A 52578-nucleotide genomic window follows, 5' to 3' on the forward strand; every position below is an offset into this window, starting at 1 on the left:
GGACTGCCCGGCCGGCAAAGGTTGTGCATCATTGAAAGAACGGATCGCGGGCCATCAGTTCTTGGCCATGCCAAGCAGGTTCAGGACCTCACCCATGTCGGCATCGCTTTTGGCCATGAACTCGCCGAATTTCTCGCCGCCGTCCCAGGCGATCCCGTAACCCTGCTTGTTCATGAAGTCGCGATATTCTTCGCTGTGGTTGATCTTGTCAAGCACTTCCACGTACTTGGCCGTGACCTCGGCCGGCAGGCCCGCGGGCGCCACCATGCCGCGCCAGGCACCCATGGTCCAGTCTGAACCGGTCAGCGACTTGAGCGTGGGCACGTCGGGGTAGAGCACGGGGGGTTCGTCGGCCATCACCGCCAGCGGCTTGGCCTTGCCGGCGTCGATCATGGAGCGGGCCTCGGGGATGGAGACGGGGGCGACGTCCACACCGCCAGCCACCAGTTCGAGCATGCCCGGCGCCGCGCCGTTGGACGGCACCCAGCGGATGGCGTCGGGCTGGATACCGACGGAATTGAGCATCCCGGCCAAGGCCAGGTGCCAGATGCCGCCCTCGCCCGTGCCCGATGCCTTGAGCTTGCCTGGATCGGCCTTGGCGGCATTGAGCAGATCATCGAGCGTCTTGAACGGCGAGCTGGTGGCCACGGTGACGCCGGACGGATCGAAGTTCATCAGCGCCAGCGGTGTATAGGCCTTGTAGGTGAGATCGGTCAGGCCGATGTAGTGCATCATGGTGATCTCGACCGTTGCCAGACCGATGGTGTAGCCATCGGGCTTGGCTTCGGCAATGGCCTGGTGCCCCACGACGCCGTTGCCCCCGGCCCGGTTGACCACGTTGACCGGCTTGCCCAGCTCTTTTTCCATGATGCTGCCGATGATGCGGGCCGTGGCATCGGTTCCGCCCCCGGCGCCCCAGGGCACGATGAGCGTGATGGGCCTTTCTGGGAAGGCGGCCGTTGCCGGCACCGAGACCAGCGCCAAAGCCGTTGCCGTGGCAACCCCTGCCATTGAAAACCATTTCATGTCATTCTCCTTATCCATCGGATGATGCCAACAAGAGGTTATGATCCTAAAGAACATAATGAAAACCCTACTACTAGGGATATCACCGACACCTCTACCAAAAAAACCCAAAATCCCGCCTTGCCATGAACCCCATCCCTTCCTTGCTGCCCGACGACCTGGAACATGCCCTGCTGGTGGGCCGGATCCACGACCCCGACGACCAGGGCCCCAGCGTGGTGGCGATCCACCGCGGCGCCCTGCATGACCTGACCCCGATCTGCCCCACGGTATCGCGCCTGCTCGAGCGCGACGACGTCGCCGCCATGGTAGCGCACACATCGCCCAGCACCCGCTGGTCTCTGGACGACCTGCTGCCCCACGCGCGCCAGGCCAACCCCCAGGCCGCCCATTTCGTGGCCCCCTGCGATCTGCAGGTGATCAAGGCCTGCGGCGTCACGTTTGCCGACAGCATGCTCGAACGGGTCATCGAAGAACGCGCCGGGGGCAGCCCGGCCGATGCCGCCCGCATCCGTGCGCAAATCGGCAAGGCCGTCGGCGCCGCGGTATCCGACATTCGCCCCGGCTCGAAAGAAGCGGCCCAGGTGCGCAAATACCTGATCCAGGAAGATCTCTGGTCGCAGTACCTGGAAGTCGGCATCGGGCCCGATGCCGAAATTTTCACCAAGGCCCCCGTGCTGTCCGCGGTGGGCCCCGGGGCCGAGATCGGCATCCTCGAGGCATCCAAGTGGAACAACCCCGAGCCCGAGCTGGTGCTGGCCGTGAATTCGCGCGGGCAGATACGCGGGGTCACCCTGGGCAACGACGTCAACCTGCGCGACATCGAAGGCCGCAGCGCCCTGCTGTTGGGCAAGGCCAAAGACAACAATGCCTCGTGTGCCATCGGCCCGTTCATACGGCTGTTCGACAGCCAGTTTACGCTCGACCAGGCACGCCACCTGGAAATCCACCTGAACGTAACAGGCACGGACGGCTTCGAGCTCGACCCACCGCATCAGCCGCGACCTGGAAGACCTGGTGGCCCAGGCCTGCGGCCGCCACCACCAGTATCCCGATGGCTTCATGCTGTTCACGGGCACGCTGTTCGCGCCCACCGCCGATCGCGACGCCCCGGGCCAGGGCTTCACGCACCATCTTGGCGATGTCGTGCGTATTTCATCGCCGCACCTGGGCAGCCTGGTCAACCGGGTGACCCACAGCGAGAAGGCGCCCGAATGGACGCGCGGCATCCATTGGTTCATGGACAATCTGGCGCGGCGGGGCCTGCTGGGCTGATCGGCTGGCATGGGCATCATCCGATCACCGTCATGAGGCGGGCATGCGCCCGCTTCAGGTGGCGCTGCATGGCCGCCATGGCCTGCAGTGGATCGTGGTCGGCCACGGCGTGGTAGACGTCTACATGTTCTTGCAAAGCATCTTCCCAGACGGTCTGCTTTTCGAACAAGCGGTGCATCGAGCCGGCGATCGGCATGTAGCGCTGATCGAACAGCTCGCTGACAGTCTGCGACAGCAGACGGTTGTCGGCCGTGGCGGCCAGCGTGAGGTGAAAGCTGCGGTCTGCATCGGCCAGGGCGCGGTCGCCCGGGCCGCGTTGCAGCTCGAGCGCGGCGCGCATGGCGGCAAGGCTGTCGGCCAGATCCTTGAGCTGGCTGCGGGAGATATAGCGCGCCGCATGGGCGGCCACCCCGCTTTCGAGGAAGAACCGCATTTCGCTGACTTCTTTCGGGCTGTAGCCCATGACGCTTTCGTTGACGGCCTGGCTCGCATCCGCTGCCGCGACCTGGCGGGGTGCCGCCTGGCGCAGGTAGATGCCTGATCCCACCCGGATCTCGATCTCTCCCTGGAGTTCGAGCACCACCAGCGCCTCGCGCAGGCTGGGCCTGGATACCTTCAGGCGCTGGGCCAGTTCGCGCTCGGATGGCAGGCGCGAACCCACCGGCAGCGCCAGCCGGCCGATTTCACGGCGCAGGGCCTCGGCGATCTGCAGGTAGCCCCGCGCGGGGTCTACAGCCACTGCGGAATGCCGGTTCCGGATCATGCAGCCCACTCCTGTGGTTCACAAAGCCTGGCTCATTCTAGCCGCTCGAAGTGGCTTGCAGACCACTTTGGTCAGACAGGTTGATATAAATTAGGGAAATCCATGACTGGTATTACCAGTTTTAATGTTTAGACTATCGAATGGCTGACCTGCCGCCTATCCGCGATCGGCTCGCCGCTGTCATAGGCAACCCACCTGTTTGACCAATTCGAATGCCTCTGATCCAATCGATTGAGATTCTGGACGTCCGTTTTCCGACCTCGAAGCATCTGGATGGCTCGGATGCCATGAATCCAGACCCAGACTATTCGGCGGCCTACGCCATCCTGCACACCGACCAGCCAGGCCTGGAAGGCCACGGGCTGAGCTTCACCATCGGGCGCGGCACCGAGATCGTCTGCACCGCCATCGAGGCGCTCAAGCCGCGGCTGCTGGGCCTGGACCTGGACTGGATCACTGAAGACATGGGCCGCTTCTGGCGGCATGTCACCTCCGACAGCCAGCTGCGCTGGATTGGCCCCGACAAAGGCGCGATCCACCTGGCCACGGGCGCCCTGGTGAATGCCGTCTGGGATCTCTGGGCCAAGGCCGAAGGCAAGCCAGTCTGGCGCCTGGTGGCCGACCTGTCGCCCGAAGAACTGGTGCGCCTGATCGATTTCAGATACATCACTGACTGCATCCGTCCCGACGAGGCTCTCGAGCTGTTGACCCATCAGGCCGCTGGCAAGCAAGCGCGTCTGGCCGCGCTGATGAAGACCGGTTATCCCTGCTATACCACGTCCGCCGGCTGGCTCGGCTACAGCGACGAAAAACTGCGCCGCCTGGCCCAGGAAGCGGTGGACGCCGGTTTCTCGCACCTCAAGCTCAAGGTGGGGCGTGACCTGGCCGACGACGTCCGGCGCTTGCACATCGCCCGCGAAGTGATCGGGCCCGAGCGCCATCTCATGATCGATGCGAATCAGGTCTGGGAAGTCGACCAGGCGATCGGCTGGCTCCAGCACCTGGCCTTTGCCCGGCCCTGGTTCATCGAAGAGCCGACCAGCCCGGATGACATCGCCGGCCACCGTCGGATCCGCGACGCATTGCAGGGGCGGATGCAGGTGGCCACGGGCGAAATGTGCCAGAACCGCATCCTGTTCAAGCAGTACATCATGGAATCGGCCATCGACGTGGTGCAAGTCGATGCCTGCCGCCTGGGCGGCGTCAACGAAGTGCTGGCCGTGATGCTCATGGCCGCCAAGTACGGCCTCAAGGTGTGCCCGCACGCCGGGGGCGTCGGGCTGTGCGAATACGTACAACACCTGTCGATGATCGACTACCTGTGCTTTGCCGGCACCCTGGAAGGCCGGGTGATCGAATACGTGGATCACCTGCACGAGCACTTCGTGCACCCCTGCATCATCCGCGATGCCGCCTACATCCCACCGACCGCACCCGGCTATTCCATCGAGATGAAGCGCGGCTCGCTGGCCCAGTATCAATTCCGCGCCTGAAGCAGTACGATGGCCACATCCCCCGGGGCCTCCCGAGGCCAGCATCCGACATCACCCGCCCCCGCCTGATCCGGTATCCATGCCCGCCCGGGCGCAGTCACCGGATCGGCGTTTTTTTGGAGACGCCCATCCATGTCCGCATCAGACAAACCCCGGCTGCGCAGCCAGCGGTGGTTCGACAACCCCGACAACCCGGGCATGACGGCGCTCTATATAGAGCGCTACATGAACTACGGCATCACGCGCGCCGAACTGCAGTCCGGCAAGCCCATCATCGGCATCGCCCAAACCGGCTCCGACCTGGCGCCATGTAACCGGCACCACCTGCAGCTGGCCGACCGCGTGCGCGACGGCATCCGCGAAATGGGCGGCATCCCGCTCGAGTTTCCCGTGTATCCCATCCAGGAAACCGGCAAACGCCCAACGGCGGCCATGGACCGCAATCTGGCCTATCTGGGGCTGGTCGAAGTCCTGCACGGCTACCCGATCGACGGCGTCGTGCTCACCACGGGCTGCGACAAGACCACCCCAGCCTGCCTCATGGCCGCCGCCACCGTCAACATACCGGCGATCGTCCTGTCGGGCGGCCCCATGCTCGATGGCTGGTGGCGCGGCAAGCTGGCCGGCTCGGGCACGGTGGTCTGGGACGCCCGCAAGCATCTGGCCGCAGGCGATATCGACTACGAAGAATTCATGGATAGCGTGGCCAGCTCGGCGCCATCGGTGGGCCACTGCAACACGATGGGCACCGCCCTATCCATGAACTCGCTGGCCGAGGCGCTGGGCATGTCGCTGCCAGGTTGCGCAGCCATCCCGGCACCGTACCGCGACCGCAGCTGGATGGCCTTTGAAACCGGCAAGCGCATCGTTCAGATGGTGCATGAAAACCTGCGCCCGTCCGACATCCTGACGGCGCAGGCCTTCGACAACGCCGTCGTGGCCGCCGCGGCGCTGGGCGCCTCGTCCAACTGCCCCATCCACATCATCGCGATCGCCCGCCACATGGGGGTCGAACACAGTCTGGCCGACTGGCAGCGGCTGGGGCCCGACATTCCCCTGCTGGTCGACTGTCAACCCGCCGGACGCTACCTGGGCGAATCTTTCTACCGAGCGGGCGGCGTGCCGGGCGTGATGCGCGAGCTCATGCGGGCCGGCAAACTGCACGCGGACGCCATGACCGTCACCGGCCAAACCCTGGGCGAAAACCTGGCGCAGGTGCCCGAACCCGACCGCGAAGTCATACGCAGCTGGGACGATCCCCTGAAGGCGGCGGCCGGCTATGTGGTACTGACGGGCAACCTGTTCGACAACGCGATCATCAAAGTCAGCGTGATCGACGAAACATTCCGCGAACGCTACCTCAGCGACCCGGAACACCCCAATCGGGTGGATCTGAAGGCCGTGGTCTTCGAAGGCCCCGAAGACTATCACGAACGCATCGAAGACCCTGCGCTGGGGGTCGATGAACACTCGCTGCTGGTGATCCGCAACGTGGGTCCGGTGGGCTATCCCGGCGGCCCCGAAGTGGTCAACATGCAGCCGCCGGCGGCCCTGATCTCGCGCGGCATCGACACCCTGCCAACCATGGGAGACGGGCGCCAGAGCGGCACCTCGGCCAGCCCATCGATCCTGAATGTCTCGCCCGAATCAGCAGTGGGCGGCGGGCTGGCCCTGCTGCGCACAGGCGACATGGTGCGCATCGACCTGAACGCGCACCGGGTCGACGTGCTGATATCCGACGAGGCACTCAGCCAGCGGCGCAATGCCTGGAAACCACCGATCCTCAAGAATCAGACCCCCTGGGAAGAAATCTACCGCAAGACGGTAGGCCAGCACGGCACCGGGGCGTGCATGGAACCCGCCACGCAATACCTTGATATCATCATGCAGCGCGGCGAAGCCCGCGACAATCACTGAGCCGCGCCGCGGCCTGTATGCAACGTCGGGCCGCGGCTACTCTTTTCCCTGTCTCCATCCCCGACCATGACGCCTTTTGACCCAACCCAGCGACGCCCCTTATCCCCCGCAGCCCTGGCCGAATTCCATGCGCAGTTCGGCACGCGCTTCGTCACCACCGAAGCCGTACGCCAGCACCACGGAACCGATGAGTCCCCCTACCCCGTCTGTCCGCCGGATGCCGTGATCTTCCCGCACGACACCGACGACGTGGTGCAGGCCGTGCAGATCTGCAACCGCCATCGCGTCCCCATCATCGCTTTTGGCATCGGCTCTTCACTCGAAGGGCACGTACTGCCGGTTCAGGGCGGGGTCACGCTGGACTTCACCGAAATGAACCGCGTGCTGGCCATCGACGCCGATGACTTCACCGTCACGGTACAACCGGGGGTGACCCGCACCCAGCTCAACGAGGCAATTCGCGACACCGGGCTCTTCTTTCCCATCGACCCGGGGGCCGACGCCACGCTGGGCGGCATGGCGGCCACCCGCGCATCCGGCACCAATGCCGTGCACTACGGCACCATGCGCGAAAACGTGGTTTCGCTGAAAGTCGTCACCGCCGAAGGCCGGATCGTGCGCACCGCGGGCCGGGCCCGCAAGTCGTCGTCGGGCTACGACCTCACCCGGCTGTTCGTGGGCAGCGAAGGCACGCTGGGCATCATCGTCGAAGTCACGGTGCGCCTTTACCCGCGCCCCGAAGCCACCATGGCGGCAGTCTGCAATTTCCCCGACCTGGCCTCGGCGGTGCAGTGCGTGGTCGACGTCATGCAATGCGGGGTCGCCATCGCCCGGGTCGAATTCATGGACCAGAACGCCGTGCGCGCCGTCAACCGGCACAGCCAGCTGAACCTCAAGGAAACGCCGCTGCTGCTGTTCGAATTCATCGGCAGCCCGGCCGGGATCCGCGAGCAGATCGACATCGTGCAAGACATTGCCAGCACCCACGGCGGCATGGACTTCGACTGGGCCGAGCAACCCGAAGACCGCAGCCGTCTGTGGCAGGCCCGGCACAACACCCACTATGCGGGGCTGCACTTGCGCGCCGGTTCACGCAGCGTGGCCACCGACGTCTGCGTGCCCATCTCACGCCTGGCCGAGTGCGTTACCCAGACCGCGGCCGACTTGCAGGACATGCCGTTTCCATGGCTCATCGTCGGGCACGTGGGCGACGGCAATTTCCACGTACAAATGCTGATCGACCCGAACAACCAGACCGAGTGGCAGAAGTCCGAAGGCGTCAACGCCCGCCTGGTACGGCGCGCCATCGAAATGGACGGCACGTGCTCGGGCGAGCACGGCGTGGGCCTGCACAAGATCGGCTTTCTGGCACTCGAGCACGGCGAAGAGGCGCTGCAGCTGATGCGGCTGATCAAACAGGCCTGGGACCCGAACAACATCTTCAACCCGGGCAAGATGCTGCGCCTGAGCGCCTGACCCAGAGCGCGGCCCGGATCAACGCCCTGATCAACGCCGGTTCAATTGACCCAGCCCCCGTCGATGATGTTTGCGGTGCCGGTAGTGTAGGCCGATTCATCCGAGGCCAGGTAGGCGGCCAGCGCCGCGATTTCCTCGGGCTGGCCCAGGCGGCCCACCGGCTGGCGCGCAATAAAGGCCGCCCGCACCTGCTCGAACGTGAGCCCCTGCGCCTTGGCCTGCTCGTGCATGCGCTGATGCAGCGAAGGGGATTCGACCGTGCCCGGGCAAATGGCATTGCAGCGCACACGGCCGATGAAGTCGGCCGCAATCGCCTTGGTCAGGCCGATGACGGCAGCCTTGGTCGTGCCATACACGAACCGGTTGGGCACGCCCTTCACGCTGGAAGCCACCGAGGCCACATTGACGATCGACCCCGCGCCGTGTTCGAGCATGCCCGGCAACACGGCCCGGCACATTTCATACATGGACGTGACGTTGAGCCGGAAGGAGAAGTCCCAGGCCTCGCGCGAGCAATCGAGTATGGAGCCGCTGTCGACAAAGCCAGCGCAATTGAACAGGACGTCGATACGGCCTGCCGCCTTCACCCGCGCCTCGATGGCGGCGGCATCGGTGACATCCAGCACGTGGGTCTCGCAGCCCGCCAGCGACTGCAGGGCCTCGGCCTGGATATCGGTGGCGATCACGTGCGCGCCTTCGGCCTGAAAACGCAAGGCGGTAGCCCGCCCGATTCCGTTGCCGGCTGCGGTGAGCAGCGCGACCTTGCCTGCAAGACGACCTGTCATGATGAACGCTCCTGGAATTTTTTATATGAAAATTTATTTCACTGGCACAGAGAAAAATCATACCGTGTTTCACGACTATCGCGCCATATCGATTTCTCTTCTTTCAGGCAGCCCATGAATGCGGATTTTCCCTGATGGGCCCGATCGGCAGGGGTAACTGCGGTATAGTTTCTTCCATATATGAAAACCAAACCCCAAAACTGAAAACAAGCCGCTGCGCTTCTATCCTGGATCGCCCCGCATCGTGTCCCGCGCCCCCGCTCAGCCTGTATCCGCCACACCGGCCCCAGCCGCGCCTGCCGCAAAAACCGAACCGTCGCGCTATAACGCCCCTGCGCTCGACAAGGGTCTGGACATCCTCGAAACCCTCAGCCGCAGCCCCGACGGGCTCACGCTCAAGCAGTTGGCCGGCGCCCTGGACCGCAACGTCAACCAGATCTTCCGCATGGTCATGGTGCTGCTGCGGCGGCACTACATCCAGGTGGATGAGCACGACCGCTACACCCTCACCCTGCGGATGTTCACCCTGGCCCACCACCAGCCGCCCATCAAGCACCTGATCGACAAAGCCTTGCCGCTTCTGCACGAACTGGCCGGGCGTACGCAGCAGTCCTGCCACCTGGCCGTGTACGAACAGGGCCACTGCGTGGTCATCGCCCAGGTGGACAGCCCCGGGCGCTGGTCGCTGGGTCTGAAACTGGGTTCGCTGATGGGCTTGGCCGACACGTCGTCGGGCCACATCCTGCTGGCCTATCAGGACGAAGCCGGCCGCGCCCGCATGCTGCGCGACCACGTGCGGGTAGAGGGCGAGCTGGATCTGGATCCGGGCCAGCTGCTGGCGCTGCTGGCCAAGGTGCGGGAAACGGGCTGCTCGCTCATGCCCAGCAAGCAGATCCGGGGGGTCACCAATATCGCCTTTCCGGTTCATGGCCTCAAGCATCATGGGGTCGCCGCCATCAACGTGCCCTACATCGCCCGCATCGACGGCGCGCACACCCCGACCATAGACGATGTACAGCACATTCTGAAAGACATCTGCCAGCGTCTTTCCCACCAACTAGGAGCCGATCATGTCCTCTGACCACTCTTCCGCCACACCCGTCTGGTTCATCTCGGGCTGTTCCACCGGTTTCGGCCGCGAACTCGCGAGCCAGGCCCTCGCGCGCGGCTGGCGGGTGGTCGCCACCGCCCGCCAGCCAGGCAGCCTGAGCGACCTGGTGGCCTCCCATGCGGATCGCGCCCTGGCCCAGCCACTGGACGTGACCCGCCACGACCAGATCGACGCGGCCGTCGCGGCGACCCTGCGGCAGTTCGGACGCATCGACGTACTGGTGAACAACGCCGGCTACGGGTACCAGTCATCCATCGAGGAAGGCGACGACGCCGAAATCCGCGCCATGTTCGATGCCAACGTCTTTGGTTTGTTCGCCCTGACCCGCGCCATCCTGCCCATCATGCGCCAACAGCGCAGCGGGCACGTCTTCAATATCACCTCGCTGGCCGGGCTGCGCGGCTTTGCCGGCTCGGGTTATTACGCGGCCACCAAGCACGCCATCGAAGGCTGGGCCGATGCCCTGGCACAGGAATGCAATCCGCTGGGGATCCAGGTCACCAACATCGAACCGGGGCCGTTTCGCACCGACTGGGCCGGGCGTTCGCTGCACCAGACGCCAGCCGTGGTCGAAGACTACGCAGAAACCGCCGGTGCGCGCATGCAGAGCATCAAGGACGCCAGTGGCAAGCAGGCGGGCGACCCCGCTCGCGCCGCTAAACTAATGCTCGAACTGTCCCTGGAACAGAACGCGCCCCTGAACATCGCACTGGGCGCGGCCGCGATCCGCCTGGGTACCGAGCGCCTGCAGGCCAAGATCGACAGCATTCAGGCCAATGAAGCGCGTGGCCTGGCCACTGATTTTCCCCACGCGGGCCGGTGAGCACCCATCGCCGTATGGCGCTGGCAAACTGTTACACTGGCTCGTTACAACCCGTCATGATGGCGGCCCGCAACACCAGGCGGCCATCATGATATTCCACCTGACGGAGATCCCACACCATGTTGTCCAAATATAAAAAACTGGCCTGCCTCGTGGCCCTGACCGTAGCGGCCGGCGCGGCGCACGCCGAATGGCCCACGCGCCCCATCACCCTGGTGGTGCCCTATGCCGCAGGCGGCGGCACCGATGCCACGGCCCGCATCATTGCCAGTATGCTGAAAGACAAGCTCGATACGCCCGTCAACGTCGTCAACCATCCTGCGGGGGGCGGCGTGGTAGGGCAGGAAACCATCGCGGGCGCCAAGCCCGACGGCTACACCATCGGCCTGGTCAGCGCCGAAACCTTCATGAACCACAACGTGGGCCTGACCCAACGCAGCGGAAAAGACTACACCGCCCTGGCCCTGATGAACAACGATCCCTCTGCCGTGATCGTGAGCACCTCATCGCCGTACAAGAACATGGATGACTTGGTCAAGGCCATCAAGGACAATCCGGGCAAGCTCAAATCATCGGGCACCGGCACGGGCGGGGTCTGGAACCTCGCCATGGCCGGCATGGTCGACAGCCTGGGCATTTCGGCCGACTCGGTCAAGTGGGTACCCTCGGCGGGCGCCGCACCGGCCCTGCTCGAACTGGTTGCGGGCGGGGTGGATTTCGTGCCTGTTTCCCTGCCCGAAGCCCGTTCCATGATCGAATCCGGCAAAGCCACGCCGCTGGCTGTCATGGCCACCGATGCCGTGGCCCTGTATCCCGACGTGCCCACGCTGAAAGAAGCCACGGGCAGCGACTGGCTGGCGTCCGCGTGGCGCGGCATCGTGGCGCCCGTTGGCTTGCCCGAAGAGGTCACCAAGAAATACGAACAAGCCCTCGACGAGATCAACCACAGCGATCAATACCGCGATTTCATGAAAAACCAGGGCTATGAAGTGGTCTACCTGAACGGTGAAGACTTCACTCAGTTCATGATCGAAGGCGATGAAGCCACCCGCAAGGTCATGGACAAGCTCGGGCTGATCAAGAAATAACCGGTACGTCCGGCCGGGCCACACCGCGGCCCGGCTGGGCCAGCCCATTCCTCAAGAGCCGGACCTCCTCGCCAGGCGGGCGACACGGGGTTCGGCTCGATGTGTTCAGGAGTCATGAAATGAAGGTCTATGAAGTCATTGCGCGCGCCTTGAAAGATGCCATGGATGACGTCGGCATCGAGCATCTCTTCGGGCTGATCGGCGATGCCAACCTGTACATGGTCGACAGCTATGTGCGCGCCTGCGGCGGCGCCTACATCCGCGCCGCCCACGAAGCGGGCGCCACGGCCATGGGGGTGGGCTACGCGCAAGTGCGAAACACCGTCGGGGTCGTGACGGTGACGCAAGGCCCCGGCCTGACCAACGCACTGACCGCGCTGCTGGAAGGCGTCAAGTCATCCACCCCCATGGTGCTGCTGGCCGGCGATACCGCCGAAGAAGACCACAGCCACATCCAGTTCATCAACCAGCGCGAACTGGTCATGAGTGCCGGCATCGGCTTCGAGCCATTGCGCGCACCGCATACCATCACCCAGGACCTGAACCGCGCATTTCGCCGCGCGTGGATCGAGCGCCGGCCCATCGTGTTCAACATGCCCTACAACTTCCAGTGGCTAGAGGCCGAGTACCAGCGCCAGACCCTGCGCCTGCCCGGTATCACCCTGGCGCCCACCCTGGGTGACGACATGGACCATGCCGTCGGGATGATCGCATTCGCCCGCCAGCCGGTGGTGCTGGCGGGCCGCGCCGCCGCCGACGAAGACACCAAACGCGCCATACAGCGGTTTGCCGAACGGATCGGCGCGCCCGTTTCCACCACCGTACGCGCCAAGGACCTCTTCACGGACGACGCCTTCAACCTGGGCATCTGCGGCACGCTGAGCAACGAAATCGCCAGCGACGTCCTGATGAACAGCGACTGCATCATCGCCTTTGGCGCCGGCCTGAATAAATACACGGGCGGTTTGGGCAGTTTCTTCGATGGCAAGAAACGGATCATCCACGTCAGCCCGCACGCCCGGGACATCGGCCGATACACGCCCGTCGAAGCCGGCCTCGTCGGCGACCTGGGCCGGATCGCCGATGAAATGGTCCGCCTGCTCGATGAAGCCGAAATCCCGCCCGCCGCCAACCGCAGCGACGAGCTGGCCGAGCGCATCCGCAACTACCGGCAAAAGCCCAGGCTATCGGACCAGAACGCACCTGGCACGGTCGACATCCTTGAACTGTTTCACACCCTGAATACCCAGTTTCCGCAAGACAGGATCTACCTGACCGACGGGGGGCGCTACGAATACATCGCCTGGGTGGACGTCAAGGTCCAGACGCCACGGGATTTCGTCCACACCATCTGCTATGGAGCCATCGGCCTGGGCCTGTCCACGGCCATTGGCGCCTCGGTGGCGGGGGCCGGCAAGCCCACCCTGCTGGTGGTGGGCGATGGCGGGCTGGAGCTCGGCGGCATGACCGAACTCATGACCGCGCAGCGTGAAAACCTGAACCTGGCGGTCATCGTCTGCAACGATGGCAGCTACGGCGCCGAGTACGAGCAGTTCGTCGCCAAAGGCATGGAACCCGACCTGACCATGCTGGGTTCGCCCGACTTCGCCCCGATTGCGCAAGCGATGGGAATCGCATCCATGACGGTGCGCAACAGCGAAGACCTGGCGCGGGCCATGCGCTTCATCAACGAACGCGACGGGCGCTCGCCCTGCCTGATCGACGTCAAACTCGACCCGCGCCACATGAACCTGTAGGCCCTGCGGGCCGGCCGTGATCGCGGGGCCGGCAGGCAACGACGCCTGCGGGCCCGCGCGCACCAGAAAAAGGCCGCCCTGGCGGGCGGCCCCTGGTTACCATCCGGCCCTGATCAGCGGATCTCGAGCCACTTCGACGTGCTCTCGGCCACTTTCTTGGGCAAAGACAGCTCGAGCACGCCATCGGCGCAGCGCGCTTCGGATTGGGCGGCGTCGATATCGTGAGCCAGGCTGAAGCGACGCACCTGCACGCCATGATAGCGTTCGCGGCGCAAGACGGTCTCGCCCTTTTTCTCGACATCTTCGGCCGACTTCTCGACCCGGATGGACACGGTGTTGCCCTCGATGGAGACCTTCACGTCTTCCTTGCGCACACCAGGCACTTCGGCCTTGACGGTGTAGCCTGAATCCGATTCGGTGACATCGATGTTGATCCGTGGTTCTTCGGTACGCTGGGCGAGGCGGGACGCCACGGGGAAGCGGTTGAACAATTCTTCGAACCCGGACAGTTCGGCAAACGGGTTGAAGCGAGTCAGATCGTTGGTCATCTTGAATCTCCTTTCTACCATACTGGTGACAGATACCGGCCCACCTGGGCCCGCATCATTCTGATGTCTGATAGATGGGGTTTGCAGCAGAAGATTCAAGAGCCGCGGGAGAATCAGCCGTGGTTGAAGCCCGCGGCCTCGGCCTCGGTCAGCGGCTTGCTGACCGGGTGGGCCTCGAGGTGGGCAATGGCCCGTTTCATGTCGCTGAGCAGCAAGCCTGCCAAATCGCGGCTGACCCCATGACGAACCAGGATGCGCTGCACCACCAGGTCTTCCCGGTTGGCCGGCATGGAATAGGCCGGCACCTGCCAGCCGCGGCTGCGCAGCCGATCAGCCAGATCGTACAGCGTATAGCCCGCATCGGCCCCTTTCTTCAGCGCCCAGGTCAGGGCGGGGATGCCGGTCTGGCTGTCGCCCCCATAAAGCATGTCGAACGGCCCCAGGCGGGCGACCTCTTCGGCCAGATACCGGGCCGTCTGGTAGCAGGTCTCGTGGATCTTGCGATAGCCTTCGCGCCCGAGGCGCAGGAAGTTATAGTACTGTGCGATGATCTGCCCACCCGGCCGCGAGAAGTTCAGCGCGAAGGTGGGCATGTTGCCGCCCAGGTAATTGACGTTGAAGACCAGTTCTTCCGGCAGATCGCCCGCCTCGCGCCAGATCACCCAGCCGGCGCCAAGAGGCGCCAGGCCGAATTTATGGCCCGAGGCATTGATGGACTTCACGCGCGGCAGGCGAAAGTCCCAGAGCAGGTCGGGGGCGCAGAAGGGCGCCAGGAAACCGCCACTGGCCCCATCCACGTGCATGGAGACGTCCAGCCCGGTGTCTTTCTGCAGTTGGTCGAGGGCATCGTGCACCGCCTTGACCGGCTCATACTGGCCCGTGAAGGTGACCCCCAGCGTCGGCACCACGCCAATGGTGTTCTCGTCCACGCGCCGGATCACTTCTTCGGGGCTCATCAGAAGGCGTTCGCCCGCGAGCGGGATCTCGCGCAGTTCGACATCGAAGTAGCGCGCAAACTTGTGCCAGCAGATCTGCACGGGCCCCGTGATCATGTTGGGCCGGTCGATGGGCTTGCCCGCCGCCTTGCGCTGCTTGCGCCAGCGCCACACCATGGCCAGCCCCCCCAGCATCGCCGCTTCGGACGAACCAATGGTCGAGCAGCCGAGCGTGCCCCCGGCATCCGGCGAGTTCCAGAGATCGGCCATCATGCGCACGCAACGGGACTCGATTTCCGCCGTCTGGGGATATTCATCCTTGTCGATCATGTTCTTGTCGATCGACAAGTTCATGAGGTCGCGGATCTCATCATCCACCCAGGTCTGGCAGAAGGTGGCCAGATTCTGGCGCGAGTTGCCATCGAGCATGAGCTCGTCGCGCACCGCGCTGAATACATTCTGGGGATCCCGCTCGCGCACAGGAAAGCGGTCTTTGGGAAGCTGGCCGGCCAGCTCGATGGACGCATAGACATCGTCCCGGCGGCTGTGGCCTGGTGAATCAGGATGGCTGTTCATGTCGGGTTTCTCCTCGAGGTTGCTGGCCGTGCCGGCCACCCCCCTATCCTGCCATGAAAAAGCCACCCCAAGGTGGCCGATGCGAATGGATGGCATGAATGGTCGGGGTGACATGATTCGAACATGCGACTCCTACGTCCCGAACGTAGTACTCTACCAGGCTGAGCTACACCCCGACTTAGGGACATGGGCGCATGCAAGGATGCGCCCCGGGAAACTTCAACGGTCGCGCTCGACCGCGAAAGCACACGATTTTAGCAGAGTCTGCCGATAAACGGAATCGTCGAAGCGCATGATGGCCTGCCGGGCCAGATCGGCCTCGTGCAGGGCCGCCTGCCGGGTAAACGCCAGGGCATCGGTGGCGTGGATGGCATGGGCCACGGCTTCGAAATCGGCCTCACCGGTCTCGATGGCGCTGCGTACCAGCGCGCGCTGCTCGGGGGAACCGACTTCGAGGACACGGATCAGCGGCAGCGTGGGCTTGCCTTCGCGCAGGTCATCGCCCACGTTCTTGCCCAGCGCCTGGACGTCGCCGCTGTAGTCGAGTACGTCATCGATGAGCTGGAAGGCAGTGCCCAGATGGCGGCCGCACGCGGCGGCGGTCTCTTGGTGGGGCACGTTGGCCCCCGCGATGATGGCGCCGACCTGTGCGGCCGCCTCGAACAGCTTGGCGGTCTTGTAGCGCACCACCTGCAGGTAGCGCTCGAGCGAGACGTCTGGATCATGCACATTGAGCAGCTGCAGGACCTCGCCTTCGGCAATGACCGTAGTGGCCGCCGACAGCACCGCCATGGCCGGCATCGAGCCGGCGGCCACCATCATTTCGAAGGAGCGCGAATACAGGTAATCGCCCACCAGCACGCTGGCCGCATTGCCGAACACGGCATTTGCCGTTTCCCGCCCGCGCCGCAGATCGGATTCGTCGACCACGTCATCGTGCAGCAGCGTAGCGGTATGGATGAATTCGACCACAGCCGCCAGGCCATGGTGCTTTTCGCCCTGGTACCCCAGCGCCCTGGCCACCAGCAGCAGCAGCGCGGGCCGCAGGCGCTTGCCCCCGGCGCCGATGATGTAATCACCGATGGTGCGTATGAGAACGACTTCGGAATCCAGGCGCGCACGGATCTCTGCGTCTACGGCCTGCATGTCGGCGGCGATGGGAACGAACAGTTCGGAAAAATTCAAGGCAGACCTGGAAACGGAAGGAATCTGGACGAGAAAGTCGACCACAAAGACCCAGATTATACTTTCCGCATCTTATTCAGGAGAACCTTGTGTCCGACCCCCAATTGCAGACCCTGATCAAACGCGCCAATGGCGTGCTGGCGCAGCTCGAGGCCTGGCTGCCGCCGGCGCCTCCCGCGATGGACTGGTCCGCCCATGCCTACCGCTGGCAGCGCCGTGGGGCGCGTGGCTGGCTCGAGGCCATTCACCGCATCGCCCCGATCCAGCTCGCCGACCTGCAGCACGTCGACCGGCAGAAGGCCGTGCTCGAGCGCAACACCCTGGCCTTCCTGCAGGGCAAGCCCGCCAACAACGTGCTCATGACCGGGGCGCGCGGCACCGGCAAAAGCTCGCTGGTGCGTGCCCTGCTTGCCGCGCACGCCCAGCGCGGCATGCGGCTCATCGAAATCGACAAGTCCGACCTCGGCGACCTGGGCCAGATCATCGATCTGATCAGCGGTCGCCCCGAACGCTACATCATCTTCTGCGACGACCTGTCCTTCGAAGAGGGCGAGGCCAGCTACAAGGCGCTGAAATCGGCCCTGGATGGCTCGGTGGCGGCGCCTGGCGAGAACGTGCTCATCTACGCCACGTCCAACCGGCGCCACCTGATGCCGGAGTACATGCACGAAAACCTGCAGGCGCAGCATCAGCCCGACGGCGAGATCCACCCTGGCGAAACCGTAGAGGAAAAGATTTCACTGTCCGAACGCTTCGGCCTGTGGTTGTCCTTCTATCCATTCGGCCAGCAAGACTACCTGGATATCGTGGCCCACTGGCTGGGGGTCCACGGCTGCCCGCCCGAACACGCCGAAGCGGCCCGCGCCGAAGCCCTTCAGTGGGCGCTCGAGCGCGGCTCGCGCTCGGGGCGGGTGGCGCGCCAGTTTGCCCGCGACTGGGCTGCGCGCCATGTCTGAGGGCAAGCCGTACATCCGCGTGGCCGCAGGCCTGATCTTCGATGCGCGCGGCCGCCTGCTGCTTGGCCAGCGCCCGGATGGCAAGGTCTGGCCAGGCTGGTGGGAATTTCCTGGGGGCAAAATCGAAGCCGGCGAAAGCGTCGAGCAGGCCCTGGTGCGCGAACTCGACGAAGAACTGGGCATCCAGGCCACGCGCGTGTACCCCTGGGTCGTGTATATGCACGAATACCCGAAAACCGTGGTCGAACTGTCTTTTTGCCAGGTCACCGCCTGGAAGGGCGAACCCACCGGCCGCGAGGATCAGGCGCTCGACTGGGTCGACCCCGCCCAGATTCGGCTCGATGAGTCCGACCATCCCATCGGGCCCGGCGGCGCTTCCCTGCTGCCGGCGGCCATGGCACCGCTGCGCTGGCTGCGCCTGCCCACCCATTACCGTCTCAGCCAGATCCAGCGCCCAGACCGGCTCGACGGCTGGCTGGCCCACCTGCGCGGCGAACTGCTGCGTGGTCTGCGCCTGGTCCAGTTTCGCGAACCGGCCTGGACAGGCAGCCCGGCAGCGCTGCATGCCGCATTCCAGGCCACCGTGGCATTGTGCCGGCAATACGGCGCCCGCTGCCTGATCAACAGCGTGCATCCACACGCCTGGTGGGCCGAGGCAGACGGCGTGCAGCTGCGCGCAGGCGACGCCCGCCACGTGCTGCAGCAGGACCAGCGGCCGCCGGGGTGGCTGGGCGTATCGGCCCACAATCTTGCCGATCTTGCCTGCGCAGCCGAACTGCACGCCGACTTCGTGGTCCTTGGCCACGTGCTCGAAACGCCCAGCCACCCTGGGCAGACGCCGTTGGGTTGGGCCGGATTCAAGCAGCTGGCGGCACAGGCAGGCCGCCCGGTCTTTGCCCTGGGGGGGCAGTCGGCCGCCACGCTGGATACGGCGCGCCTGCATGGGGCTCACGGGGTCGCGGCCCTGCGCGGCCCCCTGTTCCAGACCCCCTGAGCCATCCCAGCCGCCGGTTCGCGCGCAGCGGCCAGCCCTGAGGCCGACCCTGGAGCCCGTGTCAGACCCCCTGGGCTACCCGCAGGCGCACGGCCGCCGTCAGGCGCTCGAGGTGCAGATCCAGGGCGGCCTGCTCGGCGGACAGCGCGCTGGCCTGAGCCTGTACCACGTTCAGGTAATCGACCAGGCCGGCACGATACTGATCGGTGACCAGGCGCAGGGTTTCACGGGCGGCGGCGAGCGCCCGCTCGCGCGCCTGCTGTTCGTCTACTAGCGCCTGCGACTGCACCAGGGCATCCTCGACCTCGCGCAGGCTCTCCAGCACCGTCTGGCGCCAAGCGGCCGCCTGGACATCGTAAGCCGCCTCGGCGGCTGCCGTGGCGGCGCTGCGCGCGCCCCCATCGAACAGCGTCAGCGCCAACGCAGGGCCCAGCGACCAGAAACGCGCCGGGGCCGTCAGCCAGGTCGCCAATTCGGCCGCCCGAAAGCCCCCCTGAAGGCCCAGCGTGAGATCCGGGAACCAGGCAGCGCGGCTGACGCCGATGCGCGCATTGGCCTGCGCCACCCGCTCGCGTGCGGCGGCAATGTCCGGCCGCTGCAGCAAGAGCACCGAAGGCACCCCCACCGGCACCTGAGGCACTGCCGGCAGGGCCTCGGGAAGAGCCAGCTGCGCTTCGAAGTCGCCCGGCACGTCCCCTACCAGCACGGCCAGGGCATGGACCTGCTGCTCGGTCTGCCAGGCCAGGCGGATGCGCTGTGCCCGGGCCTGCTCGAGCTGGGCGCGGGAGGCGGCCACGTCGGCGGGGGAAGCGACGCCCGCCTGTTGACGATTGCGCGTCATTTGCAACGCTTTTTCGTATTCGGCCAGCGTCTGGTCGAGCAGGTGCTCCTGGCGCCGGGCGGAGATCAGGCCGAACCAGGCCTGGGCCAGCGTGGACTGCAGGCTCAGGCGCACCCCCTGCAGGTCGGCGGCACTGGCCCGCTCGCCGGCCTGGGCCGCCGCCACCGAGCCGCGCACGCGCCCCCAGAGGTCGGCTTCCCATTGGACACTGCCCGAGAGCGAGTAGCTATTGGCCGGATTGTCGGGCCCGCCGCCGCCCTGCCCCGCCCGGCTCATCGAGCCCTGGGCGGAGACCGTCGGGAAAAACCCCGCGCGGGCGGCACGCAAATCGGCCGTGGCTTCGCGATACCGGGCTTCGGCCTGCGCCAGGTCAGGGCTGCCGTCGGCCAGCCGGCCCATCAGCCGATCGAGCCCGGCATCCTGAAACGACGTCCACCACCGCTGCGGGGCGCGCTCGGCCACCGAATCGGCCGGCAGCCATTGGCCTTCGGGCGCGTGCGCATAGCGGTCGGCCGTGAGCACGTCCGGTAAAGGGCGATCAGGGGCCAGGCTGCATCCGCCCAGCAGCACGCCGGCCAGCAGGGCCGCCAGGCCACCGAAACGGCGCCAGCCCCCTGCACGCCGATATGCGACACCCAGCGCCCTAACCATGCGAAGGGGCCCGCTGGCGCGAGGAAGACGAGGAGGCGGGGCGAGCGGCACGACGCAGACGATCCAGACTGAGATAAACCACCGGCGTAGTGTAGAGCGTGAGCACCTGGCTGACCAGCAGGCCGCCAATGATGGTCAGCCCCAGCGGTTGGCGCATCTCCACCCCGGCCCCCGTGGCCAGCAGCAGGGGCAGCGCCCCCAGCATGGCCGACAAGGTGGTCATCAGGATCGGCCGCAGCCGCACCAGGCAGGCCTGGTGGATCGCCTCGCGTGGGTCCAGCCCGTCGCGCCGTTGCGCCTGAAGGGCGAAATCCACCATCATGATGGCATTTTTCTTCACGATGCCGATCAGCAAGAACACCCCGATCAGCGCAATCAGCGTGAATTCCATGCCAATCACCCGCAAGGCCAGCAGCGCGCCCACGCCGGCCGAAGGCAGGGTCGAGAGAATCGTGATGGGGTGGATCAGGCTCTCGTAGAGCATGCCCAGCACCAGATACATGGCCAGCAGGGCGGCCAGCAGCATCCAGGGCTGCTGGGCCACTGCGTCGCGCATCATGCCCGAGCTCTCGTCCAGCCCGGCCTGCAATTCGTGGGTCGGCAGGCCGGTACGCGCCACCGCGCGGTCGATGGCTTGCAGTGCTTGATCCAGAGACACCCCGGACGCCAGGCCGAAGGCGATCGACTCGGCCACCATCAGGCCCTGGTGATTCACCGAACGCGGGGCGGTGCCTTCGGAAATGTGCGTGAAGGCCACCAGCGGCACGCGCTCGCCGCGGCTGTTGATCACATGCACGGCCTGCAGGGAATGAAGGTCGCGCGCGTATTCCGGGGCCACGGCCATGACCACATGGTACTGATTGAGGGGCTCATACAGCACCGCGACCTGCCGCTGGCTGAAGGCATTGTTGAACACCGCCGCCAGGTCCGCCATCTCCACCCCCAGGTGCCGGGCGGCATCGCGGTCGACGCGCAGCTCGGCCTGGCGGCCCCCGTCGTCGGCCTCGTCATCGACATCCACCAGTTCGGGCAGGGCCGCCAGCGCGCGCCGCACCTGCGGCAACCAGGTGCGCAGGACAGCCAGGTCGCTGCCCATCAAAAGATAGCTGTACGAACCGGCCCGGGACGAATGGCCCACGAAAATATCCTGCTGGGGCACCAGGAACATCCGCGCACCCGGGGTGTGCTCGAATTTTGCGCGCAGGCGGTTGACGACCTGCTGGGCGGTGGCATCCCGCGCGTCCAGCGGCTTGAGCTGCACCTGGATGAAGCTGGAGTTGCTGCCGCCGCGCCCGCCGGCATACGCGGTGACCGTGTCGACGGCGGGATCCTGCAACAGGACATTGCGAAACTGCTCGAGGCGGGCCTGCGTATCCTGAAACGACGTGCCGGTATCGACCCGGAAGAACCCGGTGAGCTGGCCCGTGTCCTGCTGCGGAAAAAACCCCTTGGGAATGTCGATGTATAGATAAACGTTCAAGCCGATGGTCGCCAGCAGAATCAGGAGCACCAGGCGCCCATGATCCAGCGACCAGCGCAGCGAGCGTGCATAGCCCTGCTGACTGACATGCCCCAGGCGCGCCAGCGCGCGCCGCAGTATGCCGCGCGGCCTCTGCGGCGCGTCGGCCGCCGCAGCCTCGGACAGCAGGCGGGCCGCCAGCACGGGCACCAGGGTCACCGACAGCAGCAGGGAAATCGCGATGGCCACCGACAGCGTGACGGCGAATTCCTTGAACAAGCGCCCCACCAGGCCACCGACCAGCCACAGCGGAATGAACACGGCCACCAGTGAAACACTCATGGCGAGCACGGTGAAACCCACTTCGGTGACCCCGCGCAGGGCGGCGCGCGCGGGCCGCACCCCGCGCTCGAGATGGCGCATGATGTTCTCGAGCACCACGATCGCGTCATCCACCACGAACCCCGTCGCCACGATGAGAGCCATGAGCGAGATCGTGTTCAGCGTGAAGCCGAACCACCACATGAGACTGAAGCTGCTGAGCAGCGAGGCGGGCACGGCCACCGCGGGGATCAGCGCCGCACGCCAGCTGCCCATGAACGCGAGCACCACGGCCACCACCAGCAGCACGGCGAGCACCAGCGTCAGCTCGGCTTCGTACAGCGAAGCGCGGATGCTGGGCGTGCGGTCCTGGGCGATGGTCAGCTTGACGGACGCGGGCAGCAGCGACTGGAACGCCGGCAAGCGTTCGCGTACGGCATTCACGGTCTCGATGATGTTGGCATCGGCCTGGCGGCGGATGATCAGCAGGACCGCGGGATCTTCGTTGAAATAGCCGGCCTGGTTCAGGTCTTCGACCGAGTCTTCCACCTGGGCGACATCCACGAGACGGACCGGGCGCCCATCGCGCCAGTCCACGATCAGGGATGCGTAGTCTCTGGCCCGGCGCAGCTGGCCCGCGGAATCGATCTGCCACTGCAGGGCGCCGTCTTGGGCGACCTGACCGACCGGCAGCAGCGCATTCACATCCTGCAAGACCTCGCGCACCCGATCGAGCGGGATCCCCATGGCGTCCAATGCCCGCGGATCCAGCAGCACCCGGACCGCCGGCAGCGAACTGCCCCCCACCGTGACCTGTCCGACGCCCTCGACCTGTGACAGCTTCTGGGCCAGCACGGTGGCCGCCAGATCGTACAGCGCCCCACGCGTCTCGGTATCGGAGGTCAGCGCCAGCGTCATGATGGGCGAGGATGACGAATTCACCTTGCGATACACCGGATTGCCGCGCATGCCCGATGGCAACAGCGGACGCGCGGCGTTGATGGCCGCCTGCACGTCGCGCGCCGCCCGGTTGATGTCCCGGTCCAGGTCGAACATCAGATTGATGGACGTCTGCCCTTCGCTGCTGCGCGAGCTCATGCTGTTGATCCCCGAGATCACGCCCAGGGATTGCTCCAGCGGCATGGCCACGCTGGAGGCCATGGTCTCGGGGCTGGCGCCTGGCAGCGAGGCCGACACCGAGATCATGGGAAAATCCACCTGCGGCAGGGGCGCCACCGGAATGAAACGCAAAGCCAGCACCCCGGCCAGCACCGCCGCCAGGGCCAGCAGACCGGTGCCGATGGGGCGTTTCAGGAACAGGGCAAAGAATCGCATGGCTCAGACCCCCACACGGTGGTGACCCAGGCGATCGAACCAGAGATAGATGACCGGCGTGGTGAACAGGGTCAGCAACTGGCTGAACGCCAGCCCGCCGACCATGGCCAGGCCCAGCGGCTGGCGCAGCTCGGCCCCCGAACCGGTGGCGAACATCAAGGGCAGCGCGCTGAAAAAGGCCGCGAGCGTGGTCATCAGAATAGGCCGAAAGCGCAGCAGCGCCGCTTCGTGAATCGCCGCCTGCGGGCTCAGGCCGCGCTCGCGCTCGGCATCCAGGGCGAAGTCGATCATCAGGATGGCGTTTTTCTTGACGATACCGATCAGCAGAATGATGCCGATCACGCCGATCATGTCGAGCTCGGCGCCACCCAGCCACAAGGCCACCAGGGCGCCGATCGCAGCCGACGGCAGCGTGGACAGGATGGTGATGGGGTGGATCAGGCTCTCATAGAGCACGCCAAGGACAATGTACATGGTGACGACCGCCGCCAACAGCAGCCACAGCGTACTGGACAACGATGCCTGAAAGGCCCGGGCCGCGCCCTGGTACTGGAACTCTACCGCCGCCGGCACGTCCATCTGCTGGCGCAAGGCGTCGATGGCCGCCACGGCATCCGACAGGGCGACCCCCGCTTCAAGATTGAACGAGACCGTCACCGCCGGGAACTGATCGAGCCGCTGGATGGACAGGGGCGCCAGCGCGGGTTCGAAGCGCACCAGGGCGGTCAGGGGCACCACCCCGCCGCCTCGGGCGGCCACGTGCAAGGCATCGAGCGCAGCCGGACCGGCCCCGAGCAAGGCGGCATCGCCCTCGAGCACCACCCGGTACTGCGCCGACTGCGTATAGATGGTCGAGATGAGGCGCTGGCCGAAGGCATCGTAGAGCGCGTCATCGATGGCGGTCTGCGACACGCCCAGCCGGGCGGCCGCATCCCGATCGACGACGCCCTGCAGCCGCAGGCCGCGATCCTGCAAATCGCTGGTGACGTCCTGCAGCCCAGGCACGCCACGCAGGGCCTCGAGCAACCGCGGTACCCAGCGGGCCAGCGCTGCGTCGTCCGGGCTGGACACGGTCAGCTGATAGGCGGCCCGGCTGGGCCGGTCCTCGACGGACAGCTCCTGCACGGGCAGCAGCCACGCCTGCAGGCCCGGAATACCGCTGAGCGCGTCTTGCAGGCGACCCATCAATACGGCTGCTGGCGCGCCGCGCGCGCCAGGCGGGGTCAGGGTCACCAGCATGCGCCCGGTGTTCAAGGTGGCATTGTCGCCATCGATGCCGATGAAAGAGGTGAGCGACTGCACGTCGGGTTCCGCCAGCAGGCGGGCGGCCGCCTGGCGCTGCAGATCCGCCATGCGGGCAAAGGACGCCGACTGCGGCCCCTGGGTCACGATTTGCAGCAAGCCGGTATCCTGTTGCGGAAAAAACCCCTTGGGAATGCCCAGGTACAACCCGCCCGTCAGGAACAACGTGCCCACGGCAAGCCAGAGGGTCAGGACCTGATGCCGCAAGACCCAGCGCAGCCCCACGTCATACGCGTGCAACCAGCCCAAAGCGGCCTGCCCGGTGGTCGGCTGATTCGCTGCGGCGCCGGCCAGGTCCACCTCCGAACGCAGCATGCGCGCGCACATCATGGGCGTGAGCGTGAGCGAGATCAGCAGCGACAACAGGATGGCCACCGCCAGGGTGACTGCGAACTCGCGAAACAGCCGGCCGACCACGTCTTCCATGAAAAGCAGCGGGATCAGCACGGCGACCAGCGATACGGTCAGCGACACCAGCGTGAAACCGATCTGGCGCGCGCCCCGCAGCGCCGCCGACAGCGCAGATTCTCCCGACTCGATGTGGCGCGCGATGTTCTCGATCATCACGATGGCGTCATCCACCACGAAGCCCGTGGCCACCGTCAGCGCCATCAGCGTCAAGTTGTTGATGCTGAACCCCAGCCACAACATCAGCGCGAACGTGCCCACCAGGGACAACGGCACCACCACCGAGGGAATCAGAGTGGCGCGCCACGACCGCAGGAAGGCGAAGGTGACGGCCACCACCAGCACGATCGCCAGCAGCATCTCGATCTGGACGTGATGCACCGAATCGCGGATGGTCTGCGTGCGGTCGGCGGCCACCCTCAGATCGACGCCTTCCGGCAGACTGGGACGCAAAGCCGGCAGCAGGGCCTGCACCCGGTCGACCACCTCGATCACGTTGGCCCCGGGCTGGCGCTGGATGTTCAGCAGCAGAGCGGGTTCGGTTTCGAACCAGGCCGCCTGCTCGCGGTTTTCGGCGGCCCGCTGCACGCTGGCCACATCCCCCAGCCGCAGGGGCGCCCCCTGCTCGTAGGCCAGGATCAGGTCGGCGTATTCGGCCGGGTCGCGCAACTGGTCGTTGAGGCTGATGGTGATGGCCCGCTCGGAACCGTCCAGGCTGCCCTTGGGCTGGTTGACGTTGGCCTGGGTCACCGCCCGACGCACATCCGCAAGGCTCAGGCCATGGGCGGCCAGCGCCAGAGGATCGGCCTGGATGCGCACCGCGGGGCGCTGACCGCCGGCCACGCTGACCAGGCCCACGCCACGGATCTGCGACAGCTTCTGCACGACCCGGACCTCGATCAGATCGCGCACCACGTCCAGGGGCAGGGTCGGCGACGTGACCGCCAGCGTGATCACCGGCGCATCGGCCGGGTTCACCTTGCGATAGATGGGCGGCGCAGGCATGTCATTGGGCAACAGGTTGGAGGCGGCATTGATGGCCGCCTGCACTTCCTGTTCGGCCACATCCAGCGGCAGGCCCAGCTCGAACTGCAGGGTGATGCTGGAGGCCCCGCCGGTGCTGGTCGACAGCATCTGCTGCAGGCCCGGCATCTGGCCCAGCTGGCGCTCGAGCGGCGAAGTGACCTTGGCCGCCATGACATCGGGGCCCGCGCCCGGGTACAGCGTGGTCACCTGAATGGTCGGGAAATCCACCTGGGGCAGGGCCGACACCGGCAGCTCGCGCCAGGCCAGCAACCCGGCCAGGGCCAGCGCCACCATGGCCAGGGCGGTGGCCACCGGCCGGAGTATGAAAGGCCGCGACAGGTTCACGAAGCGGGTTCCTGCCCGGCCTCCGTGACGATCTCGACCGGACTGCCATCGCGCAGGCGGTCCACCCCCTCGACCACCACGACATCCCCTGCCTGCAGCCCGGATTCGATCACCACGAGACGGCCGTCATCCACCCCCGTGGTGACCGTGACGGTCTGCGCCTTGTCGTCGCCCGTGACACGATACACGTATTCACCGCGAGCCCCCCGCTGTACGGCGCGCAATGGGATGACCACGCCATCCTGTATGCCGAGTTCCAGGCCGACCTGCACGAACTCGTTGGGAAACAGGGATTCATCGGCATTGTCGAAACGCGCCTTGAGCAGCACGGTGCCCGTGGCGACGTCGATCTGGTTGTCGACCGCAAGCAGGCGACCCTGTGCACGGATAGCACCCGCCGGGCCCGAATACAGGTGGACCGGCAAATCCGCCTGTCGGCTGCGCGCCTGGCGCAGCTCGGACAGGCGCGTTTGTGGAATGGCAAAGAGCACATCCATGGGCCGGCTCTGGGTCAACACGACCAGCCCGTCCGGATCGGACGCACGGACCAGGTTGCCGACATCGACCAAATGCAGGCCCAGCCGCCCTTCAAGAGGCGCGCGAATCTCGGTGTAGCCCAGCTGCAGGCGCGCCTCGTCGACCGCGGCCTGGTCGCTGCGCGCCTGGCCTTCGAGCTGCAGGACCTCGGCTCGCGCCGCTTCGAGCTGCTGGCGCGCGACGGAATCCTGCCGATACAGCGCCTCGTAGCGGGCCAGGTCGCGCCGCGCGATATCCAGCTGCGCCCCGCGGCTGGTCTGCTGACCCAGCGCCTGCTCGAGCCGGATGCGGAACGGTTCCGGGTCCAGGGTGGCCAAGAGGTCATTCGCGTGTACATATTGGCCATCCTCGACGTGCAGTGCCAACAGCGTGCCATCGACGCGTGAACGTATGGTGACCACGGCCGGTGCCGTGACGGTGCCCGGGGCGCGCAACAAGCGCTGGATGTGGCCTTCCTGGGCCTGGGCCACGGCCACCGGCGTGCTGGGTGCCGCCATGCGGGCCACGCGCGGGACGGTATCGGAACCCGATCCCCAGAAAAACCAGGCCGCGGCGGCCCCGAGGATGACCAGCAACCAGAGGAAACTGCGGCGCAGAGCACCCCGCTGCGTCGAGACGACACCCATGATGGCCGACCTACAGATTACAGCGCGCCAGCCGGAAGGCGATGGTGCGCCCTGCCGGATGCGCCTTGAAGTCGCTGTCCAGCATGGAAAAGCGCACCCAGATGACATATTTGTTGGCGCTGATTTCAGGAAATACGAACAGGCCGGGGTCGACCCAGACGCGCAGCATCTGGAAGCTCTTGCCACCCAGCATTTCTTGATAGGCCCCCTGCTCGGCCTGATGGTCGGTGGCCTGCCCGGCTTCGCGCAGCAGCTTGAGGATGAGCGCCATGCAGCGCTGCAGGGGCATGAGCGGCGCGACCCATTGTTCGAGGTGCTGATTGCGTTCTTCGGGCGCGCGCATCTGCCACGCATAATAAGACGGCATGTCGACCGACGAGGATCCGCCAGGCACGGCCACGCGGCCCCTGAGGCTGACCAGCCATTCGTTGTCGCGCAGGCACTGGCCGATGCGCCCATGCCCGGAGAGTTCGGACGATGCGACGCGCAGCTCTTCGAGCAGGCCATCGAGCGTGTGCACGTCTACCCCGGGATGATCGCGCAGCGCCGCCAGCGAGGCGCGGTGCTTGTCCATGTCTTGCAGGATGGCCGTGCGCACGTCCGTGCGTTCGCAGACGTCGAGCAGATCGAACAGGGCCGCCAATGCGATCTGGTGACAGCGTGCGTCTTCGCCCTGCATGAAGTAGAACAGGCGGTCGAACAGGTATTCGACCCTCAGGAGGGAGCGTACACGTTCATTGCAGGGATACTCGTACAGAATCACGCGGCCTGGACCCTAGGTTTGATTGAAGTGCCCATCGACAGCCCGTGCATCCGAAAGCCTGCACCAGCCATCGTGCATATGCCGCGTGCGTTGCTGCAAAGCAGCGAGATCAGTCGCCCCATCATTGACGATGATGTCATCAGCCACGGCCAGACGATCTGCGCGAGACGCCTGAGCAGACATGATACGCCCAATGGCCTCTGGCGTCAGCCCACTGCGCTGCATGACGCGGCGCACCTGCGTCTCGGGGTCGCAGTCGACCACGCAGACCCGATCGACCCGACCGCGCCACTGGCCGGATTCGACCAGCAGTGGTACGACCACCACCCGATACGGGCCTTTTGCCCGAGCCGCCTGCGCCTCCATCTCGGCACGAATGCGCGGGTGCAGAATGGCTTCGAGATCCGTCCGGGCCGATGGATCGGCAAAGACGTGCTCACGCATCCAGGGCCTGTCGAGCGCACCATCGGGGCGCACGGCCGCAGGCCCGAAACGGGCCTGGATGGCGGCCATGGCGGCCCCGCCAGCGGCCGTAAGGCCGTGGGCGAGCACGTCTGCATCGATGACGCTGGCCCCCCAGGCAGCCAGCCAGCTGGCAACCTGGGATTTGCCCGAACCAATGCCGCCCGTCAGGCCGATGGTGAGCATGCCGACTCCTGTAGGATGGTTGCGCAACCATGACTGTAACGCAGGAGCCGGCCTCTGGACCACCGGGGCCACGCGGGGGCTGCGCGGGAACCACGCGGAGGCCACGCGGCGCGCTGGCCAAGCTGCGATTCAATGGGGCCCGTCCGGGGGCCCGCCCGCGATTTCGGGGTTCGCGGTGCCGGGCATCGCCAAGCCGCTGGCAAATGCGTAGAATGAAGGTTTCCTGACCTGACACGAACATGCCATGACGCGCCTTGCCTGGTCGATGATGACCCGCCTTTTTTCCATCGTGCTGCTGGGCCTGCTGGCTGCCTGTGCCCAGCAAAGCGAGCCCGGCTACTATGAAACCCCGCGGGGCAGCACCCAAACAGACGCCGCCGACCGGGCACGCGGAGACGGCGCCGGCACGGTGGCGCCCTCGCAGTTGCAGTTCGGGTTTGGGCAGCAGCAGGCGCAGGCCCCGTCGCAGGCCGCCGAATCAGGCCAGGCAGAAGCCCCGGTACGTACGGCCAGGCAAGCCCTGCCCGCAGAGCTGGCCGACACCCGCAGCTATCTGGGCACGATCCCGTGCCCACCCGGCAGCGGTTGCACGGCGATGCGCATCAGCCTGACGCTGGCCCCCGACGGCCAATGGCGCGCCCGCCGTACGCCGCTGGATGGCGGTGGCGCACCCGCAGCACAAATGGGATGCTGGCACCTGATCGGCACGCAACCCACCCGCATCGTGCTGCAAACGGGCGAGCAATCGCTTGCCACATTAAGATTTCAGCAATCCAACGTGCTGGCCATCAGCTGGTTGAGTGGGAAGACCCCTTTGCTGGAATCACACCTGACCCGGCAGGCAGATATTGATCCCATCCCCGAGCTATCAGGGCAGCCTGCTGTGTCGTGCTGAGGCGGGACCACGGAGTGAGCGGGCCGGCGGGCGGCAATGGCCCCGCAGCGGGCGGGGCGGCACGGCGGACAGAGGCCCCCCCGGCAGATTGCCGCGACCAGTAATACCCGGCCAGTTCTACCGCATTGCGTACCCGGAGCTTCTGAAAAACCCGGGCCCTGTGAGCCTCGATGGTGCGCTGTGAGACCCCGAGTTCGGCAGCGATGACTTTGTTGGGACAGCCACGGGTCACATAGTGAGCCACTTGCTGTTCGCGCTGGGTGAGCCCCGGAAAACACGGTTTGGGCGGTTCTTCGGGTTCTGGCTGTGATGGGGTGGTGTACATGCCTGACTCCTGTTGAATACGGACACGATATAGGTCCGTTCATTCTGACACGCAGATATCAGGCCCTGTACTGCAAGAACTGACAGCTTGACTACACTTTAAACTCGAGATTGTCGATCAGCCGCGTCTGGCCCAGCCGGGCCGCGGCCAACACCACCAGGGGCTCGCCCGCGTGCAGCTCGGCCTCGGTGGGCTCGAGCAGGTCGCGCTGCCGGCGCACCGAGACGTAGTCTGGCGCCCAACCGCGCTCGCGCAGAGACTGCAGCGCATCGGCCTCGGCCCGCGCCCGCTGACCATGCCGGGCCAGCTGGTCGCGCACCTGCTGCAACAGCGCGTACAGCCTGGGGGCCTCGGCCCGCTCTTCGGGCGAGAGATACCGGTTGCGCGAAGACAGGGCCAGGCCATCGGCATCGCGCACGGTTTCATGGGCGATGATGTCTACCGGCAGCTGGAACTGCCGGCACATGGCACGCACCACCATCAGCTGCTGGTAGTCTTTCTTGCCGAACACCGCCACCTTGGGCTGCACGCAGGAAAACAGCTTGAGCACCACCGTGCAGACCCCCATAAAGAAATCCGGACGGAACTCGCCCTCGAGAATCTTGCCCAGGGCGTTGCTGGGCTGGATGCGGAAGTTCTGCGGCTCTGGATACAGCACGCTCTCGTCCGGCGCAAACAGCACGTAGACATCCCGTTCGGCTTCGAGCTTCTCGACGTCCTGGGCCAGGGTGCGCGGATACTGGTCGAAGTCCTCGTTGGGGGCAAATTGCAGCCGGTTGACGAAAATGCTGGCCACCACCGGATCGCCGTGCTGGCGCGCCAGGCGCATCAGGGACAAGTGCGCGGCGTGCAGATTGCCCATGGTGGGGACGAAGGCCACCCGCAGCTGGCCCCGCAGTTGGTCACGCAGATCTTCGATGGAATGGACGACTTTCAAGAAGGTCTCCTGGTTTCAGGCCGCAGCCATAGGGGACAGACGGATGTAGATCGGGGCATACGGCTCGGCCTGCGTGACCTGCAGCAAGGATTCACGGGCCAGTTCGAGCAATGCCAGGAAATGCACGACCAGAACGGCCGCGGGCGCCCCGGTGTGAATGCGTTCTTGGAACAATTCGGAGAACTCGATGAAACGCACCCCGGACAGCCGGCGCAGGATGTGGCTCATGTGATCACGCACCGACAGCTGCTCGCGCGTGATGCGGTGGCTGGCCTGCCACTGCACGCGCTGCAGCAAGTCGAGCCAGATCTGGTGCAGCTCGAACGCCTGCACGGTGGGCAGCGCGACAGCGCGCGACAGACCGGCCGGGACCCGGGGCACTTCGAAGTCGCGCCCCAGCCGTGGCAGCTGATCCAGAGACCGGGCACCCTGCTGGATACGCTCGTATTCGAGCAGGCGGCGCACCAGCTCGGCGCGCGGGTCTTCGTCGGCCTGATCATCCGGGCCATCGGGCCGGCGGGGCAGCAGCATGCGCGACTTGATCTCGATCAGCAAGGCGGCCATCAGGAGATAGTCGGCCGCCAGTTCGAGATTGTGCTGCCGCACCTGCTCTACATACGCGAGATATTGCTCGGTGAGTACCGCCATGGGGATGTCGAGCACATTGAAATTCTGCCTGCGGATCAGATAGAGCAACAGGTCCAGGGGCCCCTCGAAGGCCTCGAGAAAGACCTCGAGCGCTTCGGGCGGGATATAAAGGTCGCGCGGGATGTCGAACAGCGGTTCGCCATACAGGCGCGCCAGCGCCGCCTGGCCGGCCCGTGCCGCGCCATCGCTTTCAATGGGCGCGCAGAGGCCGGGCAGGAGGGTGTCCTGGGCAGGCACGTCTCCGGCCATCAAGCGTTCTGGTAGTACACGTAGGGATCCTGGGGCACGTAGGCCCCCCGGAACCCCTCTTGCTGCTCGGGATCGAGCTCGACGTCCCAGAGCCGGCCGCGCCCGGCACGCTGGCGCGCCTCGGTGTCCGCATGCTGCGTCTTGTACTGTTTCAGAAACTGTGTGAGCGGGGATTCGTAATGACGGGCCATGATGTACTCATGAATCGGGGTGGATCAAATGCGCCCCAGTGTACTGCAGTCGGGTGCCGGATTGGGGCCATCGAGCAGAATGACCAGCTTGCAATCGGGACGCACCGCCAGCCGGAACGTGAACTGGCGCAACATCAGGCGGCCCCGCGCGGGGTGCTCGAAGGCACGCCAGCCACCCTCGCGCTCGGTCACCGCCTGGCCATTCCAGAATCGGGCAAAGGCCGGGCTGGCCGCCTGGAGCTCGGCGACCAGCGACTGGATCTCGGGCGTATCGACCACGCTGGCGATGTCGGCCCGGAACTCGGCGACGACGCGCCGCGCGCGGGTCTCCCAGTGGACGATCCGCGCGGGCGCCGCCGGGTCGAGAAAAATGTAGCGCAGCAGATTGGCCGGCGCATCGCCCGGCCAGCCGCAAAATACGTCCCGCAGCGCGGCATTGCACGCGAGGATGTTCCAGCACTGGTCCAGAATATAGGCCGCGGCCCGGATGCTGTGCACGCAATCGTCCAACCCTTCGGGCAGGGTCGCGGGGTGGCTGCTGCGCGCCCGCGGATCCGTGGCGCCCGCCAGGTTGAACAGGTAATGGCGCTCGGCGTGCGACAGCGACAACACATCCGCCAGCCGGCACCAGACCTCGGCCGAGACAGAAACCGGACGCCCCTGTTCGATCCAGGTATACCAGGTGAGGCTGATGTCGCTGAGCTGGGCCAGCTCCTCGCGCCGCAGGCCGGGCGTGCGGCGCCGCGTGCCGGCAGGCAGGCCATGATCCGCCGGCTGCAGCCGGGCGCGGGCGTTGCGCAGGAAGGCGCCCAGAGCCTTGCGCCGTTGTGCATCCGCGCCCATGGGCCCCGCCCCTAGCGCAAGGTGCTCGCCAGGGTGCGACGCACGTCTTCTTCGTCGCGCCCCGTACGGCGCACGTAGTCTTCGACCTGATCCGCCCCGATGTTGCCCACGTTGAAGTACTTCGACTGCGGATGGCTGAAATAGAAGCCACAGACACTGGAGGCCGGGATCATGGCATAGCCTTCGGTGAGCTGCATGCCGATCTCGGCGCAGTCCAGCAGGCGGAACATCTCGCGCTTGACGACGTGCTCGGGGCAGGCCGGGTATCCAGGCGCCGGGCGGATCCCTTGGTATTTTTCCGCGATGATCTCCTCGTTGCTCAGGGCCTCGTCGGCGGCATATCCCCAGAGGTCGCGCCGCACCCGGGCATGCAGGGTCTCGGCAAAGCCTTCGGCCAGGCGATCGCCCAGTGCCTTGAGCATGATGACCGAGTAATCATCGCCCTGCGCCTGGAACTGTTTTTCGTATTTTTCCATGCCCAACCCGCCCGTAACGGCAAACAGGCCGATGTAGTCGGTGAGACCCGTTTCCCGGGGCGCGATGAAATCGGCCAGGCACTTGTTGTCCACCCCCTCGCGCTTCTGCGTCTGCTGGCGCACGCCACGCCAGGTGAGCAATACCTCGCTGCGGGTCTCGTCACGGTAGATCTCGATGTCATCTTCATTGATGCTGTTGGCCGGATAGAAGGCCACGATCCCGCTGGCCGTGAGCCAGCGGCCCTCGACGATGCGCTTCATCATCGCCAGCCCGTCGGCGTGCAGCTTGCGCGCCTGCTCGCCCACCACTTTATCGTCCAGGATGGCCGGGTACTGCGCCATCAGCCCCCAGGATTGAAAGAACGGCGTCCAGTCGAGAAATTTCAGGATCTCGTTCAGGTCGTAATGCTGGAAGGTTCGCCGGCCAATGAATTTGGGCCGTGGCGGCGTGTAATCGGCCCAGTCGATGCGGGGCTTGGCGGCACGTGCCTCGGCCAGGCTCAGCATGGGATTGGCCTTGCGCTTGGCATGGCGCTCGCGCACCAGCGCGTATTCATCGGCCACGTCCTGCAGATAGCGGGCCTTGTTCTGCGACATCAGGCTGGTGGCCACCCCGACCGAACGGCTGGCATCGGGTACGTAAATGACCGGCCCCTCGTAGTGCGGCGCAATTTTTACCGCCGTATGCACGCGGCTGGTGGTGGCGCCGCCCACCAGCAGCGGGATGTTGCGCTCGAGGAAATAGGCGTCGCGCTGCATTTCGGTGGCCACGTAGGCCATTTCCTCGAGGCTGGGCGTGATCAGGCCGGAGAGGCCGACCATGTCGGCGCCGACTTCCTTGGCCATGTCGAGGATCTTGGCGCACGGCACCATGACCCCCATGTTGATCACTTCGAAATTATTGCACTGCAACACGACGGTGACGATGTTCTTGCCGATATCGTGCACGTCGCCCTTGACGGTGGCGATGACGACCTTGCCCTTGGAGCTCACGTCGCTGCCGGCCTCGGCCAGCTGGCGCTTTTCTTCTTCGATGAAAGGCAGCAGATGGGCCACCGCCTGCTTCATGACCCGCGCCGATTTGACCACCTGCGGCAGGAACATCTTGCCCGAGCCGAACAGGTCGCCCACCACGTTCATGCCGTCCATGAGCGGGCCTTCGATGACCTCGATCGGGCGCCCGCCGGCCGCCTCGATTTCCAGGCGCACCTCTTCGGTGTCCTCGACGATATAGGTGGTGATCCCATGCACCAGCGAATGCGTCAGGCGCTCGCGCACCGGGCCGTTTCGCCAGGCGAGATCTTCTTCTTTCTTCACGCCGGCGCCGCGCAGGGTCTCCGCCAGTTCGACCAGCCGCTCGGTGGCCGTGCGGGTGTCCTCGGGGCCGCTGCGCCCCAGGGGTTCGGCCCGGTCCAACACTACGTCTTCCACCAGATCGCGCACCTTGGGGTCCAGATCGGAATACACCCCCAACTGGCCGGCATTGACGATGCCCATGGTTAGCCCGTTCTGGATGGCGTGATACAGCACCACCGTATGAATCGCCTCGCGCATGGCCTCGTTGCCGCGAAACGAGAAGCTCACGTTGGAGATGCCGCCCGAGACCCGGGCGTGAGGCAGGTGCTCGACGATCCAGCCCGTAGCGTCGATGAAGTCCATCCCGTAATGATCGTGCTCTTCGATGCCGGTGGCGATGGCGAAGACATTGGGATCGAAGATGATGTCTTCGGGTGGAAACCCCACCTGGTTGACCAGGATGTCGTAGGCCCGGGCGCAGATCGTCTGGCGCCGTTCGAGCGTATCGGCCTGGCCCTCGGTGTCGAAGGCCATGACCACCACCGCCGCGCCGTACTTGCGGCACAGGCGGGCCTGCTCGATGAACGGCGCCTCGCCCTCTTTCATGGAAATGGAGTTGACCACGCACTTGCCCTGCACGCAGCGCAGACCCGCCTCGATCACCGGCCATTTCGAGCTGTCGATCATGACCGGCACCCGTGAAATATCGGGTTCGGACGCCAGCAGGTTGAGAAAGCGCGGCATGATGGCCAACGCATCCAGCATGCCTTCGTCCATGTTGACGTCGATGATCTGGGCGCCGTTCTCGACCTGCTGGCGGGCCACCGTCAGGGCCTCGTCGAATTTTTCCTCGCGGATCAGGCGCAGAAACTGCTTGCTGCCAGTGACGTTGGTGCGTTCGCCCACGTTGATGAACAGGCTATCGCGATCGAAGTTGAGCGGCTCGAGCCCCGACAGCCGCGTCTGAACCGGAATCACCGGCGGCTGGCGCATGGGCAGGCCGCGCACTTTGCGCGCGATTTCCCGTACGTGCTCGGGCGTCGTGCCGCAGCAACCGCCCACCACGTTGACCAGCCCATCGCGCGCAAAACCCTCGAGCAGGCCCGAGGTGTCGGCCGGTGTTTCGTCGAAACCTGTTTCGGCCATGGGGTTGGGCAGGCCGGCATTGGGATAGACGCAGACCCACGTATCGCAGATGCGGGAGAGCTCGGCCACGTAGGGCCGCATGAGCGCTGCGCCCAAGGCGCAGTTCAGGCCGATGGTCACGGGCCGCGCGTGCCGCACCGAATTCCAGAAGGCTTCCACCGTCTGCCCCGACAGGATGCGCCCGGAGGCATCCGTGACCGTGCCGGAGATCATCACGGGCAGGCGGATCTGCCGCTCTTCGAACAGCGTTTCGATGGCGAAGATGGCCGCCTTGGCGTTGAGCGTATCGAAGATCGTCTCGATGAGCAGCAGGTCGACCCCGCCATCGATCAGGCCGGCGGCCTGCTCGGCATACGCCACGCGCAGTTCCTCGAAGGTCACGTTGCGCGCGCCCGGGTCGTTCACGTCGGGCGACAGCGAGGCCGTTTTCGGCTGTGGGCCCAGCGCCCCCGCCACGAAGCGCGGGTGCTCGGGCGTAGCGATGGCGTCGCAGGCTTCGCGCGCCAGGCGCGCGGCTGCCACGTTGAGCTCGTAGGCAATCTCCGACAGGCCATAATCGCCCTGTGCGACCCGGGTTGCGCCAAAGGTATTGGTTTCGATCACGTCGGCCCCGGCCTCGAGATAGGCGCGGTGAATGTCGCGGATGATGTCGGGGCGGGTCAGGGACAGCAGTTCGTTGTCGCCCTTCAGGTCGCGCGCGTGATCGGCGAAGCGCTCGCCCCGGAAGTCGGCTTCGGCCAGCTTGTATTGCTGGATCATGGTCCCCATGGCGCCATCCAGCACGACAATGCGCTGCCCCAGCAAGTGAACGAAATCGCGCCCTCGGGTGTAGGCATCGGCGGGATAGGGCAAGGCAGGGTAGGTCACGGCAGGCTGTACGGGCAGAGGTGAAACCTGCATTGTATCGTTTTGGCCTCAAGCAATGCGGCACCGGGCCCGACGCCATACCCCTCGTGGGATCGGGGTCCGGGCCCGCCCCTGCATCGGCGGATGCTAGAATCCCGACACGATGCAGGCAGGCCGTGCCCCATGACAGGGCCTGTAAAACGGGAAACAAGCGGTTCCACCAGGAACCGGGCTGTGCTGCCCCCGCAACGGTGTGCAAGTGCCGGACACGCCACTTGCCAGCCCGATACCGAGCTGTGTCGTTACCTGAATCCCCTTCGGCGGTCGCCAGGCCCCCTGGCACGAAGGCGCCCTCTGCGTGCAGGGCCCCGACACCCCCCCGAACGGGGCCGATCGATCCGGTGTGCGGGGACGCGCACCTTGCAGGGACTCATCCAGATGTCTATCTCCTTCCCCTTGCGGCGCGGCCTGGTGCTCGTGCCGCTTTTCCTGGCCTGCCCGTCCTGGGCCACCGCGCCATCCGAACCCGCCTCCCCATCCATCCCCATGCTGCAGGATATCGTCGTGACGGCCAGCCGCAGCCCCGAACCCCTGGCCGACGTGGTGGGCGACGTCACGCTGGTCCCTCGGACCACGTTGCAGAATGCCGGCGGCGACAGCGTCGCCCGGATCCTGAGCCGTACCCCCGGGGTGCAATTCACCGATTATGGGGGCCCCCAGACGGCCACCAGCGTATTCATCCGGGGCGCGGGCCCCAGCCAGTCGCTGATTCTGGTCGATGGCGTGCGCATCAACAGTTCGATCACCGGCCTGTCGCTCTTTCCCGCCCTGGATCCCTCCCAGATCGAACGCATCGAGGTCTTGCGCGGTTCGGCCAGCAGCCTGTATGGCTCGGATGCCCTGGGCGGGGTGGTGAACATCATCACCCGCCGAAGCCGCGAAGACACGCCCCTGAGCCTCTGGGCCAACGCCGGCTATGGCAGCCAGGCCACGGCCCGTACCAGCCTGGGGCTCTCGGGCGCGACGGCGGGCTGGGATTACAGCCTGTCGGGCAGCACCGACCAGAGCCGTGGTTTCGATGCCACCCGCAGTCACTACGCCGACGGCAGCCCGAACAGCGAACACCACAAGGACCGTGACGGCTATCGCAGCCACGCCTGGAGCGGCACGTTGGGCCGGACCTGGGCGGCCGGCCATCGCCTGGGTCTGACGGCTTTCAACAGCTACAGCCGGGCGGATTTCGATTCGTCGTACTACGACGCCGATACCTTCATGCTGTACCCGGGGCTGGACAACGTCACCAGCCACTACCGCCAGCAGGTCTACACACTGAGCACCGAGGACCGGATCACGGACGGCTGGGACAGCATCGTGCGCTGGACCTGGGCCCGCGAGTCCAATGAATCGCGCACGCCGATGTCGAACAACCTGACCGCCAGCACGCGGCAGACCCTGTCCTGGCAGAACAACTGGCAGATCCAGCCAAATCAGCGCCTGTCGCTGCTGGCCGAACACGGCACCGAACGCATCGAGGCCAGCTCCGCCTTCGACCTCACCCAGCGCCAGACCAATGCGGTGGCCTTGATCTACAAGGCGCAGCTGGGCAAGCTGCGCACCCAGGCCAGCCTGCGCAACGACAACTATACGGGCCATGGCAACAAACCCACGGGCAGCCTGGCCCTGGACTATGACCTGACGGACCGCTGGCAGATCGGTGTGGCCGCCAATACCGGCTTTCGCATGCCGACCTTTTCGGACCTGTACCAGAACCTGCCAGAAGCCTGGTATCGCGGCAACCCAAACCTCAAGCCCGAATCCTCGCGCAACGTCGAGGTTCACCTGCGCTACGAGGACGAGACCACGCAGGTGAGCCTGACGCTGTACCGCAATCAGATCCGTGACTTGATCACCTACGTGTCGAACCCGCTCACCTTCGAGGGCACCATGGACAACGTTCATCGTGCCACGCTGCAGGGCCTCACGCTGGCAGGCAGCCAGCGCCTGGGGCAGACGACGCTGCATGCCAGCCTCGACCTGCTCGACCCGCGCAACGACGATCCCGCACCCGCCGATGCAGCCGCCGGCCTGCCCGCCGAAGGGGCACAATTGCCCCGCCGGGCACGCCAGGTGTTCAACCTGGGCGTGACGCACCGCCTCTACGGCTGGAACCTGGGTGCCGAATATCAATACACGGGCAACCGCTACGACGACCTGTACAACCGCACGCGGCTGGGCGGGTATTCGCTGGTCAACCTCACGGCAGAGTATGCCTTCACGAAATCCCTGGGCATGCAGGTGCGCTGGAACAACATCCTCGACAAGCACTACACCCTGGTCAACGGCTACAACACGCCGGGATCCAACGTGTTCGTGAACCTGTCCTGGAAGACCCCATGATCCGGCTCGGGCGGGCCCGTTGGCGGGCCCGCATCATGCCCCGCCTGTGCGCCAGCCTGTTGGCGGCATTCCTCGTCTGGTGGCCGGGCCTGGCCAGCGGACAGGCGCCCGCCGCCCGCACGCCGCGCGTGGTCACGCTGGCGCCCAGCGTGACCGAACTGGTGTTCGCAGCCGGAGCCGGCGACCGGATCGTGGGCACGGTGCTCAGCAGCGATTATCCCCCCCAGGCCACCCAGCTGCCCCGGATCGGGGACGGCCTGCTTTTCAACGAAGAAGCCATTCTGGCCCTGCAGCCCACGCTCGTGCTGGGCTGGCAGGACACGCCCGCAACCCGGGCGCTGGCCCGCCGCCTGGCCACGCTGAACATCCCACTGCATTATGTCGAGCCCAGGACGCTGGACGACATTCCACGGTGGATCCGCTGGCTGGGCGGGCAGCTGGGGACGGCGTCCGTCGCCCACACGGCCGCCGCAGGCCTGCAGGCCCGCATTGCGGCGCTGGACCGGCATCCCGCACAGCAGGCCTCGGTCTATATCGAGGTCGGGCAGTCGCCACTCTACACGCTGGGCAACGATCCCCTCATCAACGATCTGCTGCACCGCTGCGGCGGCCGCAACCTGTATGCCGACAGCCCGCTTGCCGCACCGCAGACCAGCGTCGAAGCGGTGCTCCGGCAGGATCCGGACCTGGTCATCGTGTCGCCCGACACGGCACAAGGCCTGTCGCAACGCCGGGCGTGGTGGGCCCGATATGGGCTGCCGGCAGCCCTGGCCGGACGGATCGAGGCGATCCCGGCAGACTGGCTGTTCCGTCCGGGGCCCCGTCTGGTGGACGCGGCCGAGGCCCTGTGCGCGGTCATGCCCTGAAGCGCACGACAAGACACCTGCCTGCAAGGCAAGCAGATGGATTATCCTTGTACATGGCGCCTGCATCCCGCACCCGCCACTTCTACCGTATTGCACGCCCACGCCGATCATGAACGCTTCCGACCCCCTCACCATTGCCCAACGCACTTTTCACTCCCGCCTGCTGGTGGGCACCGGGAAATACCGCGATTTCGAAGAAACCCGCCTGGCCATCGAGGCCAGCGGCGCCGAGATCGTCACCGTAGCCATTCGCCGCACCAACATCGGGCAGACGCCGGGCGAGCCCAATCTGCTGGACTTCCTGCCACCCGAAAAATACACGCTGCTGCCCAACACGGCCGGCTGCTACACCGCCGAAGATGCCGTGCGTACCCTGCGCCTGGCGCGCGAGCTGCTCGATGGCCACACGCTCGTCAAGCTGGAAGTCCTTGGAGACGCCGGCAACCTGTTTCCGAACATGCCCGAAACCCTGGCCGCCGCCCGCACGCTGGTGGCAGACGGCTTCGATGTCATGGTCTACTGCAGCGACGACCCGATCCAGTGCCGCATGCTCGAAGACATGGGCGTCGCCGCGGTGATGCCGCTGGCCTCGCTGATCGGCTCGGGCATGGGGATCCTCAATCCCTGGAACCTGCGCCTCATCATCGATCAGGCGCGCGTGCCCGTCCTGGTCGATGCGGGGGTGGGTACGGCCTCGGATGCCGCCATCGCCATGGAACTGGGTTGTGACGCCATCCTCATGAACACGGCCATCGCCGGCGCCCGCGACCCCATCCGCATGGCGGGCGCGATGCGCATGGCGGTCCGTGCCGGGCGGGAAGCCTTCCTCGCGGGCCGCGTTCGGCGCAAATACTACGACGCCGACCCAAGCTCGCCCACCGAAGGGCTGCTGCCCTCGACCCACGCGGCCTGAACTTTTCCCCATCCTGCCCTTTTCAGGGCTTTCGAGCATGCTGATCCCCAACACCCTGTCCATCGCTGGCGTCGACCCCTCCGGAGGGGCCGGCATACTGGCCGACATCAAGACCATGAGCGCCCTGGGCGCCTACGGGATGGCGGTCGTGGCGGCCCTGACGGCCCAGAATACCCGCGCGGTAACGCATATCGCCCCCGTGCCGCCCGATTTCGTGGCGGCCCAGATCGACACGCTGTTCGACGACGTGCGCGTGGACGCCGTCAAGGTCGGCATGCTGGGCCAGGCCGGCGTTACCTACATCGTGGCCGAGCGCCTGCAGCACTGGCAGCCCGGCCACGTCGTGCTCGATCCCGTCATGGTCGCCAAAAGCGGCGATCACCTGCTCGAGCGCAGCGCCGTGGACGCCCTGCGCGAGGCCCTGATCCCCCAGGCCACCGTCATCACCCCCAACCTGCCGGAAGCCGCCGTGCTCCTTGGGGAAAACGCAGCCGACTCCCCCAAGACCATGCGCCGGGTGGCCGAGCGCCTGCGCCGCCTGATGGCCGACGACGGCCCGCGCTGGGTGTTCCTGAAAGGCGGACACCTGCCGGGCAACGACACGATCGACATGCTGCATGATGGCGACCGGCTCGTCGAACTGCCGGGGCGGCGCATCGAGACCCGCAATACCCACGGTACCGGCTGCACCCTGTCGGCCGCGCTGGCGGCCCTGTTGCCACAGATCAGCCCGGTACCCGAAGCCGCCCGCCAGGCCAAAGCCTATCTGGTGCGCGCCATTCAGGCGTCCGACCAGCTCCAGGTCGGTTCGGGCCATGGGCCTGTGCAGCATTTCCATGCCTGGTGGCCGGGCCATCCCCAGGCTGTCCTATAATCTGGGGCACATGAAATTCCGGATAGCGACATGAATGTCAATGATATTTCTGGGGCCGACCGTGCCCGCTTCAACATGGTCGAGCAGCAGATCCGCCCATGGAACGTGCAAGATGAACACGTCCTGCAAGCCATCTTCGACATGCCGCGCGAACAATTCGTGCCACGGCAACTGCGGGCGCTGGCCTTTGCCGACACCGAACTGCCGCTGATCATCGATGGCGTGGACACCCGCGAAACCATGCTGTCGCCCAAGGTCGAGGCGCGCCTGGCCGAGGCCTTGCAGCTGCAGCCCACCGATTGCGTACTCGAGATCGGCACCGGTTCGGGCTACCAGGCCGCCCTGCTGTCGCGCCTGTGCCAGCAGATCACCAGCATCGAGATCGAAAGCCGCCTGACGGCCTTCGCGCGGGCCAACCTGACCCGTGCCGGCGTGGGCAACGTCACCCTCGAAACCGGCGATGCCCATGCCGGCTGGGGGTCTGCCGAGTACGACGCCATCGTGATCACCGGCTCGGTGCCCGTGGTCCCCGATACCCTGAAGTACCAACTGGCCATTGGCGGGCGCCTGGTCGCCATCGTCGGGCACAACCCCATCATGACGGCCTGCCGTATCACCCGCACCAGCGCGGCCAACTTCGAGACCCTCCAGCTCTTCGATACCTGGGCCAAGCCATTGCGCGGCACGTGCCGATCCCGCTTCAAGTTCTGAATCCGCGCACCAGGCCCGCGCATCAGGGGCGCGTGGCCCTGATTTTCTGCAACAAGGCCGTGGTCGAGCGCGAATGCTCGAACGCAATGGCCACGGCTCGCCCGCCCCAGCCGCGTACCGCGGCGGTCTCCGGCAGGCGGTCCATATCGTAATCGCCCCCTTTCACGATGACGTCGGGGCGCAACGCCTCGATGAGTTGCAAGGGAGTGTCTTCGTCGAACAGAGTAACGACAGACACGCTGGCCAGCGCCGCCAGGACGGCTGCGCGGTCGGCCTGCCCATTCAGGGGCCGGTCGGGGCCCTTGCCCAGCCGCCGGACCGACGCATCGCTATTGACGGCCACGATCAAGGTCGCCCCCAGCTGGGCGGCCCGATCGAGATAGGTGACATGCCCGCGATGCAGCACGTCGAAAACCCCATTGGTGAACACCAGCGGCCGCGGCCAGAGACGCGCGCGCACGGCCTGCAGGCAGGCGGCCCGGCCCAGGATCTTGGCTTCGAAGCGCGGGGGCTGCATCAGCGGCATCAGGACACCCCGCCCATGAGCGGCATCAGAGCCCATACGGCCACCCCCAGCCCGATGGCGAGCAGGGCGCATACGACGATCAGCAGGCGATTCGTACGTTCGCGGCCGCGGACCAGCGCCTGCAGCTCGGCATGCAGGGCGCTGCCCTGGTCTGGCCGGCTCAGCTGCGTGTGCACGAGCCGCGGGATCTGCGGCAGCAGCTGCGACCATTGGCTGGCTTCCTGATCCAGCCGCTCGCGCAGCCCGCGCCAGCCGACGCGTTCGTGCATCCAGCGCTCGAGAAACGGCTTGGCCGTCTGCCAAAGGTCGAGGTCCGGGTCCAGTTCGCGGCCCATGCCTTCGACGTTGAGCAGTGTTTTCTGCAGCAGTACCAGCTGAGGCTGGATCTCGACGTGGAACCGGCGCGACGTCTGGAACAGGCGCAACAGCACCTGGCCCAGCGAGATCTCGGCCAGCGGGCGATCGAAATAGGGCTCGCAGACCGCCCGGACGGCGCCTTCGAGCTCTTCTTCGCGGGTTGCGGCCGGCACCCAGCCCGACTCGATGTGCAGCTGCGCCACGCGCCGATAGTCGCGCCGGAAGAAGGCCAGGAAGTTCTGCGCCAAGTAGTTTTTGTCGAACTCGGATAGTGATCCGACGATACCGAAGTCCAGCGCGATGTACTGGCCCAGCGTGTCGGGTTCGTCTGATACGTAGATGTTGCCCGGATGCATGTCGGCATGGAAGAACCCATCGGTGAAGACCTGCATGAAGAAGATTTCCACCCCCTGTCGGGCCAGCCGCGGGATGTCGACCCCCAGGGCCTGGAGGCGGGCCACCTGACTGACCGGCACCCCGTACATGCGCTGCATGGTGAACACCGGCGTGGCGCAGTATTCCCAGATGACCTCGGGCACCCGCAGCAAGTGCTCGCGCCCCGTGCCGGGCCCGAAATTGCGCCGCAACTGGCTGCAGTTGGCCGCCTCGCGCACCAGATCGAGCTCGTCGTGCAGGTATTTGTCGAACTCGGCCACCACTTCGCGCGGCTTCAGGCGCCGGCCATCCGGTGCCAGCCGCTCGACCAGCGCCGCCAACGAGCGCATCAGGGACAGATCGCGTTCGATGGCATCGCGCATGCCCGGGCGCAAGACCTTGACGGCCACCTCGCGGCCGTCATGCAGAACGGCAAAGTGCACCTGGGCGATGGAGGCCGAAGCGACGGGGTCGCGTTCGAACTGGGCGAACAGGTTTTCGGGCGCATCGCCCAGGGCCTCGTGGATGATCGCCGCCGCCTCGTCGGACGGAAAAGGCGGCACCCGATCCTGTAGCAGGGCCAGTTCATCGGCGATGTCCGGCGGCACCAGGTCGCGGCGCGTCGACAGCACCTGGCCGAACTTGACATAAATAGGCCCCAGCGTTTCCAGCGCGACCCGCAGGCGTTCGCCCCGTGGACGGCGCGGGCGCATGCCCAGGCGCACGACCCGCAACAAGGCATGCGCACAGGGGTGCTGCAGGCTGGAGAGCACCAGTTCGTCGAGACGATAGCGCAGACCCACCCAGAGGATGTAGATGAGGCGAAAGAGGGTCATGGCGTGGAATGCTCGAGCCGCTGCAGCCGGGCCTGCAGCGCATCCAGCGCCCCCTGCAATGCATGGCTGCGGGCCTGCAGCCCCTGCAGACCGGTGCGCCCCGCGAGCAGGCCGGATTCTTCGTGCAGATACTCGGCCACCGTGCCCTGCAGCCCTTGCCCCGTGCGCCGCAGGCCGTGCGCCAGAGCGTGCACGCCGCGCGCCAGCCGAACCGCGGGCCAGTTGCCCACGACCCGCGCGAGGTCGTCTTCCATATCCCAGCGCACGGTCGTCGCGAGTTCGGACAATGCCTGCGCCAGTGCGGCGTCCCCTTCGATGCGGGCCAGGCCCGCGACCCCGGCCAGACCGCGCTGTTGCCAGGCGGGCAGAAGCTCGGCGCGCCGGGCGGGCGGGATGGAGAGCACGACGTCGGGCACGATACCGGCAGGACACGCCTGCAGCTGGCCCGCCGGGGTGATGGTAGCCTGCCAGTGCAGCGGCGCGCCAGCCGCCAGGCGGAAGGATTTGCCCGCATGCGCCGCCAGCTGCGCCGCAGACCCGGCTTCTTGCGCCAGCAGGTGGTTGATGCCCCGCAGCAGGCACGTGGAGGGTGTAGGCAGAAACGACGGGATACGCATGGATGGGTGCACCGGGACTACGGAAAACCAGGCGCCCGCGCACTGGGGAACTGACCCGCGGCAGGCGGATCGGCCCCTGGCGCGCCAGAGCCCGTAAAGGTTTCAGTTTACCGGTTTTGAGGCCCCGTCACCCGGCCTGCCCGGGGCCCCGGCTCAGCGCGGCTCGATCTGCTGTATCCCGGCAAGCAGCCAGCCGGCGCCCTGGGCTTTGTAGAGATTCCAGACCTCTTCGAAGCGCGAGGCCTCGGCCCCGGCGCTCTCGCGCAGCATGCCCGAATAGCGCACGCTGGCGAGATGCCCGCCCGCCACCGTCTCGATCCCCATCAGCTCGGCATTGAGCAGCACGACCTCGGTCGTGTTGCCCTCATCGGGCTGCGGCAGGCTGGGCGTGATCTCTACCAGCATGTCGTCGGTGAGCAGCGTCCCCAGCTGGTCGCGGTCACCCGCATCCCACAAGGCCTGGATCCGGACGAACTGCTGCTTGGCCTGGGCCAGGAAGGCCGGCACGTCGAAATCCGCCGGAATGAACCAGCTGGCGTCCGGCGTGGCCGTCGATGCCACGGCCTCGATGGCCGGTACCGCAGCCGCCGATGCGGCGACCGGGCCGGCGGTTTCATGCGCCTGGCGGTAACTGTGCGATCCTGTGGCGCCCTGGCCCGCGCGCGCGGCCGCCATGGGCTGCTGGGCAGCGCGCAGGCGCCGCACCAGGAAGAGGACGGCGAACACCACCAGACCGATCAGCAGGGCGCTGGACAGGAATTCGAGCAAGGCGCCCGACAACCCCAGGCTGGACAGCAAGGCGGCAATGCCCAGGCCGGCGGCGATGCCGGCGATCGGGCCCAGCCAGCGCGACATGCCGGAGCGTGCCGTCGCCCCGGCCGCCTTGGCGCCGGCCGCACCCGCTGCCGGCGCCGCCGTTTGCGGCGTGCTGCGGGCCGCCGGCGGGGTCACCGCTTGGCGCTGTTTCATGATGTTGGAAGACTGGCGACCAAAGCTCAGACCCCCGCCCAACCGCCGCGCTTCGGCATCCTGGGTGACGGTCAGCATGACCACGGCTGCCAGAATGAGCAGCAGGCCAGGAAGCAGGCGAACAAGGGACTGATTCATGATGTCTCCGTCTCGTCAGCCATACAAGCTGACAAAAAGCTGAACGAGATGGGACGGTACCATAAAAATCAGCTCAGGCGAACCCCTTCGTGCAGGGCCGCCACACCGGCCGTGAGATTGAAATACTGGACGCGTTCGAGACCCGCATCGCGCATCATGGCCGCCAGCGTGTCCTGGTCGGGGTGCATGCGGATGGATTCGGCCAGGTAGCGATAGCTGGCCTCATCGCCGGCCACACAGCGGCCCATCCGTGGCAGCACATTGAAGGAATACCAGTCATAGGCCCCTGCCAGCGCCGGGCTGACACGCGAGAACTCGAGCACCAGCAGTTTGCCGCCCGGCTTGAGCACCCGCCGCATCTCGGCCAGGGCCTGCTCTTTGTGGGTCATGTTGCGCAGGCCGAAAGCCACGCTGACCCGATCGAAATAAGCATCCGGAAATGGCAGGCACTCGGCATCGCACACCGCCACGGGCACCACCAACCCGGCATCCAGCAGGCGGTCGCGCCCCACCCGGAGCATGGATTCGTTGATGTCGGTGAGCCAGACTTCGCCCCGGGCGCCGGCGCGTTGCGCAAAGGCGCGCGCGAGATCGCCCGTGCCGCCTGCGATGTCGAGCACTTTCATGCCCGCCCGCACCTGAGCCCGGGCCACGGCAAAGTGCTTCCAGAACCGATGCAGGCCGGCCGACATCAGGTCGTTCATCAAGTCGTAGCGCGAGGCCACCGAATGAAAGACGTCGGCCACCCGCCGGGCCTTTTCCGATTCGGGCACGGACTGGTAACCAAAGTGCGTATGCGGCCCCGGGCCGGTGTCGTGAACAGGCTTGTGCATGATGTGTGTATCGTACCGCATCCGCAACAGTGAAATAATGCCGGCATGACCTTTCACTTCCACACCCCCGCATGACGGCCACCATTCTGGTCATCGAAGACGAGCCGGCCATCCAGGCCCTGCTGTCTCTGAACCTGCAACGCGCAGGCTACCAGGTGCAATGCGCCGGGTCGCTGAAACAGGCGCAGGCCAGTCTCGAGCAGTCCTTGCCCGACCTGGTTCTGCTGGACTGGATGCTGCCCGATGGCTCGGGCGTGCGGTTGGCGCGCGCACTGCGCGCCCACCGGCGCACGCAGGCCATCCCCTTGATCATGCTGACGGCGCGCAGCAGCGAACAGGACATCGTGGCCGGGCTCGAGGCCGGCGCCGATGACTACATCGGCAAGCCTTTTTCGGTGCGCGAGCTGCTCGCCCGGATCCGCTCGCTGCTGCGCCGGCGCACGCCCCAGCTCAGCCCGGATACGGTGCAGGCCGGTCCGCTGCGGCTCGACCCCGAAACCCGCAGCGCCAGCGGCCACGGGCGGGCGCTGCCGATGGGGCCCACTGAATTTCGCCTGCTACACTTTCTCGCGACGCATGCCGGGCGCGTCTACAACCGCAGCCAGCTGCTCGATCAGGTCTGGGGCGAACACGCCGCAGTGGAAGAACGCACGGTAGACGTGCATGTGCGCCGCCTGCGCAAGGCTCTGGCACGCGCCGGGCTGCAGGACAGCATCCAGACGATACGGGGTGCGGGCTATCGCTTCGAGCCCCCGGACACGCTGTAGAACACCATGGGCAAGACTCTCGTTTCGATCGCACTATGGGCCCTGGGCGGCTGGCTTCTGGGCACTTGGCTGGGCGCTGCCACAGGCTGGGCCCTGTTTGCGCTGGGCCTGCTGACGATGATCCTGGTCAGCGGATTGCAGCTTTCCCGCATCGCCCGATGGGTACGCCAGATCGACGACCCGCCGCCCCCATCCGTGGGGCCCTGGGACGAAATCCTGGCCCCTATTTATCGCAAGCTCAAACAGAACCGGCTGGACCTGAAAGAACGCACCCGGCACTTCAACCGCGCCCTGCTCGCCGCCGAGGCACTGCCCGACGGCGCCCTGACGCTGGGCCCGGACCAGGCCCTGATCTGGTGCAACCAAACCGCAGCCGGCCACCTCGGCCTGGATCTCGAGCGCGATCGGGGCCACAGCATCCTGAACATCCTGCGCGACCCCCGGTTTGCGCAGTATGCCAGCCAATCCCAATGGGATAAGCCGCTGATCCTGTCGCGCGGCTATGGCAATCAGCAGCGCACCCTGTCCCTGCACCTGGCGCCCTATGGCGTGGGCCAGTACCTGATGGTGACGCGCGACATCACCCAGATCGAGCGCCTGGAAAACACGCGCAAAGATTTCGTGGCCAACGTATCGCACGAAATGCGCACCCCGCTCACCGTGCTGTCGGGCTTCATCGAAACCCTGCTCGACTGGCCTGCGGCAGACCAGGCCCCCGAAGCCCAACGCCACTACCTGGAGCTGATGGCCGAGCAGGCGCACAACATGCAGGCGCTGGTCGACGACCTGCTGACCTTGTCGGCCCTGGAATCCACGACACAAGAGGCGGGTTCACCGGTGGACATGGCCGCCCTGATCCGCGCGGCGCTGGAACAGGCACTGGCGCTTTCGCAGGGGCGGCACCGCTTCGAGAGCCGGATCGACGATCAACTGCAGGTCTGCGGACAAGCCGGCGAACTGGCCTCGGCGATCGGCAATCTGCTCACCAATGCCGTGCGCTACACACCCGCCGAGGGTTCGATCACCGTCACCTGGGAGCGGCTCGCCTCCGGGGCCGCCGCCTGCCGGGTGGCCGATACCGGCATCGGTATCGCCTCGGCCGACATCCCGCGCCTGACCGAGCGCTTTTTCCGTGCAAACCGGGGGCGTTCCAGGGCCACAGGCGGCACGGGCCTGGGCCTGGCCATCGCACGTCACGTGGTGATGCGCCACGACGCCGAGCTGCAGATCGAAAGCACACCCGGGCAAGGCAGCACGTTTTCCATCATCCTGCCGCCCGCCCGCGTGCTGGCCGCCGGCCCGCCGCACGATGCGCCGGCCGCGCAACCCGCCGGGCCGGCCGCGGGGCCGGATCCAGCGCCGGCGCAGGCCCGGGCGCAGGCTTAGAGGAACAGCTGGTAGGCCGGATTATCCGACTCGTTCCAGTGGGGGTAGCCCAGCGTCGTCAGGAATTCCTTGAAGGCTTTCTTGTCGGACGGCGGCACCTGGATGCCCACCAGGATACGGCCGTAGTCATCGCCCTGGTTGCGGTAGTGGAACAGGCTGATGTTCCACTCTGGATTCATCGCCCCCAGGAATTTCATCAGAGCGCCCGGGCGCTCGGGGAACTCGAAGCGGTACAGGACCTCGTGGCTGGCGAGCTCGGAATGCCCGCCTACCATGTAGCGCAAGTGGGTCTTGGCCATTTCGTTGCCGGTCAGGTCCAGGGTGGGGAAGCCCTGCTTGCGGAAATGGGCGGCCAGCTTCTCGATTTCGGCCTCCGAGCGGATCTGCAGGCCCACGTACACGTGCGCTTTCTCGGCATCGGAGATGCGGTAGTTGAACTCTGTGACCGAGCGCTGCCCGACGGCTTCGCACAGGCGCAGGAAACTGCCGCGTTGCTCTGGCAGCGTGATGGCGAACAAGGCTTCGCGGGCTTCGCCCACGTCGGCCCGCTCGGCCACGAAACGCAGGCGATCGAAATTCATGTTGGCGCCACAGGTGATCGCCACCAGTGTCTTGCCTTTCCATTTGTGCTGCGCCACATAACGCTTGAGGCCCGCCAGGGCCAGGGCACCCGCCGGCTCGAGCACGCTGCGCGTGTCCTGGAACACATCCTTGATGCCGGCACAGATGGCATCGGTGTCGACCGTAATGAAATCATCGACGTACTCGCGCACCAGCCGCAGGGTTTCCTGCCCCACCTGCTTGACCGCCGTGCCATCCGAGAACAGCCCGACGTCGGCCAGCTTCAGGCGCCGGCCCGCCTGCACGCTGCGTATCATGGCATTGGAGTCTTCGGTCTGCACCCCGATCACCTGGATGTCCGGGCGCAGCTGCTTGATGTACGCGGCCACCCCCGAGATCAACCCGCCCCCGCCGATCGCCACGAACACGGCATCGATCGGCCCCGGGTGCTGGCGCAGGATCTCCATGCCGATGGTACCTTGGCCCGCGATCACGTCCGGGTCATCGAACGGGTGCACGAAAGTGAGGCCCTCTTGGGCCTGCAGCCCGGCGGCGTGTTCGGCGGCATCGGTAAAACTGTCGCCATGCAGCACGACCTCGCCCCCCAGCGCCTTCACGGCATCGATCTTGACCTGCGGGGTGGTCACCGGCATGACGATCACGGCGCGGCACTTGAGGCGGCTGGCCGCGAGCGCCACCCCCTGCGCGTGATTGCCCGCCGACGCAGCGATCACGCCGCGCTTGAGCGCATCGGCCGGCAGGTTGGCCATCTTGTTGTAGGCGCCCCGCAATTTGAAGCTGAAGACCGGCTGGGTATCCTCGCGCTTGAGCAGCACCGTGTTGCCGATCCGCCGGGAGATCCGCGTGGCGGGTTCGAGGTCGGTCTCGTGGGCGACATCGTACACTTTCGAGGTCAGAATGCGTTTCAGGTAATCGACGGACATGGCAGAGGCATCGGCGGTTAGGCCCTTGGGGGCACGCGGCTTTGGCGGGCGGCCTTCCAGAAACGGCGCCCGACACAGGCCGAAAGCAAAAAAGAATATCACAGCTCGACAAATCGCCCGCCAGAACGTAGAGTAGCCGCTCGAATGGCAAACCCCCTCTCATGGAACTCTGGCTGCATTCTTTCATCCAGGCCGTGTTGGCGGCCATGGCCCTGCCCCAGGTGGGCCTGCCGGCCATTTTCTTCGTCAGCCTGATCTCGGCCACCCTGCTTCCGCTGGGATCGGAACCCGCCGTGTTCGCGTTCGTGCAGCTGGCCCCGCACATGTTCTGGCCCGCAGTGGCCGTCGCCACCGTCGGCAACACGCTGGGCGGGGTGGTGACTTACGTGATGGGCGCCGGCGCGGAAACCCTGTGGCACCAGTGGCGCCGCCCCCCGGCGGCAGAGCGGGCGTACCCGCCGGCCAACCAGCCCGATGATCGGGGCGCGCCGGCCCGGGCCGGCGGGCGCTGGCACCAGCTGGGCTCGAACTGGTTCGAGCGCCTGGGCCCGCCCGCCTTGCTGCTGTCGTGGCTGCCCATCGTCGGCGACCCATTGTGCGCCGTGGCAGGCTGGCTGCGCCTGCCATTCTGGCGCAGCGTGATGTACATGGCGATCGGCAAGTGCCTGCGCTACATCATCATGACGGCCGCCCTGCTGCACAGCTGGCCCTGGCTGTCAGGCTGGCTGTGAGCGGGCCATGCGCCCGGCTGCGGGCGCGCCGCAGGCCGGCGGTGGAACGGCCCCTTTACGGCCCCGTTATGAAGCCGGATTCGGGGCGGCGTCTGTCTCGGCGCCAAACGCGCAGACGGTATACACCGGCAGGCCTGAATCCCGTACCGCCTGCGACCCCCCCAGATCCGGCAGGTCGATGATGGCCGCGGCCTCGGCCACGTTGGCGCCAAGGCGCTGCAACAGGCGGGCCGCCGCTAGCATGGTGCCCCCCGTAGCGATCAGGTCGTCGATGAGCAACACCCGCTGGCCGGGCCGCACGGCATCGGTATGCATTTCGACGGCCGCATTGCCGTATTCGAGCGAATACTGCTCGGCCACCGTGCGAAAGGGCAGCTTGCCTTGCTTGCGCACCGGCACGAAGCCCAGGTTGAGCTCGTACGCCAGCACAGAACCGATAATGAAGCCGCGCGCGTCGATGCCGGCCACGAGATCGAGGCGCTGGCGCATGTAACGGTACACGAACAAGTCGATCAGCACTCTGAACGAGCGTGGATCCTGGAAGACCGGCGTGATATCGCGGAACATGACGCCGGGCTGCGGCCAGTCGGGTACCGTGCGTATCGTGTCACGCACGTACTGGGCCGGATCGGTTTGCATGGCAACACCCTGAGGGGAAAATGTGAATCGCGCGCCCAGTTTAACAAGCCGTGCGCCACCCATGGGCTTTTCGTGCAGACTGATAAAATGCGCGGATGCACGCACAACCCGAACTGCGCCCGGATGCCATGCGCGCCAGCGCCCGGCGCACCTTCCAAACCGAGATCCAGGCCCTGCAGGCGCTGCAGGCCCGGCTGGGGCCGGCGTTCGAACACGCCGTCACGGCCATCCTCGCCTGCCCGGGGCGCGTGGTCGTCACCGGTATCGGCAAATCGGGGCACATCGCGCGCAAGATCGCCGCAACCCTGGCCTCCAC

General features: G+C 66.2%; 43 protein-coding genes, 1 tRNA gene, 2 pseudogenes and 1 riboswitch. Of the genes and pseudogenes, 20 read left to right on the forward strand and 26 right to left on the reverse strand.

Annotated elements, in window-relative coordinates; translation table 11 throughout:
* Positions 1–54 precede the first annotated feature (54 nt).
* A complete protein-coding gene (locus WCZ84_RS04305) occupies positions 55–1026 on the reverse strand; it encodes a tripartite tricarboxylate transporter substrate binding protein (protein WP_372685030.1) in 972 nt (323 codons plus the stop codon).
* A gap of 125 nt (positions 1027–1151) precedes the next feature.
* Here WCZ84_RS04305 and WCZ84_RS04310 point away from each other — a divergent pair.
* Positions 1152–2301 (forward strand): annotated as a pseudogene (locus WCZ84_RS04310) (fumarylacetoacetate hydrolase family protein).
* Between the two features lie 16 nt (positions 2302–2317).
* On the opposite strand, the gene WCZ84_RS04315 reads toward WCZ84_RS04310, so the two are convergent.
* On the reverse strand, positions 2318–3064 hold the full coding sequence (locus WCZ84_RS04315) for a FadR/GntR family transcriptional regulator (RefSeq protein ID WP_372685031.1): 747 nt from the start codon (positions 3062–3064) through the stop codon (positions 2318–2320).
* Between the two features lie 212 nt (positions 3065–3276).
* On the opposite strand from WCZ84_RS04315, the gene WCZ84_RS04320 reads away from it, so the two are divergent.
* The 3 genes from WCZ84_RS04320 to WCZ84_RS04330 all read left to right on the forward strand — a co-directional run bounded on the left by WCZ84_RS04320 (position 3277) and on the right by WCZ84_RS04330 (position 7950).
* Positions 3277–4557, forward strand: coding sequence for an L-fuconate dehydratase (locus tag WCZ84_RS04320; RefSeq protein ID WP_372685032.1), 1281 nt, complete (start codon positions 3277–3279; stop codon positions 4555–4557).
* Positions 4558–4689: 132 nt separating this feature from the next.
* Entirely contained in the window at positions 4690–6474 is a 1785-nt protein-coding gene (locus tag WCZ84_RS04325; RefSeq protein WP_372685033.1) for an IlvD/Edd family dehydratase, read from the forward strand.
* 66 nt (positions 6475–6540) lie between these two features.
* Positions 6541–7950: an FAD-binding oxidoreductase gene (locus tag WCZ84_RS04330; protein WP_372685034.1), complete on the forward strand. Its 1410-nt coding sequence runs from the start codon at positions 6541–6543 to the stop codon at positions 7948–7950.
* Positions 7951–7991: 41 nt separating this feature from the next.
* On the opposite strand, the gene WCZ84_RS04335 is transcribed toward WCZ84_RS04330, so the two are convergent.
* Complete coding sequence (locus tag WCZ84_RS04335) at positions 7992–8735, reverse strand: SDR family oxidoreductase (RefSeq protein WP_372685035.1); 744 nt, start codon at positions 8733–8735, stop codon at positions 7992–7994.
* 244 nt (positions 8736–8979) lie between these two features.
* Here WCZ84_RS04335 and WCZ84_RS04340 point away from each other — a divergent pair, with 244 nt between their 5' ends.
* From WCZ84_RS04340 to WCZ84_RS04355, 4 genes are all read left to right on the forward strand, one after another.
* Positions 8980–9816 (forward strand): IclR family transcriptional regulator, encoded by an 837-nt coding sequence (locus WCZ84_RS04340; RefSeq protein WP_372685036.1) that lies wholly within the window; start codon positions 8980–8982, stop codon positions 9814–9816.
* Positions 9806–10669: an oxidoreductase gene (locus WCZ84_RS04345; protein WP_372685037.1), complete on the forward strand. Its 864-nt coding sequence runs from the start codon at positions 9806–9808 to the stop codon at positions 10667–10669. The genes WCZ84_RS04340 and WCZ84_RS04345 overlap by 11 nt, the downstream gene beginning before the upstream one ends.
* A 119-nt stretch (positions 10670–10788) precedes the next feature.
* Complete coding sequence (locus tag WCZ84_RS04350; RefSeq protein ID WP_372685038.1) at positions 10789–11757, forward strand: Bug family tripartite tricarboxylate transporter substrate binding protein; 969 nt, start codon at positions 10789–10791, stop codon at positions 11755–11757.
* Between the two features lie 119 nt (positions 11758–11876).
* A complete protein-coding gene (locus tag WCZ84_RS04355) occupies positions 11877–13514 on the forward strand; it encodes a thiamine pyrophosphate-binding protein (RefSeq protein WP_372685039.1) in 1638 nt (545 codons plus the stop codon).
* A 113-nt stretch (positions 13515–13627) separates the two neighbouring features.
* Here WCZ84_RS04355 and WCZ84_RS04360 read toward each other — a convergent pair whose 3' ends face one another.
* The 4 genes from WCZ84_RS04360 to WCZ84_RS04375 form a co-directional block, all read right to left on the reverse strand.
* On the reverse strand, positions 13628–14062 hold the full coding sequence (locus WCZ84_RS04360; protein ID WP_372685040.1) for an Hsp20/alpha crystallin family protein: 435 nt from the start codon (positions 14060–14062) through the stop codon (positions 13628–13630).
* Positions 14063–14175: 113 nt separating this feature from the next.
* Positions 14176–15687, reverse strand: coding sequence for a glutamate decarboxylase (locus WCZ84_RS04365; protein ID WP_372685041.1), 1512 nt, complete (start codon positions 15685–15687; stop codon positions 14176–14178).
* Positions 15673–15749: transfer RNA gene (locus WCZ84_RS04370), tRNA-Pro, on the reverse strand. Before WCZ84_RS04370 ends, WCZ84_RS04365 begins: the two co-directional genes overlap by 15 nt.
* A 43-nt stretch (positions 15750–15792) precedes the next feature.
* The gene (locus tag WCZ84_RS04375) at positions 15793–16758 is read right to left on the reverse strand and encodes a polyprenyl synthetase family protein (RefSeq protein ID WP_372685042.1); all 966 of its coding nucleotides are present in this window, start codon (positions 16756–16758) and stop codon (positions 15793–15795) included.
* An 89-nt stretch (positions 16759–16847) separates the two neighbouring features.
* Here WCZ84_RS04375 and WCZ84_RS04380 point away from each other — a divergent pair, with 89 nt between their 5' ends.
* Positions 16848–17714, forward strand: coding sequence for an ATP-binding protein (locus tag WCZ84_RS04380; RefSeq protein ID WP_372685043.1), 867 nt, complete (start codon positions 16848–16850; stop codon positions 17712–17714).
* Complete coding sequence (locus WCZ84_RS04385; RefSeq protein WP_372685044.1) at positions 17707–18708, forward strand: Nudix family hydrolase; 1002 nt, start codon at positions 17707–17709, stop codon at positions 18706–18708. The genes WCZ84_RS04380 and WCZ84_RS04385 overlap by 8 nt, the downstream gene beginning before the upstream one ends.
* Positions 18709–18769: 61 nt before the next feature.
* On the opposite strand, the gene WCZ84_RS04390 is transcribed toward WCZ84_RS04385, so the two are convergent.
* From WCZ84_RS04390 to coaE, 6 genes are read right to left on the reverse strand one after another with little or no spacing between them, the layout of a single operon-like run.
* Positions 18770–20200, reverse strand: a complete 1431-nt coding sequence (locus WCZ84_RS04390; protein WP_372685045.1) for an efflux transporter outer membrane subunit — start codon at positions 20198–20200, stop codon at positions 18770–18772.
* A complete protein-coding gene (locus WCZ84_RS04395; protein ID WP_372685046.1) occupies positions 20193–23315 on the reverse strand; it encodes an efflux RND transporter permease subunit in 3123 nt (1040 codons plus the stop codon). The genes WCZ84_RS04390 and WCZ84_RS04395 overlap by 8 nt, the downstream gene beginning before the upstream one ends.
* Positions 23316–23318: 3 nt before the next feature.
* Positions 23319–26396 (reverse strand): efflux RND transporter permease subunit, encoded by a 3078-nt coding sequence (locus tag WCZ84_RS04400; protein WP_372685047.1) that lies wholly within the window; start codon positions 26394–26396, stop codon positions 23319–23321.
* Entirely contained in the window at positions 26393–27559 is a 1167-nt protein-coding gene (locus WCZ84_RS04405) for an efflux RND transporter periplasmic adaptor subunit (RefSeq protein WP_372685048.1), read from the reverse strand. The genes WCZ84_RS04400 and WCZ84_RS04405 overlap by 4 nt, the downstream gene beginning before the upstream one ends.
* 10 nt (positions 27560–27569) lie before the next feature.
* Positions 27570–28322 carry a cell division protein ZapD gene (gene zapD / locus WCZ84_RS04410; RefSeq protein WP_372685049.1) on the reverse strand — a complete coding sequence of 251 codons (753 nt, stop codon included), beginning with the start codon at positions 28320–28322 and terminating at the stop codon, positions 27570–27572.
* A gap of 12 nt (positions 28323–28334) precedes the next feature.
* Complete coding sequence (gene coaE / locus WCZ84_RS04415; RefSeq protein ID WP_372685050.1) at positions 28335–28970, reverse strand: dephospho-CoA kinase; 636 nt, start codon at positions 28968–28970, stop codon at positions 28335–28337.
* A gap of 244 nt (positions 28971–29214) precedes the next feature.
* Here coaE and WCZ84_RS04420 point away from each other — a divergent pair, with 244 nt between their 5' ends.
* The gene (locus WCZ84_RS04420) at positions 29215–29865 is read left to right on the forward strand and encodes a copper resistance protein NlpE N-terminal domain-containing protein (RefSeq protein WP_372685051.1); all 651 of its coding nucleotides are present in this window, start codon (positions 29215–29217) and stop codon (positions 29863–29865) included.
* On the opposite strand, the gene WCZ84_RS04425 is transcribed toward WCZ84_RS04420, so the two are convergent.
* The 6 genes from WCZ84_RS04425 to metH form a co-directional block, all read right to left on the reverse strand.
* The gene (locus WCZ84_RS04425; protein WP_372685052.1) at positions 29759–30190 is read right to left on the reverse strand and encodes a response regulator transcription factor; all 432 of its coding nucleotides are present in this window, start codon (positions 30188–30190) and stop codon (positions 29759–29761) included. The genes WCZ84_RS04420 and WCZ84_RS04425 overlap by 107 nt on opposite strands.
* Positions 30191–30281: 91 nt before the next feature.
* Positions 30282–31127 (reverse strand): pantoate--beta-alanine ligase, encoded by an 846-nt coding sequence (gene panC, locus WCZ84_RS04430; RefSeq protein ID WP_372685053.1) that lies wholly within the window; start codon positions 31125–31127, stop codon positions 30282–30284.
* Between the two features lie 15 nt (positions 31128–31142).
* Positions 31143–32024, reverse strand: coding sequence for a ScpA family protein (locus WCZ84_RS04435; protein WP_372685054.1), 882 nt, complete (start codon positions 32022–32024; stop codon positions 31143–31145).
* Entirely contained in the window at positions 32024–32215 is a 192-nt protein-coding gene (locus tag WCZ84_RS04440; RefSeq protein WP_372685055.1) for a DUF3460 family protein, read from the reverse strand. The genes WCZ84_RS04435 and WCZ84_RS04440 overlap by 1 nt, the downstream gene beginning before the upstream one ends.
* A 24-nt stretch (positions 32216–32239) precedes the next feature.
* Positions 32240–33058, reverse strand: a complete 819-nt coding sequence (locus WCZ84_RS04445; RefSeq protein ID WP_372685056.1) for a helix-turn-helix transcriptional regulator — start codon at positions 33056–33058, stop codon at positions 32240–32242.
* 11 nt (positions 33059–33069) lie between these two features.
* Positions 33070–36843: a methionine synthase gene (metH, locus tag WCZ84_RS04450; protein WP_372685070.1), complete on the reverse strand. Its 3774-nt coding sequence runs from the start codon at positions 36841–36843 to the stop codon at positions 33070–33072.
* A gap of 129 nt (positions 36844–36972) precedes the next feature.
* Positions 36973–37135: riboswitch (cobalamin riboswitch) on the forward strand.
* 125 nt (positions 37136–37260) lie between these two features.
* Between metH and WCZ84_RS04455 the strand changes: the two genes are divergently transcribed.
* The 5 genes from WCZ84_RS04455 to WCZ84_RS04475 all read left to right on the forward strand — a co-directional run bounded on the left by WCZ84_RS04455 (position 37261) and on the right by WCZ84_RS04475 (position 42583).
* Positions 37261–39219 (forward strand): TonB-dependent receptor domain-containing protein, encoded by a 1959-nt coding sequence (locus tag WCZ84_RS04455; RefSeq protein ID WP_372685057.1) that lies wholly within the window; start codon positions 37261–37263, stop codon positions 39217–39219.
* Entirely contained in the window at positions 39216–40085 is an 870-nt protein-coding gene (locus tag WCZ84_RS04460) for a cobalamin-binding protein (protein ID WP_372685058.1), read from the forward strand. The genes WCZ84_RS04455 and WCZ84_RS04460 overlap by 4 nt, the downstream gene beginning before the upstream one ends.
* Before the next feature lie 109 nt (positions 40086–40194).
* Positions 40195–40998, forward strand: coding sequence for a thiazole synthase (locus WCZ84_RS04465; protein ID WP_372685059.1), 804 nt, complete (start codon positions 40195–40197; stop codon positions 40996–40998).
* Positions 40999–41035: 37 nt separating this feature from the next.
* Positions 41036–41872, forward strand: coding sequence for a bifunctional hydroxymethylpyrimidine kinase/phosphomethylpyrimidine kinase (thiD, locus tag WCZ84_RS04470; protein ID WP_372685060.1), 837 nt, complete (start codon positions 41036–41038; stop codon positions 41870–41872).
* 30 nt (positions 41873–41902) lie between these two features.
* Positions 41903–42583 carry a protein-L-isoaspartate O-methyltransferase gene (locus WCZ84_RS04475; protein WP_372685061.1) on the forward strand — a complete coding sequence of 227 codons (681 nt, stop codon included), beginning with the start codon at positions 41903–41905 and terminating at the stop codon, positions 42581–42583.
* A gap of 22 nt (positions 42584–42605) precedes the next feature.
* On the opposite strand, the gene rfaE2 is transcribed toward WCZ84_RS04475, so the two are convergent.
* The 5 genes from rfaE2 to ubiE all read right to left on the reverse strand — a co-directional run bounded on the left by rfaE2 (position 42606) and on the right by ubiE (position 47234).
* The gene (gene rfaE2 / locus WCZ84_RS04480; protein WP_372685071.1) at positions 42606–43100 is read right to left on the reverse strand and encodes a D-glycero-beta-D-manno-heptose 1-phosphate adenylyltransferase; all 495 of its coding nucleotides are present in this window, start codon (positions 43098–43100) and stop codon (positions 42606–42608) included.
* 8 nt (positions 43101–43108) lie between these two features.
* Positions 43109–44677 carry a ubiquinone biosynthesis regulatory protein kinase UbiB gene (gene ubiB, locus WCZ84_RS04485; RefSeq protein ID WP_372685062.1) on the reverse strand — a complete coding sequence of 523 codons (1569 nt, stop codon included), beginning with the start codon at positions 44675–44677 and terminating at the stop codon, positions 43109–43111.
* Positions 44674–45294: an SCP2 domain-containing protein gene (locus WCZ84_RS04490; RefSeq protein ID WP_372685063.1), complete on the reverse strand. Its 621-nt coding sequence runs from the start codon at positions 45292–45294 to the stop codon at positions 44674–44676. Before WCZ84_RS04490 ends, ubiB begins: the two co-directional genes overlap by 4 nt.
* 153 nt (positions 45295–45447) lie before the next feature.
* Complete coding sequence (locus WCZ84_RS04495) at positions 45448–46401, reverse strand: Tim44 domain-containing protein (protein WP_372685064.1); 954 nt, start codon at positions 46399–46401, stop codon at positions 45448–45450.
* A gap of 68 nt (positions 46402–46469) precedes the next feature.
* Positions 46470–47234, reverse strand: coding sequence for a bifunctional demethylmenaquinone methyltransferase/2-methoxy-6-polyprenyl-1,4-benzoquinol methylase UbiE (gene ubiE, locus WCZ84_RS04500; RefSeq protein WP_372685065.1), 765 nt, complete (start codon positions 47232–47234; stop codon positions 46470–46472).
* A 71-nt stretch (positions 47235–47305) separates the two neighbouring features.
* On the opposite strand from ubiE, the gene phoB reads away from it, so the two are divergent.
* On the forward strand, positions 47306–48001 hold the full coding sequence (gene phoB, locus WCZ84_RS04505; protein ID WP_372685066.1) for a phosphate regulon transcriptional regulator PhoB: 696 nt from the start codon (positions 47306–47308) through the stop codon (positions 47999–48001).
* 6 nt (positions 48002–48007) lie between these two features.
* Complete coding sequence (phoR, locus tag WCZ84_RS04510; protein ID WP_372685067.1) at positions 48008–49387, forward strand: phosphate regulon sensor histidine kinase PhoR; 1380 nt, start codon at positions 48008–48010, stop codon at positions 49385–49387.
* Here the strand turns inward: phoR and ilvA are convergent.
* On the reverse strand, positions 49384–50952 hold the full coding sequence (gene ilvA, locus WCZ84_RS04515) for a threonine ammonia-lyase, biosynthetic (RefSeq protein WP_372685072.1): 1569 nt from the start codon (positions 50950–50952) through the stop codon (positions 49384–49386). The two genes, phoR and ilvA, sit on opposite strands and share 4 nt — an antisense overlap.
* 101 nt (positions 50953–51053) lie before the next feature.
* Here ilvA and WCZ84_RS04520 point away from each other — a divergent pair, with 101 nt between their 5' ends.
* Complete coding sequence (locus WCZ84_RS04520) at positions 51054–51623, forward strand: YqaA family protein (protein ID WP_372685068.1); 570 nt, start codon at positions 51054–51056, stop codon at positions 51621–51623.
* Between the two features lie 66 nt (positions 51624–51689).
* On the opposite strand, the gene WCZ84_RS04525 is transcribed toward WCZ84_RS04520, so the two are convergent.
* Positions 51690–52262, reverse strand: a complete 573-nt coding sequence (locus WCZ84_RS04525; RefSeq protein WP_372685069.1) for an adenine phosphoribosyltransferase — start codon at positions 52260–52262, stop codon at positions 51690–51692.
* A 95-nt stretch (positions 52263–52357) separates the two neighbouring features.
* Between WCZ84_RS04525 and WCZ84_RS04530 the strand changes: the two are divergent.
* Positions 52358–52578, forward strand: a pseudogene (locus tag WCZ84_RS04530) (D-arabinose 5-phosphate isomerase); the annotation flags it as partial.

Origin of the sequence: Castellaniella sp. (genome assembly GCF_041675725.1) — a bacterium.
GTDB lineage: Bacteria > Pseudomonadota > Gammaproteobacteria > Burkholderiales > Burkholderiaceae_B > Castellaniella.

What these genes read in the sequence shown, in the direction of transcription:
- WCZ84_RS04420 (WP_372685051.1), top strand. Translation starts at nt 29,215, where the DNA reads ATGACGCGCCTTGCCTGGTCGATGATGACCCGCCTTTTTTCCATCGTG.
- WCZ84_RS04525 (WP_372685069.1), bottom strand. Translation starts at nt 52,262, where the DNA reads ATGCAAACCGATCCGGCCCAGTACGTGCGTGACACGATACGCACGGTA.
- WCZ84_RS04390 (WP_372685045.1), bottom strand. Translation starts at nt 20,200, where the DNA reads ATGGTTAGGGCGCTGGGTGTCGCATATCGGCGTGCAGGGGGCTGGCGC.
- phoB (WP_372685066.1), top strand. Translation starts at nt 47,306, where the DNA reads ATGACGGCCACCATTCTGGTCATCGAAGACGAGCCGGCCATCCAGGCC.
- WCZ84_RS04345 (WP_372685037.1), top strand. Translation starts at nt 9,806, where the DNA reads ATGTCCTCTGACCACTCTTCCGCCACACCCGTCTGGTTCATCTCGGGC.
- WCZ84_RS04435 (WP_372685054.1), bottom strand. Translation starts at nt 32,024, where the DNA reads ATGGCCGGAGACGTGCCTGCCCAGGACACCCTCCTGCCCGGCCTCTGC.
- ubiB (WP_372685062.1), bottom strand. Translation starts at nt 44,677, where the DNA reads ATGACCCTCTTTCGCCTCATCTACATCCTCTGGGTGGGTCTGCGCTAT.
- WCZ84_RS04440 (WP_372685055.1), bottom strand. Translation starts at nt 32,215, where the DNA reads ATGGCCCGTCATTACGAATCCCCGCTCACACAGTTTCTGAAACAGTAC.
- coaE (WP_372685050.1), bottom strand. Translation starts at nt 28,970, where the DNA reads ATGCTCACCATCGGCCTGACGGGCGGCATTGGTTCGGGCAAATCCCAG.
- WCZ84_RS04455 (WP_372685057.1), top strand. Translation starts at nt 37,261, where the DNA reads ATGTCTATCTCCTTCCCCTTGCGGCGCGGCCTGGTGCTCGTGCCGCTT.
- WCZ84_RS04490 (WP_372685063.1), bottom strand. Translation starts at nt 45,294, where the DNA reads ATGCGTATCCCGTCGTTTCTGCCTACACCCTCCACGTGCCTGCTGCGG.
- WCZ84_RS04475 (WP_372685061.1), top strand. Translation starts at nt 41,903, where the DNA reads ATGAATGTCAATGATATTTCTGGGGCCGACCGTGCCCGCTTCAACATG.
- rfaE2 (WP_372685071.1), bottom strand. Translation starts at nt 43,100, where the DNA reads ATGCAGCCCCCGCGCTTCGAAGCCAAGATCCTGGGCCGGGCCGCCTGC.
- WCZ84_RS04405 (WP_372685048.1), bottom strand. Translation starts at nt 27,559, where the DNA reads ATGGGTGTCGTCTCGACGCAGCGGGGTGCTCTGCGCCGCAGTTTCCTC.
- thiD (WP_372685060.1), top strand. Translation starts at nt 41,036, where the DNA reads ATGCTGATCCCCAACACCCTGTCCATCGCTGGCGTCGACCCCTCCGGA.
- WCZ84_RS04460 (WP_372685058.1), top strand. Translation starts at nt 39,216, where the DNA reads ATGATCCGGCTCGGGCGGGCCCGTTGGCGGGCCCGCATCATGCCCCGC.
- WCZ84_RS04335 (WP_372685035.1), bottom strand. Translation starts at nt 8,735, where the DNA reads ATGACAGGTCGTCTTGCAGGCAAGGTCGCGCTGCTCACCGCAGCCGGC.
- WCZ84_RS04330 (WP_372685034.1), top strand. Translation starts at nt 6,541, where the DNA reads ATGACGCCTTTTGACCCAACCCAGCGACGCCCCTTATCCCCCGCAGCC.
- ubiE (WP_372685065.1), bottom strand. Translation starts at nt 47,234, where the DNA reads ATGCACAAGCCTGTTCACGACACCGGCCCGGGGCCGCATACGCACTTT.
- WCZ84_RS04355 (WP_372685039.1), top strand. Translation starts at nt 11,877, where the DNA reads ATGAAGGTCTATGAAGTCATTGCGCGCGCCTTGAAAGATGCCATGGAT.
- WCZ84_RS04365 (WP_372685041.1), bottom strand. Translation starts at nt 15,687, where the DNA reads ATGTCACCCCGACCATTCATGCCATCCATTCGCATCGGCCACCTTGGG.
- phoR (WP_372685067.1), top strand. Translation starts at nt 48,008, where the DNA reads ATGGGCAAGACTCTCGTTTCGATCGCACTATGGGCCCTGGGCGGCTGG.
- WCZ84_RS04495 (WP_372685064.1), bottom strand. Translation starts at nt 46,401, where the DNA reads ATGAATCAGTCCCTTGTTCGCCTGCTTCCTGGCCTGCTGCTCATTCTG.
- WCZ84_RS04350 (WP_372685038.1), top strand. Translation starts at nt 10,789, where the DNA reads ATGTTGTCCAAATATAAAAAACTGGCCTGCCTCGTGGCCCTGACCGTA.
- WCZ84_RS04305 (WP_372685030.1), bottom strand. Translation starts at nt 1,026, where the DNA reads ATGAAATGGTTTTCAATGGCAGGGGTTGCCACGGCAACGGCTTTGGCG.
- WCZ84_RS04395 (WP_372685046.1), bottom strand. Translation starts at nt 23,315, where the DNA reads ATGCGATTCTTTGCCCTGTTCCTGAAACGCCCCATCGGCACCGGTCTG.
- WCZ84_RS04320 (WP_372685032.1), top strand. Translation starts at nt 3,277, where the DNA reads ATGCCTCTGATCCAATCGATTGAGATTCTGGACGTCCGTTTTCCGACC.
- WCZ84_RS04425 (WP_372685052.1), bottom strand. Translation starts at nt 30,190, where the DNA reads ATGTACACCACCCCATCACAGCCAGAACCCGAAGAACCGCCCAAACCG.
- WCZ84_RS04465 (WP_372685059.1), top strand. Translation starts at nt 40,195, where the DNA reads ATGAACGCTTCCGACCCCCTCACCATTGCCCAACGCACTTTTCACTCC.
- WCZ84_RS04520 (WP_372685068.1), top strand. Translation starts at nt 51,054, where the DNA reads ATGGAACTCTGGCTGCATTCTTTCATCCAGGCCGTGTTGGCGGCCATG.
- WCZ84_RS04325 (WP_372685033.1), top strand. Translation starts at nt 4,690, where the DNA reads ATGTCCGCATCAGACAAACCCCGGCTGCGCAGCCAGCGGTGGTTCGAC.
- WCZ84_RS04315 (WP_372685031.1), bottom strand. Translation starts at nt 3,064, where the DNA reads ATGATCCGGAACCGGCATTCCGCAGTGGCTGTAGACCCCGCGCGGGGC.
- WCZ84_RS04385 (WP_372685044.1), top strand. Translation starts at nt 17,707, where the DNA reads ATGTCTGAGGGCAAGCCGTACATCCGCGTGGCCGCAGGCCTGATCTTC.
- WCZ84_RS04360 (WP_372685040.1), bottom strand. Translation starts at nt 14,062, where the DNA reads ATGACCAACGATCTGACTCGCTTCAACCCGTTTGCCGAACTGTCCGGG.
- WCZ84_RS04445 (WP_372685056.1), bottom strand. Translation starts at nt 33,058, where the DNA reads ATGGGCGCGGATGCACAACGGCGCAAGGCTCTGGGCGCCTTCCTGCGC.